Annotated in this window: 57 protein-coding genes (1 of these 57 cut by a window edge); 28 read left to right on the forward strand and 29 right to left on the reverse strand. The window is 72.2% G+C overall.

Annotation, left to right across the window (positions count from 1 at the left end; genetic code table 11):
* Nucleotides 1-25 precede the first annotated feature (25 nt).
* Nucleotides 26-1051: a LacI family DNA-binding transcriptional regulator gene (locus ACGGAQ_RS21565; RefSeq protein WP_393051858.1), complete on the reverse strand. Its 1026-nt coding sequence runs from the start codon at nucleotides 1049-1051 to the stop codon at nucleotides 26-28.
* Nucleotides 1052-1423: 372 nt separating this feature from the next.
* Between ACGGAQ_RS21565 and ACGGAQ_RS21570 the strand changes: the two genes are divergently transcribed.
* The 6 genes from ACGGAQ_RS21570 to ACGGAQ_RS21595 all read left to right on the forward strand — a co-directional run bounded on the left by ACGGAQ_RS21570 (nucleotide 1424) and on the right by ACGGAQ_RS21595 (nucleotide 6843).
* Entirely contained in the window at nucleotides 1424-2779 is a 1356-nt protein-coding gene (locus ACGGAQ_RS21570) for an ABC transporter substrate-binding protein (protein ID WP_393051859.1), read from the forward strand.
* A complete protein-coding gene (locus ACGGAQ_RS21575; RefSeq protein WP_393051860.1) occupies nucleotides 2776-3747 on the forward strand; it encodes a carbohydrate ABC transporter permease in 972 nt (323 codons plus the stop codon). Before ACGGAQ_RS21570 ends, ACGGAQ_RS21575 begins: the two co-directional genes overlap by 4 nt.
* Nucleotides 3744-4568, forward strand: a complete 825-nt coding sequence (locus ACGGAQ_RS21580; protein WP_354857223.1) for a carbohydrate ABC transporter permease — start codon at nucleotides 3744-3746, stop codon at nucleotides 4566-4568. The genes ACGGAQ_RS21575 and ACGGAQ_RS21580 overlap by 4 nt, the downstream gene beginning before the upstream one ends.
* 3 nt (nucleotides 4569-4571) lie before the next feature.
* The gene (locus ACGGAQ_RS21585; protein WP_393051862.1) at nucleotides 4572-5720 is read left to right on the forward strand and encodes a serine hydrolase domain-containing protein; all 1149 of its coding nucleotides are present in this window, start codon (nucleotides 4572-4574) and stop codon (nucleotides 5718-5720) included.
* 151 nt (nucleotides 5721-5871) lie between these two features.
* Nucleotides 5872-6585, forward strand: a complete 714-nt coding sequence (locus ACGGAQ_RS21590; protein ID WP_393051864.1) for an ANTAR domain-containing protein — start codon at nucleotides 5872-5874, stop codon at nucleotides 6583-6585.
* 57 nt (nucleotides 6586-6642) lie between these two features.
* Nucleotides 6643-6843: a hypothetical protein gene (locus ACGGAQ_RS21595; protein ID WP_393051866.1), complete on the forward strand. Its 201-nt coding sequence runs from the start codon at nucleotides 6643-6645 to the stop codon at nucleotides 6841-6843.
* A gap of 16 nt (nucleotides 6844-6859) precedes the next feature.
* Here ACGGAQ_RS21595 and ACGGAQ_RS21600 read toward each other — a convergent pair whose 3' ends face one another.
* Complete coding sequence (locus ACGGAQ_RS21600) at nucleotides 6860-8290, reverse strand: endo-1,4-beta-xylanase (protein ID WP_393051868.1); 1431 nt, start codon at nucleotides 8288-8290, stop codon at nucleotides 6860-6862.
* A gap of 726 nt (nucleotides 8291-9016) precedes the next feature.
* Between ACGGAQ_RS21600 and ACGGAQ_RS21605 the strand changes: the two genes are divergently transcribed.
* From ACGGAQ_RS21605 to ACGGAQ_RS21615, 3 genes are read left to right on the forward strand one after another with little or no spacing between them, the layout of a single operon-like run.
* Nucleotides 9017-10024, forward strand: coding sequence for an ABC transporter permease (locus tag ACGGAQ_RS21605; protein ID WP_393051870.1), 1008 nt, complete (start codon nucleotides 9017-9019; stop codon nucleotides 10022-10024).
* Nucleotides 10025-10064: 40 nt separating this feature from the next.
* Complete coding sequence (locus ACGGAQ_RS21610) at nucleotides 10065-11117, forward strand: ABC transporter substrate-binding protein (protein WP_354857214.1); 1053 nt, start codon at nucleotides 10065-10067, stop codon at nucleotides 11115-11117.
* On the forward strand, nucleotides 11117-11932 hold the full coding sequence (locus tag ACGGAQ_RS21615; RefSeq protein WP_393051872.1) for an ATP-binding cassette domain-containing protein: 816 nt from the start codon (nucleotides 11117-11119) through the stop codon (nucleotides 11930-11932). The genes ACGGAQ_RS21610 and ACGGAQ_RS21615 overlap by 1 nt, the downstream gene beginning before the upstream one ends.
* A 72-nt stretch (nucleotides 11933-12004) precedes the next feature.
* Here the strand turns inward: ACGGAQ_RS21615 and ACGGAQ_RS21620 are convergent, their stop codons facing one another.
* The 5 genes from ACGGAQ_RS21620 to ACGGAQ_RS21640 form a co-directional block, all read right to left on the reverse strand.
* Nucleotides 12005-12727 carry a FadR/GntR family transcriptional regulator gene (locus ACGGAQ_RS21620; protein WP_393051874.1) on the reverse strand — a complete coding sequence of 241 codons (723 nt, stop codon included), beginning with the start codon at nucleotides 12725-12727 and terminating at the stop codon, nucleotides 12005-12007.
* An 8-nt stretch (nucleotides 12728-12735) separates the two neighbouring features.
* Entirely contained in the window at nucleotides 12736-14130 is a 1395-nt protein-coding gene (locus ACGGAQ_RS21625; RefSeq protein ID WP_393051876.1) for an enolase C-terminal domain-like protein, read from the reverse strand.
* Between the two features lie 501 nt (nucleotides 14131-14631).
* Nucleotides 14632-15039: an arsenate reductase ArsC gene (locus ACGGAQ_RS21630; RefSeq protein ID WP_393051878.1), complete on the reverse strand. Its 408-nt coding sequence runs from the start codon at nucleotides 15037-15039 to the stop codon at nucleotides 14632-14634.
* The gene (gene arsB, locus ACGGAQ_RS21635; protein WP_393051880.1) at nucleotides 15036-16136 is read right to left on the reverse strand and encodes an ACR3 family arsenite efflux transporter; all 1101 of its coding nucleotides are present in this window, start codon (nucleotides 16134-16136) and stop codon (nucleotides 15036-15038) included. Before arsB ends, ACGGAQ_RS21630 begins: the two co-directional genes overlap by 4 nt.
* Nucleotides 16133-16516 (reverse strand): ArsR/SmtB family transcription factor, encoded by a 384-nt coding sequence (locus ACGGAQ_RS21640; protein WP_393051882.1) that lies wholly within the window; start codon nucleotides 16514-16516, stop codon nucleotides 16133-16135. The genes arsB and ACGGAQ_RS21640 overlap by 4 nt, the downstream gene beginning before the upstream one ends.
* A gap of 100 nt (nucleotides 16517-16616) precedes the next feature.
* On the opposite strand from ACGGAQ_RS21640, the gene ACGGAQ_RS21645 reads away from it, so the two are divergent.
* Together ACGGAQ_RS21645 and ACGGAQ_RS21650 are read left to right on the forward strand one after the other, a co-directional pair.
* Entirely contained in the window at nucleotides 16617-17114 is a 498-nt protein-coding gene (locus ACGGAQ_RS21645; protein WP_393051884.1) for a GNAT family N-acetyltransferase, read from the forward strand.
* Between the two features lie 14 nt (nucleotides 17115-17128).
* Nucleotides 17129-18535, forward strand: a complete 1407-nt coding sequence (locus tag ACGGAQ_RS21650; protein ID WP_393051886.1) for an FAD-dependent oxidoreductase — start codon at nucleotides 17129-17131, stop codon at nucleotides 18533-18535.
* A 51-nt stretch (nucleotides 18536-18586) separates the two neighbouring features.
* Here the strand turns inward: ACGGAQ_RS21650 and ACGGAQ_RS21655 are convergent, their stop codons facing one another.
* The 5 genes from ACGGAQ_RS21655 to ACGGAQ_RS21675 form a co-directional block, all read right to left on the reverse strand.
* Nucleotides 18587-18940, reverse strand: a complete 354-nt coding sequence (locus ACGGAQ_RS21655; RefSeq protein ID WP_393051888.1) for a TraR/DksA family transcriptional regulator — start codon at nucleotides 18938-18940, stop codon at nucleotides 18587-18589.
* 38 nt (nucleotides 18941-18978) lie between these two features.
* Entirely contained in the window at nucleotides 18979-20184 is a 1206-nt protein-coding gene (locus ACGGAQ_RS21660; protein WP_393051890.1) for a ferritin-like domain-containing protein, read from the reverse strand.
* Nucleotides 20181-21026 (reverse strand): phosphate/phosphite/phosphonate ABC transporter substrate-binding protein, encoded by an 846-nt coding sequence (locus ACGGAQ_RS21665; RefSeq protein ID WP_393051892.1) that lies wholly within the window; start codon nucleotides 21024-21026, stop codon nucleotides 20181-20183. Before ACGGAQ_RS21665 ends, ACGGAQ_RS21660 begins: the two co-directional genes overlap by 4 nt.
* Nucleotides 21026-22195 (reverse strand): acyl-CoA dehydrogenase family protein, encoded by a 1170-nt coding sequence (locus ACGGAQ_RS21670; protein WP_393051894.1) that lies wholly within the window; start codon nucleotides 22193-22195, stop codon nucleotides 21026-21028. Before ACGGAQ_RS21670 ends, ACGGAQ_RS21665 begins: the two co-directional genes overlap by 1 nt.
* A gap of 79 nt (nucleotides 22196-22274) precedes the next feature.
* Complete coding sequence (locus ACGGAQ_RS21675) at nucleotides 22275-23222, reverse strand: ion transporter (protein WP_393051896.1); 948 nt, start codon at nucleotides 23220-23222, stop codon at nucleotides 22275-22277.
* A 307-nt stretch (nucleotides 23223-23529) separates the two neighbouring features.
* Between ACGGAQ_RS21675 and ACGGAQ_RS21680 the strand changes: the two genes are divergently transcribed.
* A complete protein-coding gene (locus ACGGAQ_RS21680) occupies nucleotides 23530-23889 on the forward strand; it encodes a hypothetical protein (protein ID WP_393051898.1) in 360 nt (119 codons plus the stop codon).
* Nucleotides 23890-24017: 128 nt separating this feature from the next.
* Here ACGGAQ_RS21680 and ACGGAQ_RS21685 read toward each other — a convergent pair whose 3' ends face one another.
* On the reverse strand, nucleotides 24018-24875 hold the full coding sequence (locus tag ACGGAQ_RS21685; protein WP_393051899.1) for an SDR family oxidoreductase: 858 nt from the start codon (nucleotides 24873-24875) through the stop codon (nucleotides 24018-24020).
* 87 nt (nucleotides 24876-24962) lie between these two features.
* Between ACGGAQ_RS21685 and ACGGAQ_RS21690 the strand changes: the two genes are divergently transcribed.
* Nucleotides 24963-25358, forward strand: coding sequence for a winged helix-turn-helix transcriptional regulator (locus tag ACGGAQ_RS21690; protein WP_393051901.1), 396 nt, complete (start codon nucleotides 24963-24965; stop codon nucleotides 25356-25358).
* Here the strand turns inward: ACGGAQ_RS21690 and ACGGAQ_RS21695 are convergent.
* Nucleotides 25355-26305: a DMT family transporter gene (locus ACGGAQ_RS21695; protein WP_393051903.1), complete on the reverse strand. Its 951-nt coding sequence runs from the start codon at nucleotides 26303-26305 to the stop codon at nucleotides 25355-25357. The genes ACGGAQ_RS21690 and ACGGAQ_RS21695 overlap by 4 nt on opposite strands.
* Here ACGGAQ_RS21695 and ACGGAQ_RS21700 point away from each other — a divergent pair.
* A complete protein-coding gene (locus tag ACGGAQ_RS21700; RefSeq protein WP_393051905.1) occupies nucleotides 26304-27692 on the forward strand; it encodes a PLP-dependent aminotransferase family protein in 1389 nt (462 codons plus the stop codon). The genes ACGGAQ_RS21695 and ACGGAQ_RS21700 overlap by 2 nt on opposite strands.
* Nucleotides 27693-27804: 112 nt before the next feature.
* Here the strand turns inward: ACGGAQ_RS21700 and ACGGAQ_RS21705 are convergent, their stop codons facing one another.
* On the reverse strand, nucleotides 27805-28767 hold the full coding sequence (locus ACGGAQ_RS21705; RefSeq protein WP_393051907.1) for a helix-turn-helix transcriptional regulator: 963 nt from the start codon (nucleotides 28765-28767) through the stop codon (nucleotides 27805-27807).
* A 482-nt stretch (nucleotides 28768-29249) separates the two neighbouring features.
* On the opposite strand from ACGGAQ_RS21705, the gene ACGGAQ_RS21710 reads away from it, so the two are divergent.
* A complete protein-coding gene (locus ACGGAQ_RS21710; RefSeq protein WP_393051909.1) occupies nucleotides 29250-29912 on the forward strand; it encodes a hypothetical protein in 663 nt (220 codons plus the stop codon).
* A gap of 177 nt (nucleotides 29913-30089) precedes the next feature.
* Nucleotides 30090-31598 (forward strand): phosphoesterase, encoded by a 1509-nt coding sequence (locus ACGGAQ_RS21715; protein ID WP_393051911.1) that lies wholly within the window; start codon nucleotides 30090-30092, stop codon nucleotides 31596-31598.
* 104 nt (nucleotides 31599-31702) lie between these two features.
* Here ACGGAQ_RS21715 and ACGGAQ_RS21720 read toward each other — a convergent pair whose 3' ends face one another.
* Nucleotides 31703-32296: a MarR family winged helix-turn-helix transcriptional regulator gene (locus ACGGAQ_RS21720; protein WP_393051912.1), complete on the reverse strand. Its 594-nt coding sequence runs from the start codon at nucleotides 32294-32296 to the stop codon at nucleotides 31703-31705.
* A gap of 115 nt (nucleotides 32297-32411) precedes the next feature.
* Here ACGGAQ_RS21720 and ACGGAQ_RS21725 point away from each other — a divergent pair, with 115 nt between their 5' ends.
* The 3 genes from ACGGAQ_RS21725 (at nucleotide 32412) to ACGGAQ_RS21735 (ending at nucleotide 35915) form a co-directional block, all read left to right on the forward strand.
* Nucleotides 32412-34004, forward strand: a complete 1593-nt coding sequence (locus ACGGAQ_RS21725) for an LLM class flavin-dependent oxidoreductase (RefSeq protein ID WP_393051914.1) — start codon at nucleotides 32412-32414, stop codon at nucleotides 34002-34004.
* A 61-nt stretch (nucleotides 34005-34065) separates the two neighbouring features.
* Nucleotides 34066-34662, forward strand: coding sequence for an ArsR/SmtB family transcription factor (locus ACGGAQ_RS21730; RefSeq protein WP_393051916.1), 597 nt, complete (start codon nucleotides 34066-34068; stop codon nucleotides 34660-34662).
* Nucleotides 34659-35915: an MFS transporter gene (locus ACGGAQ_RS21735; RefSeq protein WP_393051918.1), complete on the forward strand. Its 1257-nt coding sequence runs from the start codon at nucleotides 34659-34661 to the stop codon at nucleotides 35913-35915. Before ACGGAQ_RS21730 ends, ACGGAQ_RS21735 begins: the two co-directional genes overlap by 4 nt.
* A gap of 41 nt (nucleotides 35916-35956) precedes the next feature.
* Here the strand turns inward: ACGGAQ_RS21735 and ACGGAQ_RS21740 are convergent, their stop codons facing one another.
* From ACGGAQ_RS21740 to ACGGAQ_RS21755, 4 genes are all read right to left on the reverse strand, one after another.
* On the reverse strand, nucleotides 35957-36652 hold the full coding sequence (locus tag ACGGAQ_RS21740; RefSeq protein ID WP_393051920.1) for an alpha/beta fold hydrolase: 696 nt from the start codon (nucleotides 36650-36652) through the stop codon (nucleotides 35957-35959).
* Between the two features lie 38 nt (nucleotides 36653-36690).
* Nucleotides 36691-37071: a VOC family protein gene (locus tag ACGGAQ_RS21745; RefSeq protein ID WP_393051922.1), complete on the reverse strand. Its 381-nt coding sequence runs from the start codon at nucleotides 37069-37071 to the stop codon at nucleotides 36691-36693.
* Nucleotides 37072-37094: 23 nt separating this feature from the next.
* Nucleotides 37095-37700 carry a DUF4291 domain-containing protein gene (locus ACGGAQ_RS21750; protein WP_393051924.1) on the reverse strand — a complete coding sequence of 202 codons (606 nt, stop codon included), beginning with the start codon at nucleotides 37698-37700 and terminating at the stop codon, nucleotides 37095-37097.
* Nucleotides 37701-37816: 116 nt separating this feature from the next.
* A complete protein-coding gene (locus tag ACGGAQ_RS21755; protein WP_393051926.1) occupies nucleotides 37817-38227 on the reverse strand; it encodes an MmcQ/YjbR family DNA-binding protein in 411 nt (136 codons plus the stop codon).
* A gap of 147 nt (nucleotides 38228-38374) precedes the next feature.
* On the opposite strand from ACGGAQ_RS21755, the gene ACGGAQ_RS21760 reads away from it, so the two are divergent.
* Nucleotides 38375-40177, forward strand: coding sequence for an acyl-CoA dehydrogenase (locus ACGGAQ_RS21760; RefSeq protein ID WP_393051928.1), 1803 nt, complete (start codon nucleotides 38375-38377; stop codon nucleotides 40175-40177).
* Between the two features lie 12 nt (nucleotides 40178-40189).
* Here ACGGAQ_RS21760 and ACGGAQ_RS21765 read toward each other — a convergent pair whose 3' ends face one another.
* Complete coding sequence (locus ACGGAQ_RS21765) at nucleotides 40190-40366, reverse strand: hypothetical protein (protein ID WP_355067416.1); 177 nt, start codon at nucleotides 40364-40366, stop codon at nucleotides 40190-40192.
* Between the two features lie 97 nt (nucleotides 40367-40463).
* The gene (locus ACGGAQ_RS21770) at nucleotides 40464-41177 is read right to left on the reverse strand and encodes a spermidine synthase (RefSeq protein ID WP_393051930.1); all 714 of its coding nucleotides are present in this window, start codon (nucleotides 41175-41177) and stop codon (nucleotides 40464-40466) included.
* 128 nt (nucleotides 41178-41305) lie between these two features.
* On the opposite strand from ACGGAQ_RS21770, the gene eccB reads away from it, so the two are divergent.
* On the forward strand, nucleotides 41306-42679 hold the full coding sequence (eccB, locus tag ACGGAQ_RS21775; protein WP_393051932.1) for a type VII secretion protein EccB: 1374 nt from the start codon (nucleotides 41306-41308) through the stop codon (nucleotides 42677-42679).
* A 13-nt stretch (nucleotides 42680-42692) separates the two neighbouring features.
* Here eccB and ACGGAQ_RS21780 read toward each other — a convergent pair whose 3' ends face one another.
* The 4 genes from ACGGAQ_RS21780 to ACGGAQ_RS21795 all read right to left on the reverse strand — a co-directional run bounded on the left by ACGGAQ_RS21780 (nucleotide 42693) and on the right by ACGGAQ_RS21795 (nucleotide 46639).
* Complete coding sequence (locus ACGGAQ_RS21780; protein WP_393051934.1) at nucleotides 42693-43298, reverse strand: class I SAM-dependent methyltransferase; 606 nt, start codon at nucleotides 43296-43298, stop codon at nucleotides 42693-42695.
* Between the two features lie 127 nt (nucleotides 43299-43425).
* Nucleotides 43426-44292 (reverse strand): carbohydrate ABC transporter permease, encoded by an 867-nt coding sequence (locus tag ACGGAQ_RS21785; RefSeq protein WP_393051936.1) that lies wholly within the window; start codon nucleotides 44290-44292, stop codon nucleotides 43426-43428.
* A complete protein-coding gene (locus ACGGAQ_RS21790; RefSeq protein ID WP_393051938.1) occupies nucleotides 44292-45248 on the reverse strand; it encodes a carbohydrate ABC transporter permease in 957 nt (318 codons plus the stop codon). Before ACGGAQ_RS21790 ends, ACGGAQ_RS21785 begins: the two co-directional genes overlap by 1 nt.
* Entirely contained in the window at nucleotides 45245-46639 is a 1395-nt protein-coding gene (locus tag ACGGAQ_RS21795) for an ABC transporter substrate-binding protein (RefSeq protein WP_393051940.1), read from the reverse strand. The genes ACGGAQ_RS21790 and ACGGAQ_RS21795 overlap by 4 nt, the downstream gene beginning before the upstream one ends.
* A 116-nt stretch (nucleotides 46640-46755) precedes the next feature.
* On the opposite strand from ACGGAQ_RS21795, the gene ACGGAQ_RS21800 reads away from it, so the two are divergent.
* The 5 genes from ACGGAQ_RS21800 to ACGGAQ_RS21820 are packed head-to-tail and all read left to right on the forward strand — an operon-like array spanning nucleotide 46756 to nucleotide 50947.
* The gene (locus ACGGAQ_RS21800; RefSeq protein WP_393051942.1) at nucleotides 46756-47793 is read left to right on the forward strand and encodes a zinc-binding alcohol dehydrogenase; all 1038 of its coding nucleotides are present in this window, start codon (nucleotides 46756-46758) and stop codon (nucleotides 47791-47793) included.
* Nucleotides 47794-48615 (forward strand): sugar phosphate isomerase/epimerase family protein, encoded by an 822-nt coding sequence (locus tag ACGGAQ_RS21805; RefSeq protein WP_354860033.1) that lies wholly within the window; start codon nucleotides 47794-47796, stop codon nucleotides 48613-48615.
* On the forward strand, nucleotides 48612-49952 hold the full coding sequence (locus ACGGAQ_RS21810) for a hypothetical protein (protein ID WP_393051944.1): 1341 nt from the start codon (nucleotides 48612-48614) through the stop codon (nucleotides 49950-49952). Before ACGGAQ_RS21805 ends, ACGGAQ_RS21810 begins: the two co-directional genes overlap by 4 nt.
* A gap of 60 nt (nucleotides 49953-50012) precedes the next feature.
* Complete coding sequence (locus ACGGAQ_RS21815; RefSeq protein ID WP_393051946.1) at nucleotides 50013-50411, forward strand: NUDIX domain-containing protein; 399 nt, start codon at nucleotides 50013-50015, stop codon at nucleotides 50409-50411.
* 50 nt (nucleotides 50412-50461) lie between these two features.
* On the forward strand, nucleotides 50462-50947 hold the full coding sequence (locus tag ACGGAQ_RS21820) for a DUF2267 domain-containing protein (RefSeq protein ID WP_393051948.1): 486 nt from the start codon (nucleotides 50462-50464) through the stop codon (nucleotides 50945-50947).
* A gap of 79 nt (nucleotides 50948-51026) precedes the next feature.
* Here ACGGAQ_RS21820 and ACGGAQ_RS21825 read toward each other — a convergent pair whose 3' ends face one another.
* The gene (locus tag ACGGAQ_RS21825; protein ID WP_393051950.1) at nucleotides 51027-52262 is read right to left on the reverse strand and encodes a hypothetical protein; all 1236 of its coding nucleotides are present in this window, start codon (nucleotides 52260-52262) and stop codon (nucleotides 51027-51029) included.
* 51 nt (nucleotides 52263-52313) lie between these two features.
* Complete coding sequence (locus ACGGAQ_RS21830; RefSeq protein ID WP_393051952.1) at nucleotides 52314-52829, reverse strand: NUDIX hydrolase; 516 nt, start codon at nucleotides 52827-52829, stop codon at nucleotides 52314-52316.
* 64 nt (nucleotides 52830-52893) lie between these two features.
* Between ACGGAQ_RS21830 and ACGGAQ_RS21835 the strand changes: the two genes are divergently transcribed.
* Entirely contained in the window at nucleotides 52894-53385 is a 492-nt protein-coding gene (locus ACGGAQ_RS21835; RefSeq protein ID WP_393051954.1) for a type II toxin-antitoxin system PemK/MazF family toxin, read from the forward strand.
* Nucleotides 53386-53421: 36 nt separating this feature from the next.
* Here the strand turns inward: ACGGAQ_RS21835 and ACGGAQ_RS21840 are convergent, their stop codons facing one another.
* On the reverse strand, nucleotides 53422-54072 hold the full coding sequence (locus ACGGAQ_RS21840; protein WP_393051956.1) for a flavodoxin family protein: 651 nt from the start codon (nucleotides 54070-54072) through the stop codon (nucleotides 53422-53424).
* A 159-nt stretch (nucleotides 54073-54231) separates the two neighbouring features.
* Between ACGGAQ_RS21840 and ACGGAQ_RS21845 the strand changes: the two genes are divergently transcribed.
* A protein-coding gene (locus ACGGAQ_RS21845; protein WP_355067387.1) for a metalloregulator ArsR/SmtB family transcription factor crosses the window boundary here: on the forward strand, nucleotides 54232-54441 show its 5' portion. 135 nt of this gene lie beyond the right edge of the window; only the first 210 of its 345 coding nucleotides appear in the window; the start codon lies at nucleotides 54232-54234; the stop codon falls past the right edge of the window.

The raw sequence follows: 54441 nt of genomic DNA on the forward strand, positions 1-54441 counted from the left end.
CGCCCGGGTCGCGGGTCGGCCCGGGTCAGTCGGCGGGGGCCGCGAGGGACCGGCGTCGGCGCAGCGGCATCGCGACGAGTGACGGCTCTGCGTCGCCACCGTCCAGGAGCAGCTCGACCGCCCGCCGCCCCATCTGCTCGTGGGGCAGCGCCGTGGTGGCGAGGCTGGGGCGCAGCCAGGCGGCGATCGGGTCGTCGTCGAACGAGATCACCGAGATGTCGTCCGGGACGCTCAGGCCCGCCTCGCCGAGCGCCTGGTAGGCGCCGAAGGCCAGCCGGTCGTTCATGCAGATGACCGCGCTGGGTCGCGACGGCCTGCTCAGGAGCCCGCGCATGGCGGCGTAGCCGTGCTCGGGCAGCCACTCGGTGCAGAAGCACTCCGCGAGGAGGCTGACGCCCGCGTCGCCCAGCGCCTGCTGGATGCCGCGCAGGCGGGCCCGGGCGGCGAGGGAGATCTCCGGGTCGCCCTCCTTGAGCCGGTTGCGGCCGATCAGCGCGATGGCGTCGCGGTGGCCGTGCTCCAGCAGGGCGGTGGCGACGGTGCGACCCGCCCGGTCGTCGTCGGGAAGGACGCAGGGCAGGCCGTCGGCGCTGGTGGCGTTGAGCAGCACCACCGGGCCGCCGAGGATGGCCGGGGGCACCGTCAGTCGCCGGGTGGCCATGGCGGCGTAGATCACTCCGTCGACCTGTCGGTCGAGCATGGCCTCGATGGCGTACTGCTCGAACGTGGCGTCACCCTGCGTCTCGGTGATGAGCAGCACGTGGTCACGCTCGCGGGCCGCGTCGAGCGCGCCGCGGATGAGACCGCCGGCGAAGCGGGTGGTGGCGACGATGTCGGAGACGAACGCGATGGTCGCGGTCTTGCGGGTACGCAGGCTGCGCGCCGCGAGGTTGGGCCGGTAGCCCAGCTCCTCGGCGGCGGCGAACACGCGCTGGTGTGCCTCGGCCGAGAGCCGGGTGCCCTCCCTGCCGTTGAGCACCATCGACGCGGCGGTCTTGGACAGCCCGGCTCGCCGCGCGACGTCGGCCAGGGTTGCTCTGTTGCGGCCCATCAGTCCTCCGAATCAGGCGCGGTGCCACGGCCCCGCTCCTGCCCATCATGATGCGTCGGCGCCCGGACTCTGGCCCCGGTCGGGTCGGGCGTCGTGTGAAGTCGATGTTTCCGGACCGTTGCCAGGTTGTCCTTGACAGCTTCCCGTGTCACGCGCATGCTCTGCTAAATCAGTTTAGCGACCACTTTTGGCGCGTCTGGAGATGTCGTCGGCCTCCGTGCTGAGGGTCAACGGTGGCCGGAACGTCTGCCGCGGCCGGGCGACCCGCCACGACGTACCTGTCGTGGCTGTTCACCCGGTCGCGGTGGTCCCGCTGGAGCCGTCGCGCGGCCCTGAGCCGCGGGACGCGCGGAGGAATCTAGGAGTCATAAAATGGCAGAATTGCTGACGAAAATCCCGCGACGCAGAGCGGTCATCCTCGCGCCGTTGCTGGTGATCGGGCTCGCCGCGACGGCGTGCAGCGCTCCGGGAGCCGACCGGTCGTCGACCGCCGGGCCCGACGCCGCCGTCAAGACCGACCTGGGCACCGCGCCGATCAAGCTGGAGATGTACGCGGAGACCGGCTTCCCGCTGGCCAAGGCGCTCGCCGACGAGTTCACCAAGCAGCACCCGAACGTCACGTTCGCCATCCGCGAGGACCAGTTCACGGTGATCGTGGAGAACGCGCCGCGCGTCATGGCCTCGGACAACGCGCCCGACATCATCCGGCTCCCCACGATGGTCGACCTGGTGAAGGACGACCTGCTCAAGAACCTCGACCCGTACGTCAGCGCGTACGGCTGGGACAAGTTCCCGGCCTCGCAGCTCATGCAGCTGCGCGTCAGCGACAACACCCGGGGCACCGGCTCGCTCTATGGCATGGGGCTCGGCTACAGCGTCACCGGCGTCTTCTACAACAAGAAGCTGGCCAGCCAGGTCGGCATGACCCAGCCGCCGGCCACCGTCGCCGAGTTTGAGCAGCTGCTGGCGAAGGCGAAGACCAGCGGGGTCCAGCCGATCATGCAGTTCAACAAGAACACCGCCGGCATCAACTTCCCGCACCAGGCGCTACAGAACCAGTTCGGCGACCCGGCCCAGGTCGCCGACTGGATCTTCCAGAAGCCGGGGGCCACCTTCGACACCCCGGCCGCGTTGAAGGCCACTCAGACCATCCAGAAGTGGGCCCAGGCCGGCTACTTCACGAAGGACGCCAACGCCCTGGACTACGCGGGCATGGTGGGGCAGTTCCAGAAGGGCAACGGCCTGTTCATGTTCAACGGCGACTGGGAGTCGGCCAACCTCGACAAGGCGATGCCCGGCAACGTGGGCTTCTTCCTGTTCCCCGGCGAGACCGCCGGTGCCAAGCACGTCGCGATGTCCGCCCCCAACACCTTCGGCGTCTCCGCGAAGGCCAAGAACCCGGATGCGGCGGCCTTCTTCCTGAACTGGGTCCACACCAACGCCAAGGCGCGGGAGATCGCCGTGACGGTCGGCGGTTCCAGCCCGGGCGGCCCGAGCGATCTCCCGGTGCCGGCCGCCGCCCCGAACACCGTGCTGGCCGAGACCCTCAAGGCGGCACAGCAGCTCGGGGCCGAGAACGGCGCGGTGGACTTCACCGCCAACGCGACCGGCGGCATCTTCGCCGCCGCGATCACGCCGGAGATGCAGAAGCTGGTCGCCGGCCAGCAGACGCCCGAGGGATACGTGAAGGCGGTCCAGGCCGAGTACGCGAAGGAACTGTCCCGATGACGTCTGCCCTCGGCAGCGCACCAACCGGGCGGGACGACCGGGTGTCGTCCACGGGCCGTCCCGCCCGTTCCACGTCCACGCGGGCTCACCGGTTTCGGTGGGCCCGCGCGGCCGGGACCGGCTGGTTGTACGTCCTGCCCGCCCTGCTGATGTACGCGGTCTTCGTCCTGCGCCCCCTCGCCCTGACCGTCCAGTACTCGTTCTACGACTGGAACGGAATCGGCGTCGCCCGCTGGGCGGGCCTGGACAACTACGTCACCGTGTTCACCGACAGCGACCTGCTGAAGATCATCTCCAACGCGATCATCCTGATCGTCTTCTTCAGCTTCATCCCGGTCGCGCTCGGGCTGCTGGTGGCGAGCATGGTCCGCCGGATCACCACCGGCGCGTTCGGGACGGTCGTCCGGACGATCCTGTTCCTGCCACAGGTCATCCCACTCGTCGCGGCCGGCATAGCGTGGAGTTGGCTGCTCTCGACCAACGGGCTGGTCAACCAGGTGTTACGCGCGCTCGGGTTGGGTGGCCTCGCCCGCGCGTGGCTCGGCGACTTCGACACGGCGCTGCCCGCCGTCGGGGTGATCGGCGCCTGGGTCCTGCTCGGTCTCTGCACGATCCTGCTGGTCACCGGCATGAGCAAGATCGATCCGGCGCTCTACGAGGCCGCCCGGCTGGACGGCGCGGGGCCGGTCCGTGAGTTCCTCGCAGTGACCCTGCCCAGCCTGCGCCAGGAGATCGGGGTCTGCCTCACCGTCACGATCATCGCCGCTCTGGCGAGCTTCGACATCGTCTACATCTCCACCAGCGGAGGCCCGGGCCTGCAGACCACAGTTCCCGGCCTGGAGATCTACCGCCTCGCCTTCTCACAGCGTCAGGTCGGTCTGGCCTCGGCGCTCGCCGTCGTGCTCATGCTGCTGGTGCTGGCGTTCGTGCTGCCGATCCAGCGACTGACCCGCAAGGAGAAGCCGTGAACCTGAGCCGACGTGAGCAGGTGACCGGGCGGGTCTTCCTGATCGCCCTGATCCTCGTCACCCTGCTGCCGTTCGTGAGCATGCTCTCGGCCGCCCTGCAACCGCGCGGCACCGTGCCCGACGGGCTGGCCTGGCCGTCCGACCCGCAGTGGGGAAACTTCGCCGACGCGTTCACCGCCGCCAACATGGGCGCGCTGCTGCGCTCCAGCCTGCTCATCGTGGCCGGCGTCGTACCGGTGTCGGTGCTCATCGCCACCATGGCCGGCTTCGGGCTCGGTCAACTGCGGGTGCCCGGCGGCCGTCTCGTCTTCGGCCTGCTGCTGCTCGGCCTCACCCTGCCGTTCGAGGCCGTGGTCACCCCGCTCTACTACCAGATGCAGGACCTCGGGCTGCTCAACACCCGGTGGGCCATCATCCTGCCGCTGATCGGCCTCTACATGCCGTTCGCGGTGTTCTGGATGCGTGCCCACTTCACCAACGTGCCGGTCGAGCTGTCCGAGGCCGCCCGGGTGGACGGCAGCAGCACCTGGCAGCTGTTCTGGCGGGTCCAGGTGCCGCTGGCCCGCCCGGCCATCGCGTCGCTGACGATCCTGATGTTCCTGTGGACGTGGAACCAGTTCCTACTCGCGATCGTCCTCGTCGACGACGCCACCAAACGCACGATGGCTGGGGCGCTCGGCGCCTTCCAGGGCCAGTGGGGCACCGACCTGGTGCTGCTGTGCGCTGGTTCGCTGCTGATCCTCACCCCTACCCTCATCGTGTTCCTGATCTTCCAGCGACAGTTCATCAAGGCCCTGATCCAGGGCTCACTGAAGGGATAGGCAGTGGCCACGCAGATCCACGGCGACGTCGACGAACGCTACGGACGCGTCGCCGACGCGTTCCGCGACAACTTCACCTCCCGGGGCGAGGTCGGCGCCGCGGTCGCCCTCTACGTGCGGGGTCGCAAGGTCGTCGACCTGTACGGCGGGCTGGCCGACACCCGCACCGGACGGCCCTGGACGGCGCACACGCCGGCCGTCGTCTTCTCCTGCACCAAGGGGATCCTGGCGATCTGCGCGTACCTGCTGGCGCAGCAGGGGCGGCTGGACCTCGACGCGCCCGTGACGCGCTACTGGCCGGAGTTCGGCCAGCACGGCAAGGCGGACATCCCCGTACGCTGGCTGTTCACCCACCAGGCCGGCCTGCCGGCCCTGGACCGACCCCTGACCCTCGACGAGGTGCTCGCCTGGGGCCCGGTCGTCGCGGCGATCGAGGCGCAGACGCCGCTGTGGCAGCCAGGCACCGCGCACAGCTACCACTCGATGACCTACGGGTGGCTCGTCGGCGAGCTCATCCACCGCGTCACCGGCCAACTGCCCGGCGCGTACTTCCACGACACCTTCGCCCGGCCGCTGGGACTGCGGACCTGGCTCGGGCTCCCCGCCAGCGAGCGCGACACCGTCGCCTGGGATCTGGCGCCACCGCCGGACGCCGATCCGTTCGTCGACCCGGTCGCCGAACGGGGCATCACCATGGGTGGCGCGTTCGCCTTCCCCGCCGACGCCGACGGTCTGGTCAGCTTCAACGACCCCGACATCCAGGCCGCCGGCATCCCGGGCGCGGGCGCGGTGAGCACCGCGGACGGCCTGGCCCGGCTCTACGCGGCCTGCGTGTCCGACCTGCGGGGTGGCCCCCTGCTCACCGGGGCTTCGGTGGACGACGCGGTCGTCGTCCGCTCCCAGGGTCAGCAGCGACACGGCCCGCCCGACACCGGCCAGCGCTGGGGCACCGGCTTCCTGCTGCACTCTCCGCCGGCGCGGCCACTGCTGGGGGAGCGCAGCTTCGGCCACGACGGCGCCGGAGGAAACCTCGCCTTCGCCGACGCGCACCACGAGGTGGGGTTCGGCTACGTGGTCAACCAGATGTACTCCGCGGGCGACGAGCGCGCCAACCGGCTCACCGCTGCCGTCCGCTCCTGCCTGGACGCCTGAGCCGGCCGGCTGCGGTGTGAGTCGGCGCCGCGCGGGGTAGGCAGAACGTCGACGGCGGCCACGCAGCGAGATGCCGCCACTATCCGACGAGGTGACCGACTGTGGGCGACTCCCACCTGCCGGCGGGTGCCGGCCGACACGGACGTCGGCGATGACCGAGCCGACGGTGGATCCCGCGCAGGCGCTGGCCGAGTTGAGCCGGATCAGACTCGACGAGATCAGCCTCGACGACATGCTGGATCGGGTGGCCACGCTGGCCAGCCGGAGCGTGCCCGGCGCCCGGGAGGTCTCGGTCACCCTGGTCCGGGGTCGCACGGGTTGGACCGCCGCGTTCACCGGCGATCTGGCCCGCGAGCTGGACGAGCGGCAGTACGAGCAGCATCGGGGCCCGTGCCTGGACGCCTCCGCCAGCGGCGACACCGTTTCGGTGCCGGACATGACAGTCGAGCAGCGCTGGCCGCAGTGGGCGCAGCGGGCGCGTGCCGCAGGCGTGGGCAGCTCGTTGTCGATCGGGCTGCCGATCCAGGAGTCGGTGGTGGGGGCGCTCAACGTCTACGGCGGCACGGTGAACGCCTTCGATCCGCCGGCGATCGCGGTCGCGGAACACTTCGCCGCGTACGCGGCGGTGGCGCTGGCCAACGCCCACCTGTACGACAGCGCGGCCACCCTGGCGGAGCAGTTGCGGGAGGCGATGCACAGTCGCGCGGTGATCGAGCAGGCCAAGGGGATCATCATGGGGGAGCGGCGGTGCACGCCGGACGAGGCGTTCGCGTTGCTGTCGAAGATTTCCCAGGACACCAACCGCAAGGTCCGTGACGTCGCGGAGGCCCTGGTTGCCAGGGTGGTCCAGAGGACTCGGGTGTGAGCCGGCGCCGACCTGCGCCGGACGTCCGTCGCGGTCACCACCTGGGCCCTGCCGTGGGTGCACCTCGCGCTGCTGCTCCTGCTTCTTGGCGTACGGGCGGTGGCGCGGCGACGTCGACGACACCTGGCCGGCCTGCTGGCGCTGGCCCGGGAGGAGGACGGCCAGGCGTCCGTACGCCGTCCATCTGATCTTTGGTGGTACGGCACCCCCGGGGCGCGCGGCACGTCCGCGACGCCCCGAGGGTGCCGGGGGTGGTGAGCTGAGCGGGGACGGGTCAGCTCGCGGTGCAGGTGGGAGTGCCGGACGGGCTGGCACCGGTGCCCTGGAAGCCGAACTCGGTGCTGGCTCCCGCGCCGACCTGGCCGTTGTAGTCGACGTTGCGGAAGTCCACCGCGCCCGACGAGCCGCTGGCCTGTGCGCTCCAGGTGTTGGTGACGGCGGTGCCCGAGGGCAGCGTGATCCGGACCGTCCAACCCCGCAGGGCCGTCGAACCGGCGGTGACCTTGACGGTGGCGACGAAGCCGCCGTTCCAGGAGTTCAGCGACACCGAGGCCGAGCATCCGGCACCGGTCGGCGGCGGCGTCGTGGGCGGCGGGGTCGTGGGCGGCGGGGTGGTCGGCGGCGGAGTGGTGGGCGGCGGGGTCGTCGGCGGCGGGGTGGTCGGGGTGGGGGTTCCGCCGGAGTTCAGGGCATTGAGGACCGAGGTGTACGCCGCCTTCTTGTTGCCCGAGCGGTCGAACAGCAGTGGGTTGTCGTTGCCGCGCCACGAGTCGCTGTCCCGCACGCCCCACACGGTGATGCCGGTGCAGCGGGGAATGGCCAGGCAGGCCCGCGTAACCTGGGCGTAGGCGTTGGCCTGGTTGGAGCCCTGGGTGATGTCCAGCTCGGTGATCTGCACGTCGACGCCGAGGTCGGCGAAGCGCTGGAGGTTGGCCTGGTAGTCACTGGGCACCGAGGTGCCGAGGTGGGACTGGAAGCCGACGCAGTCGATCGGCACGCCGCGGGACTTGAAGTCGCGCACCATGTTGTAGATGCCGGTGGACTTCGCGTTGATGCCGTCGGTGTTGTAGTCGTTGTAGCAGAGCTTGGCGCCGGGGTCGGCGGCGCGGGCGGCGCGGAACGCGGCCTCGATCCAGTCGTTGCCGGTGCGCTGCAGGTTCGAGTCCCGTCGACCGCCGCTGCCGCCGTCGGCGAACGCCTCGTTCACCACGTCCCAGGCGTAGATCTTGCCGCGGTAGTGGGTGGCGACCTGGGTGACGTGGTTGATCGCGGCGTTGCGCAGCGCGGTGCCGGACAGGCCCTGCGCCCACCCCGGCTGCTGGGAATGCCACAGCAGCGTGTGGCCGCGGACGATCATGCCGTGCGACTGGGCGTGGGCGACGATCTGGTCGCCGCCGGTGTAGCTGAACCGGCCCTGCTGCGGCTCGGTGGCGTCCCACTTCATCTCGTTCTCGGGAGTGAGCTGGTTGAACTCCCGGTTCACGATGGTGGCGAACTGGCTGTCGGACAGCTTGAAGGCGGGTACCGCCGCACCGTAGTAACGGCCCTTCTCGGCCGCCGAGGCGCCCAGAGTGGTACCGGCGTTGGCGGCGGAGGTCACCGCCACCGTCGCGGCGACCGCCGCGAGGGTGGCCGCGAGCGGCATCAGCACCCGACGGCCCCGGAATCGGGGTCGCGGTGCGCGTTCGTCGGGGATTGTGTCCATGGTCCTGCCTTTCGAGGTGGTGGCGGCCGGAGTCGAGGGTCGCTGCCAGACCGGCGGTGCGCTGCCCGTGGGGAACCGCTCGGGAGCGGATGTGGGCGGGCCCGGGGACGGTGCGACAGGTCCGCCGACGGCGATGCCTGCGGGCGGACGTCATGACGGAGCGACCGGGTGCGGACGCGGAAACACGGCGTACGCCGGACAGGTGTGGCTCGGACAGGTCACCGACCGTCGACCGGGTCGCGGGACCCGATGCCCTTCGAGGTGTCGATGACTCCGAGCGGGAGGGACGTGCCCTCGACTCCGTGGCGGAACATAGCATGTTATCGATAACATGCTCAAGGTGAGCGGCGGCCGGGCAGCGAGCCTCTCCGGCGACGACGTCCGCGCGGCGAGTTCCTGGCGTTACCGCTAACACTGGCTTGATGCGACGGTGGGTCGATGGGCATTCGCCGCAGCCCTTTGACGGCAACGCTTTTTTGGTCGGACGTATGGTGCACGAAGCGTGCATAACGATGCCACAACATGCCTGTAAGACCTTGGCAACATGAGCGTGACCGTGGGAAGGTAACGCCTGATCGCAGGAAACATCCGATCTATCGCGCAGGCGCTGCGGGGAGTGGCCCGTGTGTGACGTCCTGGGGAGGTCCGGTTGCTGAGGAATGCGTCGATCACCGGCGGGGACGCGTGTCGAGCCGGGGACACAGTGGACGAGAGCCGGGGCCGGCGATGAGTGCGGCCGAGGCGACCGCGGAGCCCCAGGGCGGCGTGCTCAACGACTGGTTGCGAGAGCGCATCTCCCACGCGCTCAGTGAGTTCACCGCGGCCACCGCGCTCGTCGTCCTGTTCATCGCGTTGAGTTTCGCCAGTCCCTACTTCCTGACGGCCGACAACCTGTTCAACATCGGCGCGCAGACCGCGGTGATCGCCATCATCGCCGCCGCGCAGACGATGGTCATCATCACCCGGGGCATCGACCTGTCGGTCGGCTCGGTCGCCGCGCTCGCCGGCGTGGCGGGAGCGATGGTCGTCCGTGACCTGGGTTTCCCGCTCCTGGCGGCGACGGCTGTCGCGATCGGTGTCGGTGCCCTGGCCGGGCTGCTCAACGGGCTGCTCGTGACCGTCGCCCGGATACCCCCGTTCATCGCGACGCTGGGGACGATGTCGGTCGGCCGGGGCCTGGTCTTCATCATCACCGGGGCGGTCGGCGTCTACGGTCTGCCTCGGTCGTTCCAGCTGCTGGGCAACGGCGAGATCATCGGTATCCCGTTCGCCGTGGTGATCACCGCGGTGGTCGCCGTCGGGGTCGCGTTCCTGCTCTCGCAGACCCGCTTCGGGCAGTACACCTACGCCGTGGGGTCCAACCTGGAAGCCGCCCGCCGCTCGGGCATCGGGGTGGGCCGCCACCTGACGTACGTGTACGTCCTGGCGGGTGTGCTGGTCGGGCTGGGCGGCATGATCGCCGCCTCCCGGGTCAACTCCGGCCAGCCGAACTACGGCATCTCATTGGAACTCGACGTCATCGCGGCCGCGGTCATCGGGGGCGCCAGCCTCTTCGGTGGGCAGGGCCGGATCGTCGGGACCATCATCGGCGCCTTCCTCATCGCCCTGGTCCGCAACGGCGCCGTCCTGCTCGACATCAGCATCCACTACCAGCAGGTGATCGTCGGCCTGATCATCTGGGCCGCCGTCTACTTCGACCAGTACCGCCGTCGGCGGCTGGAGTCACGGGGCTGACATGCCGTTCCCGGAGTTCGACAGAGGAAGGACGCACACCATGTCACACACCACCACCAGCCGACGGCCACGAGGACGTCTTCTGCGCGCACAGGTCATCGTCGCCGTCGCCGCGGCGACCGCTCTGCTCAGCGCGTGCGGCGGAGTCGAGGTCCGCGACGGAGGCGACGGCGCGACCAAGGACGCGGCCGGGCCGCTGAAGCTCGCCGTCGTGCCGAAGGCCGTCGGGGCCGACTACTGGAACACGGTGAAGGCCGGCGCCGAGTGCGCCGCGCAGCGCGCCGGTGACGTCACGGTCCAGTGGGACGGGGTGACGACCGAGACGGACGTCGAGGGTCAGGTCAACCTGATCCAGAACTTCGTCACCAAGAAGGTCGACGGCATCGTCTACGCGGCCACCGACTCCCGGGCGTTGGCGCCGGCCACCGACCAGGCGCTCGGCGCCGACATCCCGGTCGCGATGATCGACTCGGGCACCAGCCCGCAGCCCTCGAGCGTGCCGCTCTTCGCCACCGACAACAAGGCGTCGGCCGTCGAGGCGGCCAAGCTGCTCGCCACCGAACTGGGCCCCGGCAACCACGACGTGGCGCTTGTGGAGTTCCAACCCGGCTCGCAGACCAACACCGAACGGGTCGACGGCTTCAAGGCCGGCCTCGCGCAGTTCCCCAACCTCAAGCTGGTCGGGCAGCAGCCCAGCCGCAGTGACGTCAACGAGGCGCGGCGGGTGACCGAGAACATCCTCACCGCGAACCCCAACCTGGCCGGCATCTTCGCGGCCAACGAGCCGAGCGTGCTCGGCGCCGCGCAGGCCATCCAGGCGGCCGGCAAGTCCGGCAAGGTGGTCATCATCGGTTGGGACGCCGCCCCTGACGAGATCGCGGGGCTGCGCAGCGGCCAGATCTCGGCGCTGGTCGTGCAGAACCCGTTCAAGATGGGTTACTTCGGCGTCGACAAGATGGTCAAGCACCTTCGGGACAAGGCACCGCTGGCGTCCGCCGACACCGGCGTCACGTTCGTCACCAAGAAGAACATCGACTCGGCGGAGATCAAGGCGGTGCTCGAGCCCAGCTGCGCCAACCCTCCGGTGCAGTGATGGACGCCGCCCCAGCGACCACCGTCGAGACCGACCAGCCAGCCGCCGACGAACCGCCGGTCCTCGAAGCCCGTGGCATCGTCAAGCGGTTCGGCCACGTCGAGGCGCTGCGCGGCGCGGACTTCACCGTCCACAAGGGTGAGGTCGTCGCCCTCATCGGTGACAACGGCGCCGGAAAGAGCACGCTGATCAAGACGCTGTCCGGTGTGCACCCTCCCGACGAGGGTGAGATCCGGGTGGGTGGTCGTCCTGTCCACTTCGCGACGCCGGTGGACGCCCGGCGCGCGGGGGTGGAGACCGTCTACCAGGATCTCGCGGTCGCCGACGATCTCAGCGTCGCCGCCAACCTCTACCTGGGGCGGGAGATCCTGCGCTCCGGGCCGCTCGGCCGGCTGGGGCTGCTCGACAAACGCGCCATGCGGCAGGGGGCCGCCGCGGCCCTCGCCGAGCTGGGTGTGCGGATTCCCCGGGTCACCACGCCGATCGCGATGCTGTCCGGTGGGCAGCGGCAGTGCGTGGCGGTGGCGCGGGCGATCATTTGGGCGACGAACGTGGTCATCCTCGACGAGCCGACCGCGGCGCTGGGCGTCGTGCAGACCGGGCGGGTGCTCGACGTCGTCCGCCGGGCCCGTGACGCTGGCATGTCGGTGGTGCTGGTCAGCCACAACATGCCGCAGGTGCTCGAGATCGCCGACCGGGTGGAGGTGCTGCGCCTGGGCCGACGGGCGGCCCGGCTGCGTGCCGACGAGGTCACCACCGACGACCTGGTCGCGGCGATGACCGGGAGCACCGGCGCGGAGCGGGACGAGCGGTGACGGCGATCGCCCGCCCGTGACCGCGCGCGGGGACCGGCATCGGTCCCGCTGGCGCGCGGAGCGGGCGGGCGATCACTGCGCCTGCGTGTCGACGCCCGTCTCACTCTCGTCGGGCAACCCCTGTAGCGACTCCTCCACACCGATCAGGTGGTTGGCCATCCGGGTGCGGGCCCGCTCCGGGTCGCGCGCCCGGAGGGCCTTGAGGATCGCCACGTGCTCGTCGTGGGTACGCCGGTCCGCGCCCTCCTCGTGCAGGCTCCGCCAGAGCCGCCCGCGCAGGGTGCGCCCGGCGAACGCCTCGATCAGGCCGATGAGCACCGGGTTGTCGGCGTGTGCCGCGATGATCCGGTGGAACGCGATGTCGATTTCCATGATCCGCTCGTGGTCCTGCGGCGACCGACCGGCGATCCGGGCTGCCTCGTCGAGCAGCTCCCCGGCCTGGGCGAGGGCCTCGTCGGTGATCCTGGTCGCCGCCAACCGGGCGGCCTCGCACTCCAGCAGGCGGCGGACGGTGTGGATGTGCCGCCCGTCGCCCTGGCCCTGGAAGTCGACGACGAAGCCCATCGGGGCCAGCAGCTGCGGCGCGTCGAGGTTGGTGACGTACGTGCCGTCGCCCTGACGGATGTTGACGATGCCGAGGATCGACAGCGCCGACATCCCCTCGCGCAGCGATCCCCGCGAGACGCCGAGGGACTCGGCGAGGTCCTTCTCGATGGGCAGTCGATCCCCGGGCTTGAACGTCCCTTCCAGGATCATCCGCTTGATGCCGTTCACCACTTCGTCGGTGCGGGACATGACACCTCCTAGCGGCCGGCGGGGGTGGCCGTCCCACCCGCGATCACGTACGGCTCCGGAGATGACACCGTAGCCGGGTCTGCCGCGGCCCAGTAGAGGCCGTCGGGGAACCGGTACCGCGCGATCGACTCGGGGTGCATCCGGGTGGAGTAGCCGGGCGTGCCGGGCAGGACGTAACCGCTGCCCCAGCCGGTGTCCCGGACGACACACGGGTCGGTGAAGTGCTCGTGCAGGTGGTCGACGAACTCGGTCACGCGGCCGGTGAGATCCCCCGAGATCGCGACGTAGTCGAGCACCGACACGTGTTGGACCATCTCACAGAGCCCGACACCGCCGGCGTGCGGGCACACCGGGACGTCGAACTTCGCGGCGAGCAGCAGCACGGCGACGATCTCGTTGATGCTGGCCAGCCGGCCGGTGTCCAACTGGCAGAAGTCGATGGCCTCGGCCTGGAACAGCTGCTTGAACATCACCCGGTTGTGGCAGTGCTCGCCGGTGGCGACGCCGACCGGAGCGACGGCACGGCGTACGGCCGCGTGGCCCAGGATGTCGTCCGGGCTGGTCGGTTCCTCGATCCACAGTGGTGAGAACTGGGCGAGGGCCTTGACCCACTCGATGGCCTGGTCGACGTCCCACACCTGGTTGGCGTCGATCATCAGGTTGCGGTGCGGGCCGAGGATCTCCCGGGCGATCCGGCACCGCCGGATGTCGTCGTCGAGGTCGGCGCCGACCTTGAGCTTGACGTAGCCGTAGCCGGAGTCGACGGCCTCCTGGCACAGCCGGCGCAGCTTGTCGTCGCCGTAGCCGAGCCAGCCGGCCGACGTGGTGTAGGCCGGGTAGCCGGTGCGCGCCAGCTCGGCCAGGCGGTCGGTCTTCGTGCTCTGCTTGGCGCGCAGGATGGCCAGTGCCTCGTCCCGGGTCAGCGCGTCGGACAGGTAGCGCAGGTCCGCGATGTCGACGAGTTGCTCGGGGGACATGTCGGTGAGCAGCCGCCACAGCGGCTTGTCCGCGAGTCGCGCGGCCAGATCCCAGGCCGCGTTCAGCACGGCCGCCAACGACAGGTGGATGACGCCCTTCTCCGGCCCGAGCCAGCGCAGCTGGGAGTCGGAGGTGAGCAGGCGGTAGACGGCCCCCATGTCGGCGGCCATCGTCGTCACGTCCATGCCGACCAGGCGGTGGGCCTGGTGCACCGCCGCCGCGACGACGATGTCGTTGCCCCGGCCGATGGTGAAGGTGAGGCCGTGACCGGCGAGCGGTGCGCCGGCGCTGTCGAGGCCGTCGGTATGCAGGATGACGTAGGCCGCCGAGTAGTCGCCGTCCTTGTTCATGGCGTCGGACCCGTCAGCGGTCAGCGAGGTGGGGAAGCGGACGTCCTCGACGGTGACGCCAGTGATCTGCGGCATGCGCTCCTCGCCCGACTAGGCTAAAGATCTGATGATCATTTGGAGTATACGGAGGCTCGATCGGCTGCGTCAACGACATCGATCGACCCGTGGCAATATAGATCTAATGTTTTATGCTCTCTGGCGGCGTCCGGTGACGGCGTCCGTTCCTCGCCCGCCGGGCCTTCCGCCCGGCCCGATGGACGAACCGACGCGGCGAGGTCGCGACGGGTGTCGTGGAACGCCGACGCTGCTTGCCGACCCTCCCGCAGGCCGGTCGACCTGCTCCGCCGCGCTGCGGGTCGCGTCGTCCGGCACCGCCCCGGCCGGGGCCGGGTGGTGCCGTGAACATCGGCCGAGTCCCGATGAAGATTAGATGTTCACCCCGACGGTCGACGTCGGCTCGGGCCGGCCTCATCGGTGCCGCTGAAGCGATACATCACATCTATGTGGACTCCGTTGCCGTCGGTGAGTCCCGTCGTGGTGCCGGCCAGCGGTGGCGTGTGTCGGCCTCGTCCGTGCTCAGCCAAGGGCGGCCAGATCGGCGACGAGCTGCTCCACCCGGACCCGGATGTCGTCGCGGATCGGGCGGACGGCGTCGACGCCCTTGCCGGCCGGGTCGTCGAGCTTCCAGTCCTCGTAGCGCTTGCCGGGAAAGACCGGGCAGGCGTCGCCGCAGCCCATGGTCACGATGACGTCGGAGGACTCCGCGGTGGCGTACTCCAGGAGGGTGGGGGTCTGGTCGGTGATGTCGATGCCGACCTCGCGCATGGCCTGGACGGCGGCGGGGTTGATCGTCTCGGCCGGGGCGGAGCCGGCCGAGCGGACCTCGACGGCGTCGCCGGCGAGGTGGCGCAGCCAGCCGGCGGCCATCTGGGAGCGGCCGGCGTTGTGGACGCAGACGAACAGGACGCTGGGTTTGTCGCTCATCGTGACGCCTCTCGGTCAACGGGTGGGGTGAAGAAGCGACGGCCTGCCCAGAGCGAGACGTGGACGAGGCCGACAAGTACCGGCACCTCGATCAGCGGCCCGACGACCCCGGCGAGCGCCTGACCGGAGGCCACGCCGAAGGTGCCGATCGCGACGGCGATGGCGAGTTCGAAGTTGTTGCCGGCGGCGGTGAACGCGAGGGTGGTCGTGCGCGCGTAGCCGAGTCCGAGCGCCCGGCCGAGAGCGTAGGCGCCGGCCCACATCAGCGCGAAGTACACCAGCAGCGGCAGGGCGATGCGGGCGACGTCGAACGGCCGGCCGATGATGGCGTCGCCCTGCAGCGCGAACAGGATCACGATGGTGAACAGCAGGCCGTACAGGGCGGCGGGGCCGACGCGGGGCAGCAGGCGGGATTCGTACCACTCGCGACCCCTGGCGCGCTCGCCGAGCCGCCGGGTGAGGTAACCGGCCAGCAGTGGGATGCCGAGGAAGATGAGCACGTTGCGGGCGATCTCCCAGGCCGAGACGCGCAACTCGGCGCCCGGCAGCCCGAGCCACCCGGGCAGCACCGACAGGTAGAACCAGCCGAGCAGACCGAAGGCGACGACCTGGAAGACGGAGTTGAGCGCGACCAGGACCGCCGCGGCCTCGCGGTCGCCGCACGCGAGGTCGTTCCAGATGATGACCATGGCGATGCAGCGGGCGAGGCCGACGATGATCAACCCGGTGCGGTACGCGGGCTGGTCGGCGAGGAACACCCAGGCCAGGGCGAACATCACGGCCGGGCCGACGAGCCAGTTGAGGACCAGCGACGAGATCAGCAGGCGGCGGTCGCCGGTCACGGTGTCGAGCCGGTCGTAGCGGACCTTCGCCAGCACCGGATACATCATGACCAGCAGACCGATCGCGATCGGCAGCGAGATCCCGCCGACCGCCACCGCGTCCAGCGCGTCGTCGAGCCCGGGGACCAGGCGGCCGAGCAGCAGCCCGACGACCATGGCCAGCCCGATCCAGGCCGGCAGGAACCTGTCGAGTCGAGAGAGGCGACCGACGACGGCGCTCGCGGCCGGGCCGGTCTGGCGGGTGACGGTGCTCACGAGCACTCCGACCGGGCGGCGGGAGCGGGGCCGGCCTCGGTCGGGACGACGGTGAGCAGTGCGGCGAGTTGGCGCAGGACCGTCGGCCGGGCGCGGTAGTAGACCCAGGTGCCGCGACGGTCGGCGTCGACGAGCCCGGCCTCGCGCAGCGTCCTGAGGTGGTGCGAGATGGTCGGGCCGGTCAGGTCGAACGCTGGGGTGAGGTCGCAGACGCAGATCTCGCCGCCCTCGGCGGAGGCGATCATCGACATGAGCTGCAGGCGGACCGGGTCGCCGAGGGCCTTGAACGCGGGGGCGAGCGCGGCGGCGGTCTCGGCCGGCACACGCCGTTCGGACAGGGGCGGGCAGCACAGCACGTCCACGGCCGCTTGTTTTGACATTCATCTAGCTTGACAGACGTCTAATCAGCGTGCAACTGTCTGATTCGACAGACGTCGAGACAGTCTCTCATCGTCCGAGACCGGAGGGGAGCCCTTGCCGATGGCCGACCTGACCACGCGCCCGATGACCGCCAGCGACGCGGACCGCGTCCTGACGATCTACCAGGCGGGCCTCGACGGCGGGGACGCCAGCTTCGAGACCACCGCGCCGACCTGGGCGGCGTTCGACGCCAGCCGGCTGACCGCGCACCGCTTCGTGGCCGTGGACGGCGGCCACGCCATCCTCGGCTGGGTCGCTGTCACACCGACATCGAGCCGCCCGGTGTACGCCGGAGTGGTCGAGCACTCCGTCTACGTCGACCCGGCGGCCCAGGGGCGTGGGGTCGGCCGGCTGTTGCTCGACGCTCTGATCACCTCGACCGAGGCCGCCGGCATCTGGACCATCCAGTCCGGCGTCTTCCCGGAGAACACCGGCAGCCTGGCCCTGCACCGGCGGGCCGGGTTCCGTGTCATCGGCGTCCGGGAGCGGATCGGCCGCCACCACGACCGCTGGCGCGACGTGGTCCTGCTGGAACGCCGCAGCCCCACCATCATTTGACAAGGAGCCACCCGATGAACGCCCTGGACAGCCTTCCCGTCGTGGTGATCGGCGCCGGCCCGACCGGCCTCGCCGCCGCCGCCCACCTGCACGAACGCGGCCTGCCCTTCGTCGTCCTGGAAGCCGGCGACACCCCGGGCGCCGCCGTCGCCCAGTGGGGACACGTGCGGCTCTTCTCGCCCTGGCGCTACAACATCGACCCGGCGGCCCGCCGGATCCTCGACGACGCCGGTTGGATCGCACCCGACCCCGAGGCTCTGCCGACCGGGGCGGAGCTGGTCGGCGCGTACCTCCAGCCGCTCGCGGAGCTGCCCCACCTCAAGCCGCACGTCCGCTACGGCGCCCGGGTCCAGGCGATCAGCCGCCTCGGCCTCGACCGGCTACGCACCGCCGGCCGCGACACCACGCCGTTCCTGGTCCGCCTCGCCGACGGTGACGAGCTGCTGGCCCGCGCCGTGCTCGACGCCTCCGGCACCTGGGGCACCCCGAACGTGCTCGGCGCGTCCGGCCTGCCCGCCCGGGGTGAGGCCGACGTGGCCGCGTACCTCGAACACGCGCTGCCCGACGTGCTCGGCGCCGACCGGGACCGCTTCGCCGGCCGTCACACGCTCGTCGTGGGCGCCGGTCACTCCGCGGCGAACACCCTGCTGTCCCTGGCGGACCTGGCCGCCACCGAGCCCGGCACCGAGGTGACCTGGGCGATCCGCACCACCTCGCCCGCGCGCACGTACGGCGGCGGGGACGCCGACGCCCTGCCGGCACGTGGCGCTCTCGGCGCGCGGCTGCGGGGGCACGTCGACGCGGACCGCGTCCGGCTGCTCACCGGCTTCTGGGTGCACGCCCTCACACCGGCCGACGGGCGCGTCCGGGTGGTCGTCCGGCACGCCGACGGCGGCGAGGAGTCGGTCCTCGTGGACCGCGTCGTCGCGGCCACCGGGTTCCGCCCGGACCACTCGATCACCGCCGAGCTGCGGCTGGACCTCGACCCGGTGCTCGGCGCGACCCGCGCGCTCGCCCCGCTGATCGACCCGAACGAGCACTCCTGCGGCACCGTGCCTCCGCACGGCATCGACGAGCTCACCCACCCGGAGGTCGGCTACCACGCCGTCGGCATGAAGTCCTACGGTCGGGCGCCGACGTTCCTCATGGCCACCGGCTATGAGCAGGTCCGCTCGGTCGTCGCCGCCCTGGCCGGAGACTGGGCCGCCGCCCGCGACGTCCAGCTCGACCTGCCCGAGACCGGCGTGTGCTCCAGCAACGCCGCCGACTCGGTGAGCGGCGACAGCTGCTGCGGCCCGACGCCGGCCGCCGAGCCGGCCCGACGTGGGCTGGCCACCGGCGTCTCCGGCGGGCTGCTCAGCCTCGTCGCCGTCGACACCGCGCCCGCCGATGGCCAGGCCGGCGGCTGCTGCGCCAGCTGACGTCCCCGCGGCGGCGTCCGCCGGCCCCCGGGCCCGCGGGCGCCGTCACCGTCACCGTCGGCTGGCGCAGGCGACGCAGGTACGCGCCGACGGGCGGGCGGCGAGCCGCTCGGCGGGAATCGGGCGCAGGCATCGTTCGCAGACGCCGTAGCTGCCGGCGTCGACACGGCTCACCGCCTCGTCCAGTTCGGCCAGGCGTCGACGTGTCGCGTCCAGGACGGCGCTGAGCTGTGCCCGTTCGAACGCGATCGTGCTGCCCTCGGGGTCGTGTTCGTCGTCGGCGTTCGACGACCGGGACGCCTCGAACAGGCTCCGCAGGTCGCCCTCCAGCGCGGCGGCCTCCGCGGCGGTCTCGTCGCGTCGCCGGAGGAGATCCGCACGAAGCGCGCGGGATTCGGTGTCCATGGCGGTTCCACGCTACGCCCGGTGCCGTGCGCCCGGGTCTACATGAAGTTGCGGGTGTGCAGGGCGGAGAGCGCGGCCGCCTCGTCCGGCCGGAAACCGAGCCGGACGAGGCGGCGCTGGCGGCCCTGGTCCATCGCCTGTTGCAGAGCACGCACGTGGTCGAAGCCGGCGGCCACGTCATCGGGGTTCCACCCGCCCGCCGCGAGCACCACGAGCGCGTCGAAGACGTCCGCGTTGAGGCCCGCGGTGTCGGCCAGCGCGTCGTGACGACGGTGGATCGCGGCACGGAGTCGGTCCCTCAGCAGTGGGTCGACCGTCGCCTGGTGCTCCAGATGGGCCATGCCGAACACCACGTGCCGGCGCTCGTCCTGCATCGCCAACCAGCAGATCCGGCGGGTCACCGGATCGGGAGCGTGCCGCACCAGGAACCCCAGCAGATCGACGAAGCTGCCCTCGCCGAGCACGGAGAGCAGGAACGACGCCAGGGCGAAATCGGACTCGGCGACGAGCGTGAAGAGCGACTGCCGACCACCCGCCGAGGACGTGCCCAACTCCGCGCCGCGCAGCAGCGCCCGCCGGCTGAAGACCTCCATGTGCCGGGCCTCGTCCGCCACCTGCACCGCGAGGAGCTGCATCACCTCCCGAAAGTGCGGGTGGATGCGGCCGATGAACCGGGCCGGTACGACGAGAGCCGCCTGCTCGTTCTCGACCAGGTAGGTCATGACCTGCACCACCGCGGCCTCGACATCCGCCGGCAGTGCGAACGTGTCGTCCCACGGCACCGCCGTCTGCGGGTCCCACTGCCGTGCGGCGGCCTGCGCGTACAACGTGGGGGCGATGTCGGCCCACACCAGATCGCGGTCGTCCAGGTCGAAGCGGGCCTCGGGGCCGCCGGCCTCCAGCAGCGCGCCACGGGCACCGAGCCCCCAGCGTGGCGGTGGACGACTGCTCAACGCCGAGGGCAGTGCAGGCCCGGCCCGCTCCGCGCCGAACCAGCGGTCGTCGTCGGCGGCGCCCCGGACGACGACCGCCACCAGGCGACTCCGGTCCGCCGGATCGGGCCATTCGACCCGGTGACCCCGGCTTCGGCACCACGCCGGCAGGTGCACGCCCAACGCCGCGTCGGTGCCGGAGACCGCCACCCGGCCGCCGGGCGGCAACCCGGCCAGGGCGCGCTGCACCAACAGGTGCGCGCCACGGCCGAAGCCGAGGCCGCCGAGATCGATCTCGACGTCGGCGGTCACGGCCGATAGTCCGCGGCGGTCACCCGCCCGTCGGGGGCGTAGAACCCGCTCGCGTCGACCGCCTCGGCGAGGGCGTCGTACCCGGTCGTACGGCCGTCCTGCCAGGCCGTCAGGCCCTCCAGGTCGAGCAGCGGGCGCACCTGCGGATCGGCGTACGACATGCCGCGCAGCAGGGTGCCGAAGAGCCGGACCCCGTCGGACGCCGGCTCGCGCACCGTCATGTTGCAGTGGTCGTACCGCCCGGTCTGCGCGACGATCCGGGTGCCCTCGGGTGGCAGCGTGCCCTCCTGCACGAACATCAGGTGGTTGGCGTCGATCATGCAGGCGGCGTCGACCTCCCCGGCCGCCAGCGCGCGCGCGGCGTCACGTTCGCCTCCGACGTGGTCACCGTGCAGCCCGACACCGACGTCGAACCGGCGCACGTCGACCCGGACACCGGCCGCGGCGAGGTGGCCGAGCGGGATCAGCGTGGCCTGCGGACTGTCCACCGCGCCGGTGGCCACCACCCTTCCGGCGAGATCCTCGACCCGGTGTACCGGCGAGTCGGCGCGCACCACCACGACCGAGGTGAGGTCCCGGTCGGTGTCGCGCATCGTGAGTGCGTGCACGGAGCCGCCGCCGGCCGTGGCCAAACGGTCGGCCCGCAGCCACGCGAGCGGGGAGTTCCACGCGGCGTCGATGCGGCCGGCGACGAGGTCATCGACCTGTCGCTCGTAGTGCGAGTAGAGGACGAAGTCGAAATCCAGGCCGTGACCGCGCAGCCAGCCGCGAAAGCCCTCCCAGATGGTGACGACCTTGGGGTCGTACGCGACCGCCCCCATCAGGACCGACGGCGCCGGCATCAGCGGTTGGCCTCGTCGAGCAGCGGCAGGCCGGTGGCGACGCGGCCCACGAAGTCGTGCAGAGCGTCAGTGGTCGGTGCCATCACCCGGGCGGCTCGCGAGTCGCGGAACCGGCGCTCCAGGCCCAACTCCTTGCGAAAGGCGCTGCCACCGCAGAGCCGCATCGCCCCGTCGGTGACGTCCGCGACCGTCTCGCCGGCGAGGGCCTTGACCTGCAACACGCGCAGCGTCGCGTCGTCCCGGCCGGTCTCCAACGCGGTGAGGGTGTCACCGAGGAAGGCGCGCAGGGCGTCGGTGCGGATCGTCAACTGGGCGAAGTCGCGTCGGGCGACGGGAGCGTCGCGAAGCGCCGCGCCGGTGTGCGTGAGCGTGGTGCCGGTGAGGTGCCGGCCCGCCTCGGCGACGGCGCTGTCGGCGAGGCCGAGACAGAACGCCGAGTTGAGCACCAGGAACCAGGGGAGTACGGCGCCGAGCGCGGTGTCGAGGCCGGTGCCGTCGGTGCCCAGCATCGCGTCGGCGGGGACCACCACGCCCTCGGCGGTCATCGGCCGGGAACCGTTGCCGCGCAGGCCCAGCCCGTCGAAGTCACCGGCGACGCGGAGCCCGGCGCTGTCGGCCGGAACGAGCCACAGCGTCATCGGCCCGGCCCCCGACGCCAGCGCGAGGCTCGACCAGACGTAGCTGTCGGCCTCGCCCGCCGAGGTGACCCAACTCTTGCGGGCGTCGAGTCGCACCGCGCCGTCACCGGACGCCGTCGCCGACCCGGTCGGCGACCAGAAGTGGCTGCGGGAACCGAACTCGGAGAACGCCAACGTGGTCAGGTGACGGCCGGCGGCGATGGCCGCGCGAACCTCGTGCGGCCCGTGCGCCTCGATGACGGCGGTCGCCGCGTAGTGCATCAGCACCACCATCGCCGTGGACCCACACTCGGCGGCCAGCCGTTCGATGACGTCGGCGACCGCGCGCATGCCCTGGCCGCCGCCACCGACCTCCGGGGAGGAGGCCAGGCCGAGCAGGCCCGCCGCGGCGAGGGCGTCGACGCCCTCGCGAGGGAAGGCGCCGTCCCGGTCGACGGCCTCCGCCTGCGGGCGGATCACCTCGCCGATCACGGTGTCGAGTGTGGTCAGGACGTCGGTGCGGGACGGGAAACTGTCGACACTGGCCGTCATGCGCGGTGCCCCTTCGTTCGGACCGGCGGGACCGCCATCGAGACTAGCCGATCCGGCCGTCATGATCGAGATCGTGGTCTCACCGTCGGGAGGGGGTGTCCACGCGGTGGGGTCGTCCGTGGGCGTCCTCCCGGTCGATCCGCAACTCCCGCTCCAACTCGGCGATGACCGCCCGCAGGTCGTCCAGCCGCTGGGTGAGCGCGATGCGGTCCACCTCGTCGGGTACGCCGTCGCCGTCCTCGTCGTAGCCGGGGGCCAACCGCTCGGTCATCTCCAGGCGGCGGGCCTCCTCCATCGAGTTGACGATGACCGCGATGAGAATGTTGAGCAGCAGGTTGACGGTGATCACCACGTAGCTGACGTAGTAGAGCAGCGTCCACGGCGAGATGGCCAGGCCCTGCTCGATGAGGTCCGGCAGTGTCTCCAGCGAGAGCAGCACGAACAACGTCAGCAGCGACCGGCCGATGTCGCCGTACTCGTCCGGGTACCTGTCGCCGAAGATCAGCCAGCCGGCCATCCCGTAGACGTAGAGCGTCACCACGGCCAGGGCGAGGAACCCGGCGACGCCGGGCAGGCTGCGCCACAGCGCGGACACGATGGTCCGCAGGCCCGGCGAGAACCGCACCAGCCGGACCATCCGGGCGACCCGCACCACGCGCAGCAGCGCCGAGTCGCCGTGCAGGCCCGGAACGAAGATGGCCGCGATCACGACGAAGTCGAAGACGTTCCAGCCGTGCCGGAAGAAGTCCTGCGGACGTCGGCCGTAGGCCGCCAGCCGAATGCCGATCTCGACGACGAAGACGGCGCGGAAGAGCACCTCCAGCCCGTGCAGCGCCCGGGTCGCGGGGACCAGACCGTCGTACGTCTCCAGTCCGAGGACGATCCCGTTGGCGAGGATGACGACGACGATGCCGATCTCGAAGGGGCGGGACCGGGCGAGCCGTGCGCAGGCGTCGGCCAGCGCGGGCCGGCCGCGCTGGGGTGTGGACGGTGCGTCTCGCTGCGCGGGCGCGGGCGGTCCGCTCATCAAGCGGCCGACCCGTCGGTGTGCGCCGAGGCGGCGTCGTGGGCCCACCTCGCATCGTCGGTCTGGCGGTGCGGGGGCATAGTCACCAGCCTAGTCACGACGCACAGCCGGGACGCCATCGTCGAGGCCGCCATCGCCCTGGTCGACGCCGGAGGGCTCGTCGCGGTGTCGATGCGCGCGGTCGCCGGCGCCGGATCGCGCTACCGGTAGCTCGCCGCGTCGCCGGAGGCGGGCTGACGGGGCTGTCGGGGCGTTCCACCGGCCCGCGTGGTCCCGACTGGTCTAGGTTTCGTGGTGGGGGGTGCGCATGTCGGAGTCTGACCTTGCCGGTCTGCGGGAACGCGCCGCGAACGGCGACCGGGACGCGGTCGACCAGCTCGTCGAACTGGCCGGCGAGCGGGAGGACCTGGGGGAGCTGCGCCAGCTCGCCGAGAGCGGCAGCGCCGACGCGGCGGCCCAGCTGGTGGAACTGGCCAGCGAACTCGGCGACATGGACGAGCTGCGTCGCCTCGCCGACGGGGGCGACCGGGACGCGGTCGACCAGCTTGTCGAACTGGCCGCCGAGAGGGCCGACGTCGGGGAGCTTCGGCGGCTCGCCGACGGCGGCAACCGGGACGCCGCCGACCTGCTGGCCGACCTCACCGAGCCGGAGGACGAGGCGGAGTAGAGGCTCGCGGCGGATTGAGGCCGAGGCGGAGCCGAGGGCGAAGCCCAGCGGTGGTCCGGCGGGCGGGCGACGGAGGCGTACACCCGGTCACCCGCCCGATCGGCGAACCGTGACGAGACCGCGGCCGGTCAGGCCCGCGCGGCCCGGATGGCGTCGCGCAGCGGGGTGCTCGGCCGGCCGATCAACCGGCTGAGGTCGTCGCTGTCGGTGGCCAGCTCGCCGATGGCGATCGAGTGGTCGAGGGCGGCGACGAACCCGGCGGTGCCGGCGTCGAGCCCGACGTTCTCCAGCGCCGAGGCCAGCTCGGCGGCCGACAGATCCCGGTGGACGACAGTGGTGCCGGTCACCTCCGTGACGGCGTCGGCCAGCTCGTCGAAGGTGAACGCGGCGCCGCCCAGCTCGTAGACGGCGTTGCCCTCCTCGTCCCGGGTCAGCGCCGCCGCCGCGGCGGCCGCGTAGTCGGTCCGGGGCGCGGCGGAGACCTTGCTGCCGCCGGTGGCGCCGAGGATGGTGCCGCTCTGCAGGTACTGCGGCAGTTGATCGGTGTAGTTCTCGGTGTACCAGCCGTTGCGCAGCAGCGTGTACGGCAGGCCCGACGCGGCCAGGACCTCCTCGGTGGCCTTGTGCTCCGGTGCGAGCGGGTTCGTGGTCGTGTCGGCCTTCAGGATGCTGGTGTAGACCACGCGCCCGACCCCGGCGAGCGTGGCGGCCTCGATGACCGCCGTGTGCTGGGCGGTCCGCTGCCCGGGAGTGTCGCCGGAGATGAGCAGCAGGCGGCGTACGCCGGCCACGGCGCCGGGCAGCGTCGTCGGGTCGTCGTAGTCGGCCCGGCGGATCTCGACCCCGCGCGCGGCCAGGTCGGCGGCCTTCTCCGGGCTGCGGACGATCGCGGCGATCTCGGTGGCGGGCACGCCGGCGCCGAGCAGGTGCTCGATCACCAGGCGACCCAGCCGGCCGGTGGCACCGGTGACGGCATACGTGGGCATGGGGACCTCCGATTGGCAGTGACGAAACGTAAGCACTTACTAATCTACAGCACAAGCTCTCGGGTAAGCGTCGGGTAAGCTGGTGACATGAGCGACGTGCCGGCCCGGGACCCGGCGGGGCCTACCCAGGAACTCGTCAGTGATGTCTTCGCGCGCGGCTGCACCTCCCGTGCCGCCTTCGAGAGCGTCACCTCGAAATGGGCCTCGCTCGCTCTGCTGGCGCTCGGTGAGGGCGGTTACCGGTTCAACGCGCTGCGGCGGCGCATCGACGGGGTGAGCGAGCGGATGCTCTCCCAGACCCTGCAGACTCTCGAACGCGACGGCATGCTCACCCGCGAGGTGCTCACCGCGATCCCGCCGCGCGTCGAATACTCACTGACCCCTCTCGGCGCCCGGGTCGCCGATCAGTTGCGCGGCCTCGCGGACCTGCTGGAGGCCTCGGTGTCCGAGGTGCAGACCGCCCGCGAGCGCGAGCAGGACTAGGCCGGGCCCGGCCGCGCCGGTCGCTGGGCGAGCGCCGACCGCCGGGTGCGTTGGATCAACACGACGCACACCAGCACCACCACCGCCGCCGCGACCGAGGTGCGGGTGACGGTCTCGCCGAGCAGCAGTGCCGACCACCCCAGGGTGAGCACCGGCTGTGCGAGCTGGACCTGACCGACCTGCGCGATGCCGCCCCGGGCCAGGCCCGCGTACCAGGCGAAGAAGCCCAGGAACATCGAGACGACGGTGAGGTAGCCGAACGCCGACCAGCCGAGGGGGTCGGCGTGCGGCCGGTCGGCCACGGCGGCGACGACGGTGACGGGCACGGTGACGGGCAGCGCGAGCAGCAACGCCCAGCAGATCGTCCGCGCGCCGCCCAGCTCGCGGGCGAGCGCGCCGCCCTCGGCGTAGCCCAGGCCGCAGAGCACGACCGCGGTGAGCAGGAACAGGTCGGGCAGGGTGAGCGTGCCGGGTACCGCGCCACCGGCGCCGAGGAAGGCGAGCACCGCCAGCAGGCCGCCGGTGCTGGCGACCCAGAACAGCGGTGGCGGGCGTTCACCGGCACGCAGCACCGCGAACACGGCCGTCATCGCGGGTAGTGCGGCGATGACAACCGCGCCGTGCGCGGAGGTCTGGGTGAGAAGCGCCAGCGAGGTGAACAACGGAAAGCCCACGACGACGCCGAGGGCGACGATCGCCAGCCGCCGCCACTGACCGGCCGAGGGCCGGGGTGCGCGGGTGAGACGCAGGTACGCCCAGGCCAGCAGCCCCGCGCCGACCGCCCGGCCGAACGCGACGAACCAGGGGTCGAGGTGCTGCTGGACGGCGACGCGGGTCGCGGGCAGCGACAGGCTGAACCCGAGCACACCCAGCGCGCCGAGGGCGAGGCCGCCGGCGCGACCCGCTGTTACCGTACCGGCAGGAGTAGCGCTACTCTTGTCCTTCATGGAAAACGGTAACGCAGCGGATCGCGTTATCCAAGATCTACGCGGACTGGCGGCTGCCGTCGGCCCCGGCGCCCGCCTGCCCTCCGTCCGGGAGCTGACCGCCCGACACCAGGCCTCCCCGGTCACCGTCGCCGAGGCGATCCGGCGGTTGGTGGCCGAAGGGCTGATCGAGGCGCGGCCCGGCAGGGGCACCTTCGTGGCCGCCCCGCCGGACGAGCGACGCGTACCCGACCTGTCCTGGCAGACCGTCGCGCTCGGTCCCCGCCCGTCCGGTGAGGGCGAGATGCAGGCGCTGCTGGCGCTACCGCGCGCGGGCGCGATTCCGTTGTCCGGCGGCTATCTGGACTCGGACCTGCAACCCGCCGCCGCGTTGGGCGCCGCTCTCGCCCGCGCCGCCCGCCAGCCCGCGACCTGGCAGCGCGGACCGGTCGAGGGGCGCGAGGACCTCCGCGCCTGGTTCGCCCGCGAGGCCGGGCCCGGGCTGCGGGCCGAGGACATGGTGATCTGCCCCGGTGGGCAGGCCGCGCTGTCCTCGGCACTGCGGGCGCTCGCCGCCCCCGGCGACGCCCTGCTCGTCGAGTCCCCGACCTACCTGGGCGCGCTGGCCGTGGCCCGGGCCGCCGGACTCCGGGTGGTGCCCGTGCCGGCGGACGCCGACGGGGTCCGTCCCGACCACCTCGCCGCCGCGTTCGCCCGCACCGGCGCGCGGCTCTTCTACTGCCAGCCGCTGCACGCCAACCCGCACGGCGCGACACTGGCGGGTCACCGCCGGGCGCAGGTCGCCGACGCGGTACGCGACGCCGGGGCGTTCCTGATCGAGGACGACTACGCCCGCGACCTCACCATCGACGGTCCGGCCCCACCGCCGCTGGCCGCCGACGACCCCGACGGGCACGTCATCTACCTGCGCTCGTTGACCAAGTCGACAGCGCCCGGGCTGCGCGTCGCGGCGATCGGCGCACGCGGCCCAGCCGGCGCCCGGCTGCGCGCGGCCCGGCTGCTCGACGACTTCTACGTCGCCGGCCCTCTGCAACAGGCGGCGCTGGAGTTCCTCACCTCCCCGGCGTGGCCGCGGCACCGACGGGCTCTGGCCACGGCGCTGCGGACCCGGCGTGCGGCGTTGGTGGCCGCGCTGCGGCGGCACCTTCCCAGCCTGTGCCCGCAGCCGATCCCGCGCGGTGGCCTGCACCTCTGGGTCCGCCTGCCCGACGGCACCGACGACGTGGCGCTGGCCGCCGCCGCTGCCGCCGAGGGCGTCATCGTCTTTCCCGGTCGTCCCTGGTACGCCGCCGAGCCCTCGGCGCCGCACCTGCGCCTCACCTACGCCGCCGCGGCGCCCGAGATGATGGACGAGGCCGTCCGTCGCCTCGCCCGGGCTCTGCGGTGAACAGGCGCCGGTCTGGTTGGCGTCCTGGGGGCGGATCGTGGTGATCTCGGCGAGGTAGCTCGATGTCGCGGGTGCGGGCAGCGTCACCTGGCGCGCACCCGGGGGCCCCGTGTCAGGCGCGGAGCGTCTCGCGGGGCGGCACGCCGTAGCTGGCGTGGTACCGGGCGGTGAACCTGCTGTGGTTGGGAAACCCCCAGCGACTCGCGATGGCCGACACGGTCTCCTGTCCCGGGTCGGCCCGGACCAGGTCGTGGTGGGCCCGGTCGAGCCGGATCCTGCGCAGGTACGCCATCGGGGTGGTGCCGAGGTGGCGGCGGAAGGCGAGTTGCACCGCGCGTTGTGAGACGGCGGCGGCGCTGGCGATGTCGGCGGCGCTGATGTCCCGGTCGGCGTTCTCCTCCATGAAGGCGACGGCGCGGCGCAGGGTGGCGGTGCTGGCGTCGCGGCGGTCCTCGGTGGTCTCGTCGGTGAACGCCGTGTTGGGGAAGATCGCGAGCGCCGTCGCGGCGAGCATCCGTGCGGCGTTGCCGATCACCAACGGCTGGGCGCTGGCGCTCGGGATGCTCGCCACGACGTCGCTGACGTAACCGGTGGTTCGGTGCCACAGCCGGGCGAGCGACGCGTTGACTCCGCCGAGGTCGGTGAACCGGATCTGGCCGGGTCTTCGGGCCGTGGCGGCGGTCGCGACCTGCGTCAACACACCGAGGTCCAGGACGCAGAGTTCCACCTCGCCGGGGTCCCATCGCACGTGGACCGGCTGACCGGGGCGGGTGACGAGGAAGGCGTCGCCGGGGCCGAACCGGTGGGCTGAACCCGCGCAGGCGCGGCTGACCATCGCGGTACGGGTGCGGCAGACGACCAGCCCGTCCATGTCGCCCACCTGGATGTCGAGATGAGCGGTCTGCCGGGTCTTGGCGAGGGCGAACGGCCCGGTGTCGACGCGCTGGTGGACGAGGTGGTATCCGGCCTCGCCGGGGCGGATCCGCAGGTCCGGGGTGTAAGTGCTGGCCAGGAAGCGGTAGATAACCGCCGGGTCGCGGCTGTCGAATCCTCGGGTCTGCACTGGTGACGTCATCCGCTGTCTCCGTCCGGGAGGAAACCGCCGGGTGGGGACCAGGGCCGACGGTGTGGTCAGGACGTGTCTGGGCGCACGGGCCGATGATCGGCACGTTGCTGACCGGCGGTTCGGCGGTGGCGGCGGCCTCCTCGGGGCCGCCGGCGATCGGGCGACCAGAGGAGGATCCCAGTGGACATCGGGTGTCGAAGGAGGGACGGGTGGCGACCGGTCTAGCGCTGTCGAGGTGGACCGAGCTTTAAGGATTCCCAACAAATCAGATATCCATTGATGGGATTTCCACCATACGGCAGTCGACAATGTACTGCCGGTGATCCGAGGTTTTGGCGAGTCGACTTCGCTTTTCGGCTATCGCGCGCGGCGATCCTGCGCCCGCTGTCCTAGTCGCTCCGGCGGCCGCAGCGAAATGTTGTTCATGATCTCCGGACGTCACGGCGTCCGGACCACTGCCGGAGATCCGGCCAGCAGGCGGAGGTGGGGCGTTGGACAGTACCGATCCGGACCGCGTCGTTCGGCTGGCGGTGGCCGAGGCGCTGGCGCGGGTGGCCGACGAGGACAGCCTGGGCCTGGGCGAGGGTGACGCGCTGGCGAGCCTCGGCGTCGCGCTGCGCACGGTGCTGCGCCGTGCGCTCGACGACCGGGTGCCGCTGACCACGCCCGAGTTCGTCGACAGGTGCCGCGACCTGCGGCTCAATCGTGACTCCTTCGACCTGTTGGGGCATTACCTGCTCACGGCGTTGCTGGCCCACCAGGTGGGGCCGGACGCCCTGGTCCGCGTCGGGGCGCTCCTCGGCACCGTCCGGCGCTATCTGCCCGCCCCGCGGCCACCCGCGCACCGCAACGGGGGCCCCGAGCCCCGGCGACGCGACGTGCGTGCGGACAACAGTGTCGTGGGCCGGTACCGGCGGACCACGCTGCCCGAGCACCTGCCCAGCCCGCCGAGCTGGACCTGCACCGGATGTGGCCGCGAATGGCCCTGCGCCACCAAGCAGAGTCAGTTGCTCGCCGAGTTCGGCGGGGCGCGTGCCGCGCTCGCCGTCTACCTCGGGTCGTGCCTCGTGGCCGCCGCCCAGGATCTGCCGACGCAGCCCCTGCCCCGAGTACGACTCCGCTTCCTGGGCTGGCTGCCACGCGCCCGGATCTGACGACGACGCGCACGCCCCGCTGTCGGCGCGTGACCCACCGCCGCGCCTCGCGCGCCCTTCAACGGGCTCGGCGAGGGTGTTCATCGTGCACCCGCCCGTCGTACGGCGGGCGTTCACCAACCTCTTTGAGGCTTCTTGATCGAAAGAGCATTCGCTTGATCGAGGAGAGGCTCTCACGTGCGAGACAAGCAAGCCGAAGAGATCGAGCACGCGCAGTTGTCGCGGCGCAAGCTGGTCAAGTACGCCGGCGTCGGCGCGACGCTGGCCGCCGCCAGCCCGCTGGTCGGCGCCGGCGCAGCGTGGGCCGACGAGGAGCGTCGACCCGGCGACGACACGAGCGACCGGGGCAACGCCAAGAACCGGTCCTGGCGCGCTGGTGACCACCACGTGCACTCCGAGTACAGCGGCGAGTTCGACACCACGAAGAGCCCGATCGTCTTCCACAAGGGCGCGGACGCGGTCTACCCGATCGTCACCAACGCGATCATGGCCAAGAACTTCGGTCTGACCTGGGCGATGTGCACCGACCACGGTGGACCCACACACTCGAAGGTGAACATCGAGCAGGCGTACCCCGACCTGCTGCGCTCGCGCAAGCTGGTCCCCGAGGTGCTCCAGTTCTGGGGCATGGAGTTCGACGCGCCCTCGCTGGACCACCACACGCTGATGATCCCGCGCCACGACGACGAGGCGAAGCAGCTCTTCGAGCTGGAGAGCCGGTTCGCTAAGTACGACGCGTTCCCCACCGACCCGGCCCGCGACACCGAGGCCAAGATGGTGGAGTTCCTCAAGGTTGCCCGGGGCATGCCGCACAAGCCGCTGGTGATCGCCCACCACGCCTCCCGGTCGGCGCCCGGCCTCGGTGTCTACGGTCAGGACACGCCGCGGGAGTTCCGCAACGGCAACAACGCCGCGCCCGACGTCTACATCGGCTTCGAGGGCGCGCCCGGCCACCAGGCCGGTCCGCTCAACGGTGGCAAGCGCGGCGGGTACGGCAACCACCCCACCTACGGTGGCTTCGACCAGATGACCGCGCGGGTCGGTGGGCTCTGGGACTCGCTGCTCGGTGAGGGCCGGCGCTGGTGGATCACCGCGACGTCGGACTCGCACGTGCACTGGACGCGCGGCGGCTCGGACTTCTGGCCGGGCGAGTACAGCAAGACCTACGTGTACGCCCGCCAGGACTACGCCGACATCATGGACGGCCTGCGCAACGGCCGGATCTGGGTGACCACCGGCGACCTGATCCGCAGCCTCGACGTGACCGCCAGGTCCCAGGGGCAGACGGCCGAGGTCGGCGAGACCATCACGGTCAGTCGCCGCAGCCGCACCGACGTCGAGATCGAGATCACCTTCCGTCCGCTGGACGGTGTGAACGGCAACGGCGACCGTCCCGAGGTCCGTCGGGTGGACCTGATCGTCGGCCAGATCACCGGGCCGAGCGCCAACCCGGACGCCGACACCAACCCCACCACCACGGTGGTGGCCCGGTTCGGCCCGCGGGACTGGCGTCGCCAGGGTGCGGACTACGTCATCCGGCACACCCTGCGCAACGTCGAGGCCGACACCTACGCGCGGGTGCGCGGCACCAGCACCGACGAGGCCGAGCCGCTCGCCGACGGGCTGGAGAGCCCGTGGGACGACCTCTGGTTCTACTCGAACCCGGTGTTCGTGCACGTGCGCTGACCCGTCGCCGCAGCGACGCTGCCGCCACACGGTGGGCCAGCCGGCACTCCTCGACGCACGATGGTCGGGGGGCCGGCGGGCCCGCTCGCTGGTCGACTGTCCGGTCAGCCGTCGCTGAGGCCGCGCGATCGGGCGGCGCGCGGGCGACCACGCTCGGACGCTGCGCCCGGCCGGCTCGGCGTCGGCGCAGCGGGCTCGGGCCGCACCTCGGCCACCGCCTGGCAGAGATCGCGCAGCGGGTCGATCGCCTGGGTCGAGCAGGCGACCCGTTGCAGCAGTGCGCGCAGGGTCGCCGACTCGGTCGGCGTGAGCGACCCCAACAGGTGCGCCTCGACCTGCCGCAGCGCCTCGCGCCGCTGCTCCCAGGCCGCCCGCCCGGCGTCGGTGACGTCCACCAGCCGGCTGCGCCGGTCGGCCGGGTCCGCCCGCCGGGCGACGAACCCCGGGCGTTCGAGGTCGTCGATCAGGTACGTGAGCACCGTCCGGTCGATGCCCAGCTCCTCGGCGATCGCCCCCTGGTTGCGGGCCGGCCCGGTGGCCGCCGCGGTGAGCACCTGATAGCCCCGCGGGCCGCCGGGGAAATCGGTGAGGGCGTGCTCGGCTGCCCGGACGTAGCCGCGGAAGACGATTCCCAGCATCCAGCCCAGATCGTCGTCGAGGGGATCGGGCCGGTCCGGCCGGTCGCTGGCACCCGTCATACCCCGACAATAGCGCAGGACAACCAACCTTGTTGGCGGCAGATGTTCTGTCTGACATAAGATTTGGGTCACGACGCATCGTCCGACGCGTCGCGGACGACGGGAGGCTCGCACGATGAGCGACTACGGCCACGACCTGGTCTTCGGATCGTTCACCACGCCCGGCAACGACGATCCGGACCGCACGGTCGGGCTCGCGGTCCTGGCCGAACAGGTCGGGCTGGATCTGGTCACCTTCCAGGACCACCCGTACCAGCCGCGATTTCTGGACACCTGGACGCTGCTGAGCTTCGTCGCGGCGCGGACGGACCGGGTGCACCTGTCGGCGAACGTCACCAACCTGCCGCTGCGCCCGCCCGCCGTGCTCGCCCGCAGCGTCGCCAGCCTCGACCTGCTCAGCGGCGGTCGGGTCGCGCTGGGTCTCGGCGCGGGGGCGTTCTGGGACGCCATCGAAGCGATGGGCGGCCGGCGGCTGACCCCCGGGCAGGGCGTACGGGCGCTGGAGGAGGGCATCGACGTCATCCGGCAGATGTGGGACGCCCAGGCGCGCGGCGGCGTGCGGGTCGACGGCGAGTTCCACCGTGTGGTCGGCGCCAAGCGCGGCCCCGCCCCCGCCCACGCGGTGCCGATCTGGCTCGGGGCGTACAAGCCGCGCATGCTCGCGCTCACCGGTCGCCGGGCCGATGGCTGGCTGCCGTCACTGGACTACCTCCAGCCCGGTGACCTGGCCAGGGGCAACAAGATCATCGACGATGCCGCCCAGGAGGCGGGCCGCTCGCCCCGCGACGTCCGCCGGCTGCTCAACATCTCCGGCACCTTCTCGTCGGCCGGGGGCGGCCCGTTGCACGGGCCCGCCGAGCAGTGGGTGCGGGAGTTGGCCGAGTTGGCGCTGGGCGACGGCGTCGGCACGTTCATCCTCGCCAGCGACGACCCCGACGACCTGCGCCGGTTCGCTGGCGAGGTGGCCCCCGCCGTGCGCGAACTGGTCGCGGCCGAACGCGACAGTGGCGCGGCGTCGGCGCGTACTCCCGCCGAGCCGGCGGTGGCCGCGGAGCCGGCGGCGCTCGTCGCGCCCTCCGCGCGGCCGACCCGCGCGAGGGTGACCGCCGGGGCCTTCGCGGTGGTGCCGACCCCGGACGACGGCCGGCGGCTCAGCGACCGGCAGGTCTGGGACGAGTCGGCCCGTCCCACCGGGCCCGCGCCCGACCCGACCCGCACCTACACCGCTTACGAGCAGGCCAACGGCCAGCACCTGGTGCAGGTGCACGACGGCCTGCGCGGCGAGCTGGCCCAGATCCACGACCTGATCGAGCAGGTCGCGGCGGGCGAGCTCGACGCCGGCGCGGCGCGATCGCAGATCAACACGATGACCATGCGGCAGAACCGGTGGACGCTGGGCGCCTACTGCGAGTCCTACTGCCGCATCGTCACCACCCACCACACCATCGAGGACCAGGCCCTCTTTCCGCGGCTGCGGCAGGCCGACCCGCGGCTGCGCCCGGTCGTCGACCGGCTGGAGCAGGAGCACCACGTCATCCACGACGTGCTGGAGGGGGTCGACAAGGCGCTGGTCGCGTACATCGGGGCGCCGGACGGCCTGGCCGAGCTGCGCGCCGCGGTGAACCTGCTGACCGACGCCCTGCTGTCGCACCTGAGCTACGAGGAGCGGGAACTGGTCGAGCCGCTGGCCCGCCTGGGAGTGAGCTGAGCAGAGGAACCGGCGTCTCCGGGGGGTTGCTCCGCACGATCTGAGAGGCTACTTTCGAAACATGTCTCTCAAGAATCCATATGGGGATTTCGAGATCACCGAGCCGCAGGCGCTGCGGGCGCTGGCGCATCCTGTCCGGTTGGCCATCCTCGACCGGCTCCAGCAACACGGCCCGGCCACGGCCACCGGACTGTCGCCGCACGTCGGCGCCACGCCGTCGGTGGTCAGCTGGCACCTGCGCCACCTCGCGACGTTCGGCCTGGTCACCGATGCCGACGGCGCCACCAGCAAGCGGGAACGCTGGTGGCAGGCAGCCGCCCGAGGGTTCCGCTTCACGCTGCCCGACGACGCCGAGGGGCAGGCCGCGGCCCGGCAGCTGCGCGGCGAGATGTTCGCCCGCTACGCCGACGCGCCTCAACAGTGGCTGCTGCACGACGAACCCCGGCTGGACGCCGAGTGGCGCGCGTTGGCCGGGGTGGCCGACACCCGCTTCGTCGCCACACCTGACGAGCTGCGGCACCTGGAAGAGGCGATCGAGGAACTGCTCGCCCCGTACGTGCGGCGCAAGGACGACGAGACGACGCCGGACGGCGCCCAGCTCGTCCGGATGCTGCGCTACCTGCTGCCCGAGACCAGCGACGATTCGCCCGCGTCATGACGGCCGTCGACGCCCCGCCCGCACCGGCGCTGGGCCGCGACCGGCGGTTCCGCACCTTCTGGATCGGTGAGACGATCTCGGCGTTCGGCGACCGGATCAGCGAGCTGGCCCTGCCGCTGATCGCCGTCTCCCTGCTCGCCGCGACGCCCGTGCAGGTCAGCGTCCTCACCGCGCTGATCTGGCTGCCCAACCTGCTGGGCCTGTTCCTCGGCGCGTGGGTGGACCAGCGCACCCACAAGCGTCGACTCCTGATCATCGCGGACCTGCTCCGCGCGGCAGTCCTGCTCAGCCTGCCCGCGGCCTACCTGTTCGGCGCGATCACCCTCACCCAGCTCTACCTGGTGGCGCTGCTCACCGGCGCCGGAGCGGTGCTGTTCACCCTGGGACAGCAGGCGTTCTTCGTCGCCTTGGTGCCGCGATCGGCGTACGTGGACGCGAACAGCAAACTCAGCGTGAGCCGGTCCCTCTCGTTCATCGCCGGCCCGGCCGTCGGCGGTGGGCTCGTCCAGGCGCTCAGCGCACCGGTGGCGATCCTCGTCGACGCGGTGTCCTTCCTGGCCTCCGCGCTGCTGCTGCGGCGCATCCCGGTCGCCGAGTCGCCTCCGCCGCCACGGCGGACGTCCACACTCGGCCTGGTCCGCGAGGGCCTGGTGCTGGTGCTGCGGCACCCGGTGCTGCGCGCCGCGCTCGGCTGCACCACCACCGTCAACTTCTTCACCTTCATCGCCGCGGCGCTGCTGGTGCTCTACGCCAACCGTGAACTCGGCCTGTCAGCCGGCGCCATCGGCGTCGCGTTCGGCGTCGGCGCGCTTGGCGGACTCGCCGGCGCGGCCCTGGCGCCTCGCCTGTCGCGGGCCATCGGGCTGGGCCGTACCGCGATGATCGGCGTGGTGGTCTTTCCCGCGCCGCTGGCGCTGACGGCACTGATCGCCGGCCCGACCTGGGCGAAGGTGGCCATGCTGGCGGCCATCGAGATGGTCTCCAGCGTCGGTGTGATGCTGATGGACGTCAACCTCAACGCTCTGCTCACCGCCGTCACACCCGACGACGCGCGCGGTCGCCGGGCCGGCGCGTACAGCGCCGTCAACTACGGCATCCGGCCGCTCGGCGCGCTGGTCGGCGGCGCGCTGGGCACCACCTTCGGGCTGCGGCCGGCCCTGGTCGTCGCCGGAGTGGGCGGCGTGCTGGCCGTCCTGTGGCTGCTCGCGTCCCCGGTACGCCACATCGCCACCCTCGACGACCCCGCGACCTGACCTGCCGGAGTGGCCCGCTGAGACCGTCGTCGCCCGCGCGGTCAGCCGATCTCCTCCACCAGCAACCGGGCCAGCTCGTCGGGCTGGGAGAACATCGGCCAGTGGCCCGTGGCCATCGTGACCAGCCGCCAGCGCTCGCTGGTCAGCAGCGCGGACACGGTGTCGTTGGGCTCCGGCCCGTCGAGCAGACATTTGACGTACGTCGTCGGCAGCTCGCCCAGCGGACGGGCCAGCACGGCCGGTTCGGTAAGCGTGGCGCCCGGGTGCGGGGTGGCGCCCTTGAGCAGCCGCGCGATCTGCTCGTCGGCGAGCCCCTGGCCGTCGAACTCGGCAGGGTCGGGCGGCGGCCAGTCGCCGCCGTTGTCGGCGAGCACCGACTCGAACGCCGCCTGACCCTGCCACCAGTCCGACGCGAACGACCCGCCGTCGACCGGCACCTCCGCGTCGACGTAGACCACCCGGGTCAACCGGTCGCCGATCCGCGCGGCGGCCTGACCCACCGGGATGCCCGAGTAGCTGTGCCCGACCAGCACCACGTCGCGCAGGTCGCGCCGCTCGATCTCGCCGACGATGTCCTGCACATGGGTCTGCTGCCCGGCGGGCACGCCCTGCCTCTCGGCGACCCCGGAGAGGGTCAGGGGAAAGCTCTGGTGCCCGGCGGCCCGCAGCCCCGGCACCACCTCGTCCCACGCCCACGACCCCAGCCACGCGCCCGCCACCAACACCACATTCGCCATGGCCGGACCCTAGCGCCGACCTCTGACAGCCCGGCGCGTCACGACCAGGTCCGGGACTGGGTGTCGAACACCTCGGGTGGACTCTCGACCGGCAGCACACAGAGCAGGTGCCCGCCGGGCGCCCGCAGAATCCGACACTCCAACCACTGCGACACCTCGGTGGCGCCCAGACCGACCAGTCGAGCGGTCTCGGCCGCCACGTCGTCGGTCTCGATGTCGAGGTGGTAGCGCGGCGCGTCGTCGACGGCCTGGACCGCGGTGACCAGGCCCGGCAACGCCTCGTGCAGGCCGACGAACTGCGGCTCGGCCGGATGGGACCGGGTGCCGACGCCGAGCGCCGCCGACCAGAACTCCGCCGCCCGCGCGGCCTCCGCCTCGGGCGCGTCGATCAGCAACGCGTACACACGGCTTCGATGCATGCGAGGCAGGATATCGAGGACTCTCACCCACCGCCCGCCGCGCCGAGGCGAGCGGCGATCTGAGCCGGCAGCGGGTAGGGACTCTCGACCGGCAGGTGGTCCGTCGCCGCTCGCTCATCGCCGGCCCGCACCAGCTCCCGTACACGGTGGACGGTGGGGGTGATGTCCGTGACGGCCACGATCCAGTCGTCGACGTACCGGGCGACCGCCGCACCGGACAACCCGACCTGCAGCGACCGATAGGGCAGAGCGGCCATCCGCACCGTTCGTTCCGGATCCCACTGCACCCGTACCGGGCTGCTCCTGAGCTGCCGCGACCAGGTCACCCGGTCATCGTGCACGTCCCGGTCGTAGTGGCTCAGACAGGCGTGCGCCAGCGCCCACTCGAAGCCCTCCCGCGCGATGTCGATCGACAGCACGCGCTCCTGGCCGGGCTTGGTGGCCCAGCCGCAGCGGTACATCATCCACCGGAACGACGGCTTGATCCAGGTCATGCGGTCCCGCTTGAAGGGGGCCACGAAGCGGCCGGCGGCGACCGCCGGCAGCGCGACCTCCGAGGGGTACGCCTGGTACACGGTGATCGTGTCGGCCGAATAGCGAGCGCGGATCTGACGGGCGGGAACGGACACGCCCCCAATCTTCACCGATCGGGCCTCGACCGCTCCACAGATATAGCGCCGCCACCATCCGGTGGGTGTCCCCGGGTCGGACCCCGCGAAACGCCGTCACGGCGGGCGCCGGGGGCTCAGCCGGGCCGGTCGACCAGTGCGGCGAGCCGTTTGGGCGCCTGCACGCAGTAGCTCTCGGTGAGCAGCTCGCCGACCTCGTCCCAGTCGGTGTCCGCGTCCAGGACCATGCCGAGCACGTTCGGGCTCCAGTCCGGCTTGTAGAAGGGGTGCCCGACGCTCAGCAGACCGGCGATCTCGTCGAGCGGCGACCGGAAGACCAACAGGCAGGCCGGGCGGTCGAGCGCGGCGGCGCGCGCGTGCACGGCCTGACGGTCGGGGTCGACGGTGAGCACGTGGGCGAAGGTGCGCCGGCGGATCCGCCAACGGGTGCCCACCCAGGCCGGCTCCTCGTAGGTCTCCGGCAATCCGCGGCAGATCGGGCGCAGCCGGTCGAGAACCTCGGGGTCGACGTCTCCGGGCGCGGTCACGGGAAGGGACCCTAGTCGGCGGGTACGACAATGACGCCCGCCGACGGGCGGCGGTGGTGTGCTCCCGGCGGATCGGTCAGGATGGGTCGGGGCGACGCCGGGCCGCCGCCTCCGAACCGACACACCCCAGCCCCGCCGAGGAGTTCCGTGCCGTCCACCCTGCTCTCCCGCCGTGACCTGGACTTCCTGCTGCATGACTGGTTGCGGGTGTCGCAGCTCGTCGAGCGCCCTCGCTACGCCGAGCACTCCCGGGAGACCTTCGACGACGCGCTGGACCTCGCCGAGCGGGTGGCCACCGAGCAGTTCGCCTCGCACAACCGGGCCGCCGACCTTGCCGAACCGACGTTCGACGGGCAGCGGGTGCGGCTGATCCCGCAGGTGCGCGCAGCGTTGGACAGCTTCGCCGAGACGGGTCTGCTGACGGCCGGGCTGGACGCCTCGGTCGGCGGTCTGCAACTGCCGCAGGCCGTCGCCGCAGCCTGCTTCGCCTGGTTCCAGGCGGCCAACGTGGCCACCTCGGCGTACCCGATGCTGACTCTGGGCAACGCGAAGCTGTTGTTGGCGCACGGCAGCGTCGAGCAGGTCGACACCTACGTCCGACCCATGCTGGAGGGTCGGTTCTTCGGCACCATGTGCCTCTCCGAGCCGCACGCGGGCAGCTCGCTGGCCGACATCACCACCCGCGCCGAGCCGCAGCCGGACGGGACGTACCGGCTCTTCGGCACCAAGATGTGGATCTCCGGCGGTGATCACGAGCTGGCCGAGAACATCGTCCACCTGGTGCTGGCGCGGATTCCCGGCGGGCCGCCCGGGGTGAAGGGCATCTCGCTGTTCATCGTGCCCAAGGTGCTCGTCGAGCCGGACGGATCGCTCGGCGACCGCAACGACGTGGTACTCGCCGGGCTCAACCACAAGATGGGCTTCCGGGGAACCACCAACACCCTGCTCAGCTTCGGCGACGGCGGTCACACCCCGGCCGGTCGCCCCGGCGCCGTCGGCCACCTGGTCGGCACGCCGCACCAGGGGCTCGCCCAGATGTTCCACATGATGAACGGGGCCCGGATCGGTGTCGGCGCCGGTGCCATGGCGCTGGGCTACACCGGCTATCTCAAGAGCCTGGCGTACGCCCGCGAACGGCCGCAGGGCCGGCCGGTCGACGCGAAGGACCCGGCGGCGCCGCAGGTGCCGATCATCGACCACCCGGACGTACGGCGGATGCTGCTGGCGCAGAAGAGCTACGTGGAGGGTGCCCTGGCCCTGGTGCTCTACTGCGCCCGGCTGCTCGACGAGGAGCAGACCGCCCCGGAGCAGACCGACCGCGAGCGGGCGCACCTGCTGCTGGACGTGCTCACCCCGATCACCAAGAGCTGGCCGTCGCAGTGGTGCCTGGCCGCCAACGACCTGGCGATCCAGGTGCTCGGCGGCGCCGGCTACACCCGCGACCACGACATCGAGCAGCACTACCGGGACAACCGGCTCAACCCGATCCACGAGGGCACCCACGGCATCCAGGCGCTGGACCTGCTGGGACGCAAGATGACCATGCGCGACGGCGCCGGTCTGCTCCTGCTGACCGAGAGGATGGGCGACACCGTCAGCCGGGGCCGCCAGGCCGGGGGCGAGGCGGCCGAGCTGGCCGACCGGCTGGCCGGCGCGGTGGATCGGGTCGTCGCGGTCACCCGCCGGCTCTGGTCCGGCGGTGACCCGGTGCTCGCCCTGGCCAACGCCAGCGTCTACCTGGAGGCGGTCGGGCACGTGGTGATCTCGTGGATGTGGCTGGAGCAGGTGCTGGCGCTGCCGCCGCAGGAGGACGGCGACGCCTTCCACGCCGGCAAGCGGCAGGCCGCCCGCTACTTCTTCACGGCCGAGCTGCCCCGGACCGGCCCGCAGTTCGACCTGCTGGACAGCCTCGACCGGACCACGCTCGACATGCGCGCCGACTGGTTCTGAACGGCCCCGGCGTCACCGTCGGCGGGTCTGGTGGTGCATGGCCTGCCGTCCCTTGACCACGCCCAGGATGATCACGATCACCAGCGCGATCAGACCGATGATGATCAGCCAGCGGACCGCCTCGAGGATCAGCCCGAGCAGAATCAGCACGCCGGCGACCACACCGACGACCCAGAGCAGGGCACGCATCGCGACCTCCCGTAACCCGGCCGCGACGCGAGATGCGGCGACCCCCGGGCTCCACCTCCCCGATTCCGCCAACCTCAAACGCCATCCCCGGGCGGAGTCAGCGGTGGGCGACGTAGACCGTGTTGGCGGACTGGCCGCCGGTCAGCGGGTTCGCGAACGGCACGACATGCGCCCGCGCGGTCGCGAACACCTCCGTGAGCGCCGCGACGAACTCGTCGTCCGGCGGGTCGTCCGACCACAGCGCGAAGACGCCCTCTGGGCGCAGCAACGCGGCGAGGCGGCGCAGCCCGTCCGGCGCGTAGAAGGGTGCGTGGCTCGGGTGCAGGACGTTGCGCGGTGAGTGGTCGACGTCGAGCAGGACGGCGTCGAATCGACGTCCGGGCGTCTCGGCGTCGAACCCGTCGTCACCGGCCACGGCGGCGAAGAAATCGGCTCGCGCGAACCGGGTCCGGGGGTCCTCGGCGAGCCCGGCCGCGAACGGCAGCAGTCCCCGCCGGTGCCAGTCGATGACGTCCTCGATGGCCTCCACCACGAGGAGTGTTCGCACCCGTGGGTCGGCCAGCGCGGTGCACGCGGTGTAGCCCAGCCCGAGGCCGCCGACCACCACGTCGAGGGCGTCGCCGGTCAGTTCGGCCAGGCCCAGCCGGGCCAGCTCGATCTCGGCGACGGGGAAGAGGCTGGACATCAGGTACTCGTCGTCGAGCTTGACCTCGTACACCTCGACCTGCAGCGCCGGGTCGCGGCGCCGCCGCAGGCTGATCGCGCCGATCGGGGTCTCCCGCCAGGCCAGCTCCTCGAAACGCGCGCCCACGGATGCCCTCTCGCCGCCGGATTCGTCCCCGGATGGTACCGGTCGGGGCGGGGCCCGCCACGCAGGGTCCACGGGACATCGACGCAGCGCATATCCTGTGGCCCGGTCGAACCAGCGGAAGGGACCTCATGCCGTCGCGGCAGGATCAGCTGCACTCCTACCAGTTCAGCGTCCAGCGGGCGGTCGCCGCACTGGTGATGCGGGAGACCGACCCCGCCCAGTCACCGTTTCGGCGGCTGGCGGGCGCGGGCCTGGCCAGCGTCCTCGTCGCGGCGATCGGGCTCGGGGGTTCGGCGCTCTACGGCCTGTTCGCCGGCGGTGGCAAGGGGTGGCGCGACCCCGGCGCGGTGATCGTGGAGAAGGAGTCCGGCGCCCGGTTCGTCTACCGGGAGCAGAAGCTGCACCCGGTGCTCAACTACGCGTCGGCGTTGCTGATCGTCGGCGCGGACCGGTCGAAGACCGTGCTGGTCTCCCGACGCTCGATCGACGACGTGCCGCGCGGCCTGCCCCTGGGCATCGCCGACGCACCGGACTCGCTGCCCGCCCCGGGCCGGCTGGCGACGTCGGCCTGGACGGTCTGCTCGACGGCCGGCGGCGAGGACCCCCGGTCCGCGCTGCTGATCGGCACCGACCCCGACGGCGGTCGGCCGCTGGGGGACGACGCGCTGCTGCTGCGCCACCCGGACGGCGGCCTGCACCTCGTATGGCACCAGCGCCGGTATCTGGTCCGCGATCCCAACCGGGTGCTGGCCGCGCTGGCCACCACCCGGACGCGGGCGGTGCCGGTCGCGCCGGCCCTGCTCAACGCGCTTCCCGCAGGCGTCGATCTGGCCCCGCTAGCGCTGCCCGGCGAGGGTCGACCCGCCACCCGCGTGCCCGGCGCCACGATCGGTCAGGTCTACCTGGTGCGCAACTCCGGCGGCGGCCGGCAGTACGCGGTGGCGCTCGACGACGGGCTGGCCGGGATCACCGAGCTGCAGGCCGGGCTGCTGCTGGCCCGTACCGGGCAGGGGGAGTCGGAACCGATGACGCTGGGTCGGTTCGCCGCGCTGCCCACGCTGCCCGACCTCGCGCCGAGCGGCCCGACCGCGCCACCGCCCGTGCCGCCCCGGCTCGCCAGCTCCGACGACGCGGCGATCTGCGCCCGGGTCGGGGACGACGGCGGCACGGGCGAGGTGCTGCGGGGCGTACGCCTGCCGGACCTGGCGGCCGTCCCACGGACCGCGCCGAGCGGCGGCGCGGCGCTGGCCGACCACGTGGTGGTGCAGCCGGGTGGCGGCGCGGTGGTCGAGGCCGCCGCGGCGCCCGGCGCGTCCGGAGGCGCGGTGTCCGTGGTCACCGACCTGGGCCGGCGGTACGTGCTGGCCGACCGGGAGGTGCTGGCGATGCTCGGCTACCGCGACGTGCGACCGGTACGGCTGCCCGCCGGCCTGGTCAGCCTCGTGCCGGCCGGCGCCACCCTGGACCCGGCCGCGGCCCGGGCCGTCGCCGCCCCGTCCTGACGCCGCTCCGGCGTCAGGTGGCCGGGCGGCGCAGGATGCTGACCGCGAACGGCGCGTCGTCGCGCCACGGCCGCAGATCCCAGGTGGCGAAGCGGTGCTCCAGGCGCAGCCCGGCGGCGACCGCGTCGGCGTCGAACGCGGTCAGCGGGTAGCCGCGTTCGGTGCCGAAGCCGACCGCCAGCACGCCGTCGGGGCGCAGGTGCCCGGCGAGTCGGCGCAGCACCTCCGGCTCGGTGCCGGCGGCGACGAAGGCGAGGACGTTGCCGGCGAGGACCGCCGCGTCGAACGGCTCCGCCTCGCCGAGCGCCGGCAGGTCCAGTTCGGCCAGGTCGGCGACCAGCCAGCGGGGGCCGGGATGGTCGGCGCGGGCGGCCTCCACCAGCGCGGGGTCGGCGTCCACCCCGACCACTGTGTGCCCGCGCTGGGCCAGGGCCGCGCCGACCCGGCCGGTGCCGCTGCCCGCGTCGAGGATCCGCGAGCCGGGCGCGACGAGCGTGTCGACCAGCCGGGCCTCGCCGGCCAGGTCCGCTCCCTCGGCGGCGAGCTTGCGGAACCGGTCGATGTACCACTGCGAGTGCTCCGGACCGGTGTCGGTCGCCCAGCGGGTCGGGTTGGCCATACGGCCACCGTAACCGGGCCGGTCGGGGCGCGATGGGCCGTCCGGCAGGCGCACCGATCGGTGGCAGCTCAGCGGCGACGGGGTCGGCGTGTCGGGCCGCTGGGCTGCCACCGATCAGGGGAACCGGTCAGCCCTTCTCCGCGCCGCTGGTCAGGCCCTCGGTGAGCAGCCGCTCGCTGGCGAAGAAGAGGATCACGATGGGCAGGGTGAGGACGACCGACCCGGCCATCAGCACCGTCTTGGGCACCTCCACGCCGTCGGAGAGCAGTGACAACCCCAGCGACACCGTCCACCGGTCCGGTTTGTCGACCAGGAACAGCAGGGCGAAGAGGAACTCGTTCCAGGCGATCATGAAGTCGTAGAGCGCGACCGCCATGATCGATGGCGCGGCCAGGGGCAGGCTGACCCGGCGGATGATGCCGAGTCGGCCGGCGCCGTCGATGGCCGCCGACTCCTCCAGACTGACCGGGATGGTCTCGAAGTAGTTCTTCAGCATGTAGACGGACACCGGCAGGGTCTGCGAGATGTAGACCAGCACCAGGCCGAACAGCGAGCCGCGCAGCCCGGCGAGGCTGAAGACCACGAACAGCGGGATCGCGATGACGATCGACGGGAACAGGTAGACGGCCAGGAACAGGAAGTCGACCTGCCGCCGGCCGAAGAACCGGAGCCGGGCGACCGCGTACGCGCCGGGGATCGCGACGAGCAGCGTGAGCAGTGTCGCCGCGACCGCGACGAGGCCGCTGTTGCGGATGAAGGTGAGGAATCCCTGGCCGCCGTCGTCGGTGGCCTTGAGCACCTCGGCGTACGTGGCCACGGTCAGCTCGCCGAAGCCGACGACAAGCGAGCCCGGGTCGAGCAGCAGCCGCTCGATGGGGCGCACCGAGAGCACCAGCATGTAGTAGAAGGGAAAGACGGTGACGACCAGGAACGCGGCGATCACCAGGCGGCGCAGCCAGCGCAGGCTCACCGTCTCGACCATGTCCCGGTCCATCAGCCGACCCTCCGTCCGAAGAAGCGCAGGTAGATCAGCACGAACACGATGAGCACCACGGCCAGTACGACCGCCTGCGCGGCCGCCGCGCCGATGTCGGTACGGGCGGTGAGGAACTCGTACACCCGGACGCTGACCACCTCGGTGCCGGCGGCCCCGCCGGTGAGCAGGTAGACGTCGTCGAACTTGTTGAACGTCATGATGAAGCGCAGCACCCCCAGCAGGGCGATCACCGGCAGTAGCTGCGGCAGCAGGATGTGCCGGAACCGCTGGGTGGGCGTGGCCCCGTCGACCCGGGCGGCCTCCTCCAGCTCACCGGGCACCGCCTGGAGCCGGGCCAGCAGGAACAGGAACGCGAACGGGAAGTAGCGCCACGCCTCGAACACGATGACCGTGGCCAGCGCGGTCGACTCCTGGGTGAGGAACGGCACGGGCGCGTCCCAGCCCAGCAGGCGCTGACCCCAGTGGTTGACGATGCCGAGTTGCGGGTCGAGCATCACCTGCCAGACGAAGGTGACCGCGACCACCGGCGCCACGTACGGCAGCAGCATGGAGGCCCGCACCAGCGTGCGGCCGCGGAACGGCCGGCGCACCACAAGCGCGGCGACCAGACCGAGCGCGATCGACCCGACGGTGCCGCCGATGCTGTAGAGCAGCGTGACCCACAGTGTGTCGGCGAAGCCGGGGGTGTGCAGCACCCGGTCGATGTTGTCCATGGTGAACTCGCCGAACAGCCCGGTCTTGCGCAGGGTCGCGAGCCGGACCCGCTGGAAGGCGAGCACCACGGTCCAGATGATCGGGATGCCGATGACCGCGATGGTGACGAGCAGGGTCGGCGCGACAAGCGCCAGCCCGGCGCGGGACTCGCGGCGGCGCAGCGTCAGTGGTCGGCGGCGGGGCGGCTCCGGCCGCTCCTTCGTGGGGGAGCGCCCGGTGCCGGGGGCGGTGGTGGTCAATTGACGCCCGCCTTGATCGCCTCGACGTCCTTCTTGGCCCGGCCGGCGGCGGCCGCCGCGTCGGTCTTGCCGGAGGTGAGGTCGCCCAGCACCTTGGGCACCGGCAGCTCGCCGAGCATGGCGCCGACCAGCTTGCCCTGCCCCTGGCTGAGCCCCCACCGGCCGAAGGTGTCCGGGCTGCTGCGCAGGGTGGCCAGCACCTCGTCGCCGTACACGTCGGCGAGGGGCTTCTTGGCGTCCACGCCGGCCTGGCTGGTGTTCCAGGCGGTGAGGAACGCCTCCGGCTCGGCCGGGGTGCCCTTGCGCACCGGGAATCGACCCTCGGGGGACATGCCGAACCAGCGCGGGTAGCCGTCACCGAGCATGTACTCCACGAAGGACTTCGCCGGGTCGGCCGCCGCGCCGTCGAGCACGGCCCAGGAGCTGATCTCGCCGTACTGCGCGGGTTCGGTGCCGTTGGGGCCCTTGATCGCGGTGACGAACCCGCTGTTCTTCGCCAGGAACGTCGGGTCGGCCTGGCACTGGGGGCAGGTCGGCTTGGCGTCGTTGCGGAGCCCGGCCAGCTCGTCGAGGATGAACGGCGACCAGATCACCATGGCCGCCTTGCCCGCGAAGTAGGTGGCCCGCGTGGTGTCCACGTCCTGCGCGCCCTTCACCGAGCTGGTGCGGATCAGGTCGCCGTAGAAGCGGAACGCCTCGACGCACTGCGGCGAATCGAGCGTCACCGCGCCGGAGTCGTCGGTGAGCTGGCAGCCGTTGGCCAGCGCCAGGTGTTCGAAGGTCTGCTGGGTGAACACGTCGCTGGGCGAGGTCGCCGCGGTGATCCCGGCGACGCCGCCGGTGTTCAGCTTCGCCGCGGCGGTGGTGATCCGTTCGTACGTGTCGGGGGCGGGCAGGCCGGCGGCGGCGAACAGGTCCTTGCGGTAGACGAGCAGCTGCCCCCATCCGTCGCTGGGCACGGAGAGCTGCTTGCCGTCGTCGGAGGTCAGCTCCAACGCTCGGGGAGAGAACGTCTGCCGGCCCAGCTTGTCGACGACCTCCGTGTTGGCCGAGGCGTGCAGGAGTTCGTTGCCGGCGAGCGTGCGGATGCCGGCCAGGGAGACCGAGCCGACCACGTCGGGCAGCTCGCCGGCGGCGGCGTTCGCGGCGATCAGGGAGGGGAACTGGTCCTCGTTGACGGTCACGAGGTCGACCTGGATCCCGGTCTTCGCGGTGAAGTCCGCGATGATCGCCTTGGTGGCGGTGACGCGGTCGGCGACGTCCTCCAGGCTCCAAACGGTGATCTTTTTGCTGTTGCTGTCTGAACCGTCATCTCCGCAGGCCAGCAGGGTGGACGCGGTCAGTGCCATGATCAGGGTGGTGGCGAGTATCCGCCTCGGAGGTGCTGACATCGGTGGCACTCCTCTCGAAGGGTACATGCCGGATTCAACACCTTCGATTGATCAATAACAAGACATATTGCGATTTTGTGTCTATCCTGGAGCCCAGTGCTACCGGGATGTGACACATGGGCAACTGGGTGGTCTCTCTCGCCGGGCCTCGACGGATCAGCCTCGAGCCCTGCCCGCCGGATCCGCTCGGCCCGGGCCAGGTCCGGGTCCGCACCTGCTACTCGGGCATCTCCGCCGGCACCGAGCTGACCCTCTACCGAGGCAGCAATCCCCGGCTCAGCAAGGACTGGGACGACGCGGCCCGCATGTTCGTCCCCCGCCAGACCCCCGTGCCGTACCCGCTGATCGGCTTCGGCTACGAGGAGGTCGGCGAGGTCGTCGAGGTGGCGCCGGAGGTCGTCGACCGGCACCCGGGGCAGCTCGTGTGGGGCATCTGGGGGCACCGGGCCGAGGCGGTGCTCCCCGCCGACGCGGTCCGGCCGCTCCCCGCCGACCTGGACCCGCTCGCGGCGGTCTTCGCCCGGCCGGGCGCGATCGCGCTCACCGCCGTGCTCGCCGGCGACCTGCACCTGGGCGACTGGGTCGGCGTCTTCGGGCAGGGCGTCATCGGGCTGCTCGCCACCCGGCTCGCCGTGCTCTCCGGCGCCCGGGTGGTCGCCGTCGACCAGGTGCCCGGCCGGCTCGCATACGCCACCCGCTACGGCGCACGGTCCACAGTGGATGTCGCGACCCAGTCCGCCGCCGCCGTGCTGCGCGCGGCCACCGACGGTCGGGGCGCGGACGTCTGCCTGGAGCTGTCCGGGGCGTACCCGGCGCTGCACGAGGCGATCCGCTCCACCGCACACGCCGGCCGGGTCGTGGCCGCCGGCTTCTACCAGGGCCAGGCCGACGCGCTCGGCCTCGGCGAGGAGTTCCACCACAACCGCATCCAGTTGGTGGCCGCCCAGGTCTCCGGCCCCACCCCCGCGCCGAGCATGGCCGGCCGGTGGACCGGAGACCGGGTGGCGCAGACCTTCATGGACCTGGTGGCTGAGCACAGCGTCGACCCGTTGCCGCTGGTCAGCCACATCGTCGACGCCAGCGCGGTCGCCGACGCCCTCGCGCTGCTCGACCGCGGCGCCGGTGACGTCCTCCAAGTGGTGTTGAGGTTCTAGATGACCACCATCGCGCTGGCCTGCCAGGAACAGCTCCTGCCGGGCACCAACCTGATCCAGAAGTACGCCCTCGCCACCGCGCTCGGCTACCAGGGCATCGAGCTGCGCGGACGCGGCGACCTCGCGTTCGCCGACCGACTGCCCGAGCTGCGCCGGGCCCGCGCCGCCGGGGTGGTGATGCCCACCGTCTGCGTCGAGATGGACCACTTCATCGGCGACTTCGACCCCGCCCGGTCCGCCGACGCCGTGCGCAACCTGCGCTCCCAGCTCTCGGTCATCGCCGAGCTGGGCGGCGTCGGGGCGATGACCCCGGCCGCGTGGGGCATGTTCTCCCGGCGGCTGCCACCGTTCGAGCCGCCCCGCCCGCCGGCCGGCGACCGCCAGGTGCTCCTCGACGCCCTCGGCGAGCTGGGCGAGCACGCCCGCGCCGAGGGAGTCACCCTCTTCCTCGAACCCCTCAACCGGTACGAGGACCACATGGTCAACCGGCTCGACGAGGCGGTCGCCCTCTGCGCCGCGCTCGGGCTGCCCTCGGTGCGGGTGGTCGCCGACACCTTTCACATGAACATCGAGGAGGACGACGTGCACCGGGCGCTGCGCGCCGCCGCGCCGTACCTCGGGCATGTGCAGGTCAGCGACTCCAACCGGTACCAGCCGGGCACCGGGCACCTGGACTGGCCGGCGCTCGTGCGGACCCTGCTGGAGCTGGACTACCGCGGCTGGCTGGCCCTGGAGTGCCGGCTGCGCGGCGACCCGGTCCGGGCCCTGCAACAGGCCGCCGCGGTGCTGCGGCACGCGCTGCCCCGGCAGGCCGCCGCATGACCGCCGGCGCTGTCCCCACCCGCACCGGTGGTCCGACCGATCTGGCCGGGCTGCGCCGGCTCGCCGTCGCCACCCTCGACGCCAACTGGGAGCACGACCACACCGTCCCGTCGCGCACGCTCTACCCGCACCAGTGGAGCTGGGACTCCGCGTTCATCGCGATCGGGTTGGCCCACGCGCGTCCCGAACGGGCCTGGCAGGAGCTGACCAGCCTGTTCCGGGCGCAGTGGGCCGACGGGCGGGTGCCGCACATCGTGTTCAACCCGGCGCTGCGGGTCGGCGCGTACTTCCCGGGGCCGGAGCTGTGGCGCTCGTCCGACGTCGAGGGCGCGCCGACGGTGGACACCTCCGGCCTGGTCCAGCCGCCGGTGCACGCGCCCGCCGCGCTGCTGGCGTACCGGCGAGCGCCCGATCCGGCCGGGCTGGCCGCGCTGCGCCGGCTCTACCCGGCGCTGGTCGCCCAGCAGCGGTACCTGGCGACGCGGCGGGACGTCGCCGGCGACGGGCTGGTGTGCGTCGTCCACCCGTGGGAGTCCGGTCTGGACAACAGCCCCGCCTGGGACGAGCCGATGGCAGCTGTCGACGCCGACGCGGCGGTCATGCGCGCGTACCGTCGGCACGACACCGCGCACGCCGACGCCGCGCACCGCCCCACGGACCTGGACTACGCGCGCTACCTGGCGATCGTCTCGGCCTACCGCGACCACGGCTACGCCGACCGCGACCTGGCCGACGGCCATCCGTTCCTGGTGGAATGCCCGCTGTTCAACGCGGCATTCGGGGCCGCCGAGCACGCGCTGGCCGAGATCGCCGCGCTGACCGGCGCCGACCCGGCCCCGCACCGGGTCCGCGCGGACCGCGTCACCGAGGCGTTGGTACGCCGGCTGTACGATCCGGGCACCGGCACGTTCCAGCCCCGCGACCTGCGCACCGGTCGGCTCGTCGGCGCGCGTACCGTGCTCGGGCTCGCGCCGCTGATCCTGCCCGGCCTGCCCGCCCGGCAGGTCGACGCGCTCGTGGCCGAGGCCCGGTCGCCGCGCTTCGGGGTGGCCCGGTGGATGGACCGGCCGTTGCCGACCTACGACCGCACCGCGACCGACTTCGAACCGTTGCGCTACTGGCGCGGGCCGAGCTGGCTGAACATCGGCTGGCTGGTGCGGCGCGGCCTGCTGACCCACGGGCACCCGGAGCTCGCGGCCGGCCTGCGCCGCTCGATGATCGACCTGGTCGCCGGGGCCGGCTGCCACGAGTACTTCCACCCGGACACGGGCGCCGGGCTGGGCTCACCGGCATTCGGCTGGACCGCCGCGCTGCTGCTCGACCTGCTGGCCAACTGAGTGTCTCGCGGCCCGCGCCGGGTGGTAGCGTGCCCGCTCTCAACGGGGCGGGAGGCGCGCGTGCGTGAGATCGACAAGGTGGCCTGGATCCTCATCGAGGACGGACGGGTGCTGAGCACCCGTTCGCAGGGCAAGGATGTGTGGTACCTGCCCGACAGCAAGCGCGAGCCGGGGGAGAGCGACCTGGAGACCCTGCGCCGGGAGATCGACGAGGAGTTGAGCGTCGAGGTCGACGTGCGAAGCGCGGTGCACCTGGGCACGTTCAGCGCGCAGGCGCACGGGCATGCGACCGGGATCACCGTTCGGATGACCTGCTACCAGGCCGGATACCGGGGGCTGTTGCGGCCGGCCAGTGAGATCGCCGAGATGGCCTGGCTCGGGTACGCCGACCGGCACCGCACCTCCCCGGTCGACCAGCTCATCTTCGATCACCTGCTGGCCGCGGACCTGCTGCGCTGACGGCGGGTTCCCGCTGTTTGCCCCTGTCGAGCGCGGGTAACCGCCCCGGTGTGACCGACAGCGCGGGCGGCGACGGGTTTCCGCACTTCATCGACGCGGTGTCCCGACGATCCGGCCTACCGACCGGGCAGGCTGCCGCCCTCGCCCGCGCGGTGCTCACCACGATGGCGGAACGCGTCACCGGCGGCGCCCCCGACCCCGCCGGGCACCTTCCCGACCAGATCGACGGCTACCTGTACGACTTCGCGCCGGACGCCCATCCGACCGAGTCGGCCCCGGCCCTGACGACCGGCGGCGACGGGCTCGACGCCGGCCTGGGCGTCGACGTCGACGGGCCGGTCACGCCACCACCCATGGACGCGGGCCCGGTGGATTTCCTGCGCCTGGTAAGCCAGCGTGCCGGAGTGGACGCGGCCACCGCACGGCTCGGCACGGGCGCCGTCTTCGCGACGCTGCGCGAGGCGGTGACCGTGCAGGAGTTCCACGAGATGGTGGCGCGGCTGCCCCGCGACGGTGCCCCGTCCGATCCTGCGTGATCCACTCCAGGTCGCCGATATAGGGGTATTCGCGCGCGCTGATGCCGCCACAGCGCGGACCTGGAGTGGATCAACGGCGTCATCCGTCGGCGTCGGGCAGGTCGTCCGGCTCGGTGACCCACGCCGAGAAGACCGGCACCCCGTGCCACGGCCCGGTGACGCCGTCGGCCCTGCTGTCGGTGGCGACGGCCACCACGGCGTATGGGTGGCCGAAGCGAAGCTCGGCGGTGCGGGCGACGCCCTCCGGCGGCAGGCTGACGGTGCCGAACATCCCGGTGACCGCCGCCGCCTCGAAGCCGTACCGGCCGTACCGGGCCATCGCCACCTGCCGCGCCTCGAAGCCCTGCACCGGCTGGGCGAGTGCCCCGGCCAGCGCCGCCGTGGCCGCCGGGAAGCCCAGCGGCTCGGCGGTCAGGTCGTGCTCGCTGCGGGCCGACCAGCAGGGGAGTACCGCGCTGTGTCGTTCCTCGCGGCCGTCGCGGGCGCGGGTCCGGACCCGCTCCTCGTGCAGCGTCCACAGCGGAGCTTCGCCGAGCGGCAGGTCGAACAGCGAGCGCCGTCCGGCCGGTTGCGCGCCGTCGGCCGCGCCGGCACTGAGGTCGTACGCGGCGGCGAGCACATCGGTCGGCGGCACGTGCGGTGCGGCGGCCACCGAGAGCACCACCAGCCCCGCGCCATCGGTCGCCTGGGCCCGGGCGGCGTGCACGATGACATCGCCGGCCCGCTCGGTCGTCACGATGGCCCCCTGGTGCCCGTGATCCGGGCTGCGCAGCGCTCGCCGGAGGTCGCGCGCCCAGGCGCTGGCCGGGCCGAGCGCGCGGGCGTCGGTGACCTCGAACGGCTGGGCCCAGGAGATCCGGGTGGCCAGCGCGCTGGCCAGGGCGAAGACGACGTCCGGGTGGACCTTCAGGGGGAACGTCTCGATCAGGCCGTCGGTGTGCTCGCGTGCCCACGCGTCCAACCCGGCCTGGTCGGGCAGCGTGCCGACCTCGGTCGCCGCCGGCAGCGCGGCCCGCCACCCGGCCGACTCGTCGGTGAACCGACCCGGTCGGAGCCAGAGCGCGGTGGCGGAGGCGACCAGCGGATGCGGCGCGTCCAGCAGGGCGCGGGCAACCTCCGCCGCGCGGGCCAGGTCGGTGCCCAGGGCGTCCGCCAGCTGCCCGGTCGCCGGTTCCGGGTCGGTGTCAGCCGTAGCCGCGCTGAGGGCGAGCAGCAGCCAGGCCCCGAGCGGGGAGGCGACGTGATGCCGGTCGCCGATCGTGGCGTGCAGCCGCTCGGCGTACGCGGAAAGCGGCGCGTGCAGGTCGGTCGTCATGTCCCCACTCTGCCCGTCGTACCGAGGTCCGGCATCTTTCGTCGACCCTGCTCACGACCACAGCTCGAACGGCTCCTCGATCTGCTCGCCGACCAGGAAGGGCGTGATCAGACGGGGGAGCTGGCCGGGATAGAACCGTTCCCCGCTGGCCACCACCTCCGGTAGCGGCCACCACCGGAAGCCGAAGTAGTCCTCACGCTCGTAGTCGAGCCGGTCCGCCTCGTCAACGTCCGGCCCGGGCCCGTCCAGCCGTACGGCGACGATCACCTCGTCCTGGACGTGGCGCAGTTGGCGGTGCAGGAAGCTCGCCCGTCGCCGCCAGGTCGGCGCGCCCACCTGGTCGGCGGTGATCACGATGCCGGTCTCCTCGCGCAGCTCCCGCACGGCCGTTTCCCGGTACGTCTCGCCGGGGTCCATGCCGCCGCCGGGCAGCTCCCACCACGTGCCCAGCCGGGGATGGTCCGGGTCACGGGTGTGGAACAGCAGCACCCGGTCGGTGTCGTCGCGAACGACCACGCGCACCGCGCGCCGCTCAAGGATCGGCAGGTCGTCGGGCAGTTCGTCCATCGGGCCAGTCTGCCGCAGTGCGCCGACTCCGGCGGGCCGCCCCGGGGCCGGTACGCTGCCCGCCGTGGCTGGTCTTTTGAGGAACGTGGCGCAACGCATCTCCCGGGTGGGCGCGGTCATCCCGTCGCCCCGGCGTACCGGGCCGGCTCCCGCGCGGGTGGCCCGCCCTCGCCAGGTGAGCGCGTTGCAGCGGCGCGAGCTGAGCTACGCGCCGGAGGTCGACGGCCAGGCCGACCCGGGCGAGATCGTCTGGACCTGGGTGCCGTACGAGGACGACCCCCGCCAGGGCAAGGACCGCCCGGTGCTGGTGGTCGGACGGCACAGCCGGACGCTGTTCGGGCTGATGCTGTCCAGCCAGAGCGAGCGGGACGGTCAGCGGCACTGGTTCGCGCTCGGCCCCGGCGAGTGGGACCGTGACAACCGGCCGAGCTGGGTCCGGCTGGACCGCGTGCTCACCATGCGCGAGGACAGCATCCGCCGCGAGGGCGCCGTGCTGGACCGGCCCCGGTTCGACCGGGTCGGGCAGGCGCTGCGCGCCGGCTACGGCTGGCGCTGACCGTACCCTCTGGCACGCCCGGGGCCGGACGGCCCGTCAGGCCGGCTCGCGGCTCGGGCCCACGGCGGCGCCCTGCGCCTCCGGCGGCGGGTACGGCTGCTCGGCGAGCAGCCGGGCCAGGTGTGCGCTGTTGAGCGCGAGGGCCTTGGTGGTGCGGCCGGTGGTGTCCGGCTTGGGGCCGGCGTCGCGGTAGTCCACCTTGTGCAGTGCCTCGCCGACCCAGTAGGTCGCGCCGGCCGCCGCGAGGGTGAAGCCGACCTCGCTGAGCGCGCCCTGGACTTCGGCGATGGTGTGGTGCGCGCCGTCCTCGTTGCCGACGACCGCGACGCCGGCCACCTTGCCGTAGGTGAGCAGTCGTCCCTGGTCGTCGGTCTCGGACAGTTCGGCGTCCAGGCGTTCGAGGACCATCTTGGTAACGCTGGCGGGCTGGCCCAGCCAAATCGGCGTGGCGATGATGAGTATCTGGGCCGCGAGCAGCTTGGCGCGGATCGCGGGCCAGCCGTCGCCGTCGCCCTCGTCCGTCGACACCCCGAAGCGCACGCCGTGGTCGACCACCCGCACGATCTCGCCGTCCACGCCCTGGCGGGCGAGTTCCGCCACCACCTCGCGACCCAACTGGTCGGAGCTGGACGGGGCTGGCGACGGCTTGAGCGTGCAGTTGAGGACGAGGGCGCGAATGCTCACCACGACGGGTTCCTCTCGGCGACGGGACGGCCGTCTCCCCATACCCGGTCTCCGGGGTGACTCACCAGGCCGCCGCCGCACCATCTTCGGAACGGGTTGACAGGCAGCGGATGAGCTGTAAATTCAACTCATCGGTTAATCATCTAGGTGGTTGAAAGCGACATGACAGCAGATCCGGTCAGTGCCGTGTTCGCCGCGCTCGCCGACCCGACCCGCCGCGCCATCCTGGCCCGACTGGCAACCGGCGAGGCGACGGTGAACGAACTGGCGGAGCCGTTCCCGATCAGCCTCCAGGCGATCTCCAAGCACCTCACGGTGCTGGAGCGTGCCGGGCTGATCGTGCGGACCCGCGAGGCGCAGTGGCGGCGCTGC

This window comes from Micromonospora sp. NPDC047557 (assembly GCF_043205095.1).
GTDB lineage: Bacteria > Actinomycetota > Actinomycetes > Mycobacteriales > Micromonosporaceae > Micromonospora.

Coding starts and splice junctions, on each gene's coding strand:
- ACGGAQ_RS21565 (WP_393051858.1), bottom strand. CDS start 1,051: ATGGGCCGCAACAGAGCAACCCTGGCCGACGTCGCGCGGCGAGCCGGG.
- ACGGAQ_RS21570 (WP_393051859.1), top strand. CDS start 1,424: ATGGCAGAATTGCTGACGAAAATCCCGCGACGCAGAGCGGTCATCCTC.
- ACGGAQ_RS21575 (WP_393051860.1), top strand. CDS start 2,776: ATGACGTCTGCCCTCGGCAGCGCACCAACCGGGCGGGACGACCGGGTG.
- ACGGAQ_RS21590 (WP_393051864.1), top strand. CDS start 5,872: ATGACCGAGCCGACGGTGGATCCCGCGCAGGCGCTGGCCGAGTTGAGC.
- ACGGAQ_RS21600 (WP_393051868.1), bottom strand. CDS start 8,290: ATGGACACAATCCCCGACGAACGCGCACCGCGACCCCGATTCCGGGGC.
- ACGGAQ_RS21605 (WP_393051870.1), top strand. CDS start 9,017: ATGAGTGCGGCCGAGGCGACCGCGGAGCCCCAGGGCGGCGTGCTCAAC.
- ACGGAQ_RS21610 (WP_354857214.1), top strand. CDS start 10,065: ATGTCACACACCACCACCAGCCGACGGCCACGAGGACGTCTTCTGCGC.
- ACGGAQ_RS21615 (WP_393051872.1), top strand. CDS start 11,117: ATGGACGCCGCCCCAGCGACCACCGTCGAGACCGACCAGCCAGCCGCC.
- ACGGAQ_RS21620 (WP_393051874.1), bottom strand. CDS start 12,727: ATGTCCCGCACCGACGAAGTGGTGAACGGCATCAAGCGGATGATCCTG.
- ACGGAQ_RS21625 (WP_393051876.1), bottom strand. CDS start 14,130: ATGCCGCAGATCACTGGCGTCACCGTCGAGGACGTCCGCTTCCCCACC.
- ACGGAQ_RS21630 (WP_393051878.1), bottom strand. CDS start 15,039: ATGAGCGACAAACCCAGCGTCCTGTTCGTCTGCGTCCACAACGCCGGC.
- ACGGAQ_RS21640 (WP_393051882.1), bottom strand. CDS start 16,516: ATGTCAAAACAAGCGGCCGTGGACGTGCTGTGCTGCCCGCCCCTGTCC.
- ACGGAQ_RS21645 (WP_393051884.1), top strand. CDS start 16,617: ATGGCCGACCTGACCACGCGCCCGATGACCGCCAGCGACGCGGACCGC.
- ACGGAQ_RS21650 (WP_393051886.1), top strand. CDS start 17,129: ATGAACGCCCTGGACAGCCTTCCCGTCGTGGTGATCGGCGCCGGCCCG.
- ACGGAQ_RS21655 (WP_393051888.1), bottom strand. CDS start 18,940: ATGGACACCGAATCCCGCGCGCTTCGTGCGGATCTCCTCCGGCGACGC.
- ACGGAQ_RS21665 (WP_393051892.1), bottom strand. CDS start 21,026: ATGCCGGCGCCGTCGGTCCTGATGGGGGCGGTCGCGTACGACCCCAAG.
- ACGGAQ_RS21670 (WP_393051894.1), bottom strand. CDS start 22,195: ATGACGGCCAGTGTCGACAGTTTCCCGTCCCGCACCGACGTCCTGACC.
- ACGGAQ_RS21675 (WP_393051896.1), bottom strand. CDS start 23,222: ATGAGCGGACCGCCCGCGCCCGCGCAGCGAGACGCACCGTCCACACCC.
- ACGGAQ_RS21680 (WP_393051898.1), top strand. CDS start 23,530: ATGTCGGAGTCTGACCTTGCCGGTCTGCGGGAACGCGCCGCGAACGGC.
- ACGGAQ_RS21685 (WP_393051899.1), bottom strand. CDS start 24,875: ATGCCCACGTATGCCGTCACCGGTGCCACCGGCCGGCTGGGTCGCCTG.
- ACGGAQ_RS21690 (WP_393051901.1), top strand. CDS start 24,963: ATGAGCGACGTGCCGGCCCGGGACCCGGCGGGGCCTACCCAGGAACTC.
- ACGGAQ_RS21700 (WP_393051905.1), top strand. CDS start 26,304: ATGGAAAACGGTAACGCAGCGGATCGCGTTATCCAAGATCTACGCGGA.
- ACGGAQ_RS21695 (WP_393051903.1), bottom strand. CDS start 26,305: ATGAAGGACAAGAGTAGCGCTACTCCTGCCGGTACGGTAACAGCGGGT.
- ACGGAQ_RS21705 (WP_393051907.1), bottom strand. CDS start 28,767: ATGACGTCACCAGTGCAGACCCGAGGATTCGACAGCCGCGACCCGGCG.
- ACGGAQ_RS21720 (WP_393051912.1), bottom strand. CDS start 32,296: ATGACGGGTGCCAGCGACCGGCCGGACCGGCCCGATCCCCTCGACGAC.
- ACGGAQ_RS21725 (WP_393051914.1), top strand. CDS start 32,412: ATGAGCGACTACGGCCACGACCTGGTCTTCGGATCGTTCACCACGCCC.
- ACGGAQ_RS21730 (WP_393051916.1), top strand. CDS start 34,066: ATGTCTCTCAAGAATCCATATGGGGATTTCGAGATCACCGAGCCGCAG.
- ACGGAQ_RS21735 (WP_393051918.1), top strand. CDS start 34,659: ATGACGGCCGTCGACGCCCCGCCCGCACCGGCGCTGGGCCGCGACCGG.
- ACGGAQ_RS21740 (WP_393051920.1), bottom strand. CDS start 36,652: ATGGCGAATGTGGTGTTGGTGGCGGGCGCGTGGCTGGGGTCGTGGGCG.
- ACGGAQ_RS21745 (WP_393051922.1), bottom strand. CDS start 37,071: ATGCATCGAAGCCGTGTGTACGCGTTGCTGATCGACGCGCCCGAGGCG.
- ACGGAQ_RS21765 (WP_355067416.1), bottom strand. CDS start 40,366: ATGCGTGCCCTGCTCTGGGTCGTCGGTGTGGTCGCCGGCGTGCTGATT.
- eccB (WP_393051932.1), top strand. CDS start 41,306: ATGCCGTCGCGGCAGGATCAGCTGCACTCCTACCAGTTCAGCGTCCAG.
- ACGGAQ_RS21780 (WP_393051934.1), bottom strand. CDS start 43,298: ATGGCCAACCCGACCCGCTGGGCGACCGACACCGGTCCGGAGCACTCG.
- ACGGAQ_RS21785 (WP_393051936.1), bottom strand. CDS start 44,292: ATGGACCGGGACATGGTCGAGACGGTGAGCCTGCGCTGGCTGCGCCGC.
- ACGGAQ_RS21795 (WP_393051940.1), bottom strand. CDS start 46,639: ATGTCAGCACCTCCGAGGCGGATACTCGCCACCACCCTGATCATGGCA.
- ACGGAQ_RS21800 (WP_393051942.1), top strand. CDS start 46,756: ATGGGCAACTGGGTGGTCTCTCTCGCCGGGCCTCGACGGATCAGCCTC.
- ACGGAQ_RS21805 (WP_354860033.1), top strand. CDS start 47,794: ATGACCACCATCGCGCTGGCCTGCCAGGAACAGCTCCTGCCGGGCACC.
- ACGGAQ_RS21810 (WP_393051944.1), top strand. CDS start 48,612: ATGACCGCCGGCGCTGTCCCCACCCGCACCGGTGGTCCGACCGATCTG.
- ACGGAQ_RS21825 (WP_393051950.1), bottom strand. CDS start 52,262: ATGACGACCGACCTGCACGCGCCGCTTTCCGCGTACGCCGAGCGGCTG.
- ACGGAQ_RS21830 (WP_393051952.1), bottom strand. CDS start 52,829: ATGGACGAACTGCCCGACGACCTGCCGATCCTTGAGCGGCGCGCGGTG.